This is a genomic window from Patescibacteria group bacterium (genome assembly GCA_041665365.1).
Taxonomy (GTDB): Bacteria; Patescibacteriota; Patescibacteriia; order UBA9570; family UBA9570; genus UBA9570.
The window spans coordinates 1-42,288 of sequence record JBAYIY010000012.1 but is presented as its reverse complement, the minus strand read 5'-3'; the positions used below and the strand labels follow the sequence as shown (position 1 = coordinate 42,288).

The 42,288-nt window shown below is 42.6% G+C and carries 36 protein-coding genes, 2 tRNA genes and 1 pseudogene; 30 read left to right on the top strand and 9 right to left on the bottom strand.

From position 1 onward, the window contains the following. The 8 genes from WCV88_05555 to WCV88_05520 all read left to right on the top strand — a co-directional run. Nucleotides 1-802, top strand: an 802-nt coding sequence (locus WCV88_05555; protein ID MFA6475629.1) for a hypothetical protein, incomplete at its 5' end; no start/stop codon positions are given. Between the two features lie 19 nt (nucleotides 803-821). Then, a complete protein-coding gene (locus WCV88_05550) occupies nucleotides 822-1,610 on the top strand; it encodes a hypothetical protein (protein MFA6475628.1) in 789 nt (262 codons plus the stop codon). After that, a complete protein-coding gene (locus WCV88_05545) occupies nucleotides 1,600-3,279 on the top strand; it encodes a DUF2207 domain-containing protein (protein ID MFA6475627.1) in 1,680 nt (559 codons plus the stop codon). Before WCV88_05550 ends, WCV88_05545 begins: the two co-directional genes overlap by 11 nt. Nucleotides 3,280-3,313: 34 nt before the next feature. Next, nucleotides 3,314-4,120 (top strand): hypothetical protein, encoded by an 807-nt coding sequence (locus WCV88_05540; protein ID MFA6475626.1) that lies wholly within the window; start codon nucleotides 3,314-3,316, stop codon nucleotides 4,118-4,120. 45 nt (nucleotides 4,121-4,165) lie between these two features. Then, nucleotides 4,166-4,237 (top strand) — tRNA-Arg (locus tag WCV88_05535). Between the two features lie 64 nt (nucleotides 4,238-4,301). Next, nucleotides 4,302-5,507, top strand: a complete 1,206-nt coding sequence (locus WCV88_05530) for a trypsin-like peptidase domain-containing protein (GenBank protein ID MFA6475625.1) — start codon at nucleotides 4,302-4,304, stop codon at nucleotides 5,505-5,507. Between the two features lie 90 nt (nucleotides 5,508-5,597). Further along, on the top strand, nucleotides 5,598-5,882 hold the full coding sequence (locus WCV88_05525) for an HU family DNA-binding protein (GenBank protein ID MFA6475624.1): 285 nt from the start codon (nucleotides 5,598-5,600) through the stop codon (nucleotides 5,880-5,882). A gap of 92 nt (nucleotides 5,883-5,974) precedes the next feature. Beyond that, nucleotides 5,975-6,556 carry a DUF4352 domain-containing protein gene (locus WCV88_05520; GenBank protein MFA6475623.1) on the top strand — a complete coding sequence of 194 codons (582 nt, stop codon included), beginning with the start codon at nucleotides 5,975-5,977 and terminating at the stop codon, nucleotides 6,554-6,556. Nucleotides 6,557-6,632: 76 nt separating this feature from the next. On the opposite strand, the gene WCV88_05515 is transcribed toward WCV88_05520, so the two are convergent. After that, a complete protein-coding gene (locus WCV88_05515; protein ID MFA6475622.1) occupies nucleotides 6,633-7,379 on the bottom strand; it encodes a hypothetical protein in 747 nt (248 codons plus the stop codon). A gap of 70 nt (nucleotides 7,380-7,449) precedes the next feature. Here WCV88_05515 and WCV88_05510 point away from each other — a divergent pair, with 70 nt between their 5' ends. The 5 genes from WCV88_05510 to WCV88_05490 are packed head-to-tail and all read left to right on the top strand — an operon-like array spanning nucleotide 7,450 to nucleotide 11,501. After that, nucleotides 7,450-8,013 carry a DUF4430 domain-containing protein gene (locus WCV88_05510; protein ID MFA6475621.1) on the top strand — a complete coding sequence of 188 codons (564 nt, stop codon included), beginning with the start codon at nucleotides 7,450-7,452 and terminating at the stop codon, nucleotides 8,011-8,013. Nucleotides 8,014-8,030: 17 nt separating this feature from the next. Next, a complete protein-coding gene (locus WCV88_05505; GenBank protein ID MFA6475620.1) occupies nucleotides 8,031-9,500 on the top strand; it encodes a DUF4430 domain-containing protein in 1,470 nt (489 codons plus the stop codon). A gap of 4 nt (nucleotides 9,501-9,504) precedes the next feature. After that, nucleotides 9,505-10,092, top strand: coding sequence for a Fe-Mn family superoxide dismutase (locus WCV88_05500; GenBank protein ID MFA6475619.1), 588 nt, complete (start codon nucleotides 9,505-9,507; stop codon nucleotides 10,090-10,092). 4 nt (nucleotides 10,093-10,096) lie between these two features. Next, entirely contained in the window at nucleotides 10,097-10,798 is a 702-nt protein-coding gene (locus WCV88_05495) for a HAMP domain-containing sensor histidine kinase (protein MFA6475618.1), read from the top strand. Continuing rightward, nucleotides 10,785-11,501 carry a response regulator gene (locus WCV88_05490; GenBank protein ID MFA6475617.1) on the top strand — a complete coding sequence of 239 codons (717 nt, stop codon included), beginning with the start codon at nucleotides 10,785-10,787 and terminating at the stop codon, nucleotides 11,499-11,501. The genes WCV88_05495 and WCV88_05490 overlap by 14 nt, the downstream gene beginning before the upstream one ends. Here WCV88_05490 and WCV88_05485 read toward each other — a convergent pair. Then, a tRNA-Leu gene (locus WCV88_05485) sits at nucleotides 11,502-11,585 on the bottom strand. Between the two features lie 63 nt (nucleotides 11,586-11,648). On the opposite strand from WCV88_05485, the gene WCV88_05480 reads away from it, so the two are divergent. Next, nucleotides 11,649-12,410, top strand: a complete 762-nt coding sequence (locus WCV88_05480) for an AAA family ATPase (GenBank protein MFA6475616.1) — start codon at nucleotides 11,649-11,651, stop codon at nucleotides 12,408-12,410. A 3-nt stretch (nucleotides 12,411-12,413) separates the two neighbouring features. Continuing rightward, entirely contained in the window at nucleotides 12,414-13,217 is an 804-nt protein-coding gene (locus WCV88_05475) for a ParB/RepB/Spo0J family partition protein (protein ID MFA6475615.1), read from the top strand. On the opposite strand, the gene WCV88_05470 is transcribed toward WCV88_05475, so the two are convergent. The 3 genes from WCV88_05470 to dprA are packed head-to-tail and all read right to left on the bottom strand — an operon-like array spanning nucleotide 13,214 to nucleotide 18,090. Further along, nucleotides 13,214-14,641 (bottom strand): RelA/SpoT family protein, encoded by a 1,428-nt coding sequence (locus WCV88_05470; GenBank protein MFA6475614.1) that lies wholly within the window; start codon nucleotides 14,639-14,641, stop codon nucleotides 13,214-13,216. The two genes, WCV88_05475 and WCV88_05470, sit on opposite strands and share 4 nt — an antisense overlap. Before the next feature lie 28 nt (nucleotides 14,642-14,669). Further along, a complete protein-coding gene (gene topA / locus WCV88_05465) occupies nucleotides 14,670-17,258 on the bottom strand; it encodes a type I DNA topoisomerase (GenBank protein MFA6475613.1) in 2,589 nt (862 codons plus the stop codon). After that, entirely contained in the window at nucleotides 17,239-18,090 is an 852-nt protein-coding gene (gene dprA, locus WCV88_05460) for a DNA-processing protein DprA (GenBank protein MFA6475612.1), read from the bottom strand. Before dprA ends, topA begins: the two co-directional genes overlap by 20 nt. Before the next feature lie 88 nt (nucleotides 18,091-18,178). On the opposite strand from dprA, the gene WCV88_05455 reads away from it, so the two are divergent. The 5 genes and pseudogenes from WCV88_05455 (at nucleotide 18,179) to WCV88_05435 (ending at nucleotide 21,487) form a co-directional block, all read left to right on the top strand. Continuing rightward, a complete protein-coding gene (locus tag WCV88_05455; protein MFA6475611.1) occupies nucleotides 18,179-18,907 on the top strand; it encodes an alpha/beta hydrolase in 729 nt (242 codons plus the stop codon). Further along, nucleotides 18,904-19,413: a mechanosensitive ion channel domain-containing protein gene (locus WCV88_05450; protein ID MFA6475610.1), complete on the top strand. Its 510-nt coding sequence runs from the start codon at nucleotides 18,904-18,906 to the stop codon at nucleotides 19,411-19,413. Before WCV88_05455 ends, WCV88_05450 begins: the two co-directional genes overlap by 4 nt. An 18-nt stretch (nucleotides 19,414-19,431) precedes the next feature. Continuing rightward, on the top strand, nucleotides 19,432-20,127 hold the full coding sequence (locus WCV88_05445; protein ID MFA6475609.1) for a hypothetical protein: 696 nt from the start codon (nucleotides 19,432-19,434) through the stop codon (nucleotides 20,125-20,127). Nucleotide 20,128: 1 nt separating this feature from the next. After that, on the top strand, nucleotides 20,129-21,106 hold the full coding sequence (locus WCV88_05440) for a hypothetical protein (protein ID MFA6475608.1): 978 nt from the start codon (nucleotides 20,129-20,131) through the stop codon (nucleotides 21,104-21,106). A 96-nt stretch (nucleotides 21,107-21,202) separates the two neighbouring features. Beyond that, a pseudogene (locus WCV88_05435) lies at nucleotides 21,203-21,487 on the top strand (endonuclease domain-containing protein). Between the two features lie 49 nt (nucleotides 21,488-21,536). Here WCV88_05435 and WCV88_05430 read toward each other — a convergent pair. Then, nucleotides 21,537-23,855 (bottom strand): DEAD/DEAH box helicase, encoded by a 2,319-nt coding sequence (locus tag WCV88_05430; protein ID MFA6475607.1) that lies wholly within the window; start codon nucleotides 23,853-23,855, stop codon nucleotides 21,537-21,539. A gap of 359 nt (nucleotides 23,856-24,214) precedes the next feature. Between WCV88_05430 and WCV88_05425 the strand changes: the two genes are divergently transcribed. From WCV88_05425 to WCV88_05405, 5 genes are all read left to right on the top strand, one after another. After that, nucleotides 24,215-24,433 (top strand): hypothetical protein, encoded by a 219-nt coding sequence (locus WCV88_05425; GenBank protein ID MFA6475606.1) that lies wholly within the window; start codon nucleotides 24,215-24,217, stop codon nucleotides 24,431-24,433. Further along, nucleotides 24,417-28,139 carry a glycine zipper family protein gene (locus WCV88_05420; protein MFA6475605.1) on the top strand — a complete coding sequence of 1,241 codons (3,723 nt, stop codon included), beginning with the start codon at nucleotides 24,417-24,419 and terminating at the stop codon, nucleotides 28,137-28,139. Before WCV88_05425 ends, WCV88_05420 begins: the two co-directional genes overlap by 17 nt. A gap of 242 nt (nucleotides 28,140-28,381) precedes the next feature. Continuing rightward, nucleotides 28,382-29,461: a peptidoglycan-binding domain-containing protein gene (locus WCV88_05415; GenBank protein MFA6475604.1), complete on the top strand. Its 1,080-nt coding sequence runs from the start codon at nucleotides 28,382-28,384 to the stop codon at nucleotides 29,459-29,461. 216 nt (nucleotides 29,462-29,677) lie between these two features. After that, nucleotides 29,678-30,076 (top strand): HEPN domain-containing protein, encoded by a 399-nt coding sequence (locus WCV88_05410; protein ID MFA6475603.1) that lies wholly within the window; start codon nucleotides 29,678-29,680, stop codon nucleotides 30,074-30,076. Further along, entirely contained in the window at nucleotides 30,040-30,369 is a 330-nt protein-coding gene (locus tag WCV88_05405) for a nucleotidyltransferase domain-containing protein (protein ID MFA6475602.1), read from the top strand. The genes WCV88_05410 and WCV88_05405 overlap by 37 nt, the downstream gene beginning before the upstream one ends. Nucleotide 30,370: 1 nt before the next feature. Here WCV88_05405 and pth read toward each other — a convergent pair whose 3' ends face one another. From pth to WCV88_05390, 3 genes are read right to left on the bottom strand one after another with little or no spacing between them, the layout of a single operon-like run. Further along, nucleotides 30,371-30,895 (bottom strand): aminoacyl-tRNA hydrolase, encoded by a 525-nt coding sequence (gene pth, locus WCV88_05400; protein ID MFA6475601.1) that lies wholly within the window; start codon nucleotides 30,893-30,895, stop codon nucleotides 30,371-30,373. 7 nt (nucleotides 30,896-30,902) lie between these two features. Continuing rightward, complete coding sequence (der, locus tag WCV88_05395) at nucleotides 30,903-32,267, bottom strand: ribosome biogenesis GTPase Der (protein MFA6475600.1); 1,365 nt, start codon at nucleotides 32,265-32,267, stop codon at nucleotides 30,903-30,905. After that, nucleotides 32,239-33,675 (bottom strand): LCP family protein, encoded by a 1,437-nt coding sequence (locus WCV88_05390; protein ID MFA6475599.1) that lies wholly within the window; start codon nucleotides 33,673-33,675, stop codon nucleotides 32,239-32,241. Before WCV88_05390 ends, der begins: the two co-directional genes overlap by 29 nt. Nucleotides 33,676-33,737: 62 nt before the next feature. On the opposite strand from WCV88_05390, the gene WCV88_05385 reads away from it, so the two are divergent. The 5 genes from WCV88_05385 to WCV88_05365 all read left to right on the top strand — a co-directional run. Then, entirely contained in the window at nucleotides 33,738-34,121 is a 384-nt protein-coding gene (locus WCV88_05385) for a response regulator (protein MFA6475598.1), read from the top strand. Then, complete coding sequence (lepB, locus tag WCV88_05380; GenBank protein ID MFA6475597.1) at nucleotides 34,099-34,641, top strand: signal peptidase I; 543 nt, start codon at nucleotides 34,099-34,101, stop codon at nucleotides 34,639-34,641. Before WCV88_05385 ends, lepB begins: the two co-directional genes overlap by 23 nt. A gap of 13 nt (nucleotides 34,642-34,654) precedes the next feature. After that, on the top strand, nucleotides 34,655-36,154 hold the full coding sequence (gene hisS / locus WCV88_05375) for a histidine--tRNA ligase (protein ID MFA6475596.1): 1,500 nt from the start codon (nucleotides 34,655-34,657) through the stop codon (nucleotides 36,152-36,154). 5 nt (nucleotides 36,155-36,159) lie between these two features. Beyond that, a complete protein-coding gene (locus WCV88_05370) occupies nucleotides 36,160-36,498 on the top strand; it encodes a histidine triad nucleotide-binding protein (GenBank protein MFA6475595.1) in 339 nt (112 codons plus the stop codon). Between the two features lie 127 nt (nucleotides 36,499-36,625). Then, a partial coding sequence (locus WCV88_05365) for a hypothetical protein (GenBank protein MFA6475594.1) occupies nucleotides 36,626-42,288 on the top strand: 5,663 nt, incomplete at its 3' end.

Here is a 42,288-nt window from a genome sequence, read left to right as displayed (position 1 = left end):
GGATAATGATAATGACGGTCTAGGTGATCCCGCTAACTCAACTTCGATTTGTTCTTACACTGTACCGACCGGTTATGTCTCAAATAAAAATGATGCCAATGATAATGATTACGATAATGATGGCAGTGTCACCGGGACAGATTGTAATGATAGTGATGCTACTATTCACGATAATCAAACTTATTACCGCGACGAGGACAATAATGGTTTGGGTGATCCTAATGATACTATTTCTGTCTGTTCTCTCACCGCACCGGCTGGGTATGTTGCCAATGACGACGATACAAACATCAGCACTCAATCAATTGGAGCAGTAGCTTATGTGGTCGGAACCAAAACCGGTCCTGGTATGGTTAAACTGTATGACAGTAATGATGTTCTAATCAGACAATGGCTGGCTTTTCCAAAGTCTGGCGTTATTGCCCGGTTAGTGAATATTAATGGCACAAAATACGTGCTGGCTGTCAAGAAAAAATCCGGTTCTACCTTACACATGTATAATATCAATGGTACATTATTGGATGTTCAAAAAATTCATACCAAATTACACTGGCGACAACCGGCCGTTGGAAATCTGAATAATGCTGCCAGTACGGAAGAGTTTGTTATTTCTTCACATGGACATAATACCTTGTATTTTAGAGCCTATAGTTACGATACTAGTAGTAATGCTTTTCATTTATTAAAAAGAACTAGTTATCATTATGTCGGCGGGACTTACCGTGTAGAGATAAAAAATAAAGTGGCTCAGATCAAGGTCAACGGCATTGGTAAAACGGTGTTCAATTGGAAACCGTTTTAAGAAGTGGTATAATAGTACCGTGATTAAAAGATTATCGACTCTAGTCTGTTTAATAGTTGGTTTAACATTAAGTCAACCCAGCCATGCGGCTGTGTTTAGTGACGATCTCGTTACCAACGGTAAATTCGATGCCGGTTTAGTGGGATGGTCGGGAGTAAAAGTGGCCGGTACAAATATTATTGATCAATATGCCTTAGATGGTTTGTTTTTGACAATGGGACAAACCGGTCAAATCCAATCGATTAGTCAGACAGTGAATATTCCCACCGGAACTGGTCGCACCACAGTGAGTTTTTATTATCGTTTGTTCACTAATGATACCGCTCATGACTATTTGCGTATGACAGTACAACGTCAAGATACCGGTGAAATTGTGGCTAGCCAAACTTTTTTGGCCAGTGACGGTGATGTTAGTACCTGGACTAAATCTGTTTTAGAAGCCGGTTCGTTATCTGGAAAAACCGTGGTAGCAACATTAGCGGTCGTGAATGACAGTACGGCTTTAACGTTTGTTGACATTGATACAGTTAGCATAAAAGTTGAGTCAGATGGTGAACTGGTTGGTATCGTGCAAGACACTAGGCAAAACCGTTTACGCAAGGTGAGCGTTACAGTGCGCCGGCCCAACGGTACTAAAATTTGGACAGGTCAGACAAATAATAAAGGTAGGTTTATTGCTGATCATTTGCCAGGTAACGTGAAAAAATATCGGGTAATTGTAAAATCTAACATTGCGAAATTATCCAAACGTATATTGATTGATTGGGCAAAACAAACCAAACAAACTTTCACATTGCATGGGTTCTAAATTATTATCAGTTTTGTGTGGTAGTTTAATCTGGCTGAGTGTGGCTCAAGCGGTACAGGCAACTGATGTGATCACGCAATATGATGTGGATTTAACTGTTCAACCGGCTGGTGTAGTTGATGTGATAGAAACTATTCAATATGATTTTGGTGATTTACCTGGCCACGGTATTACGCGCACCATCCCCACCCAGTATGTTAATGGGCTATTGAACGATACTATCTCAGTTAAATTACTAGATTCAAATTGGCCGATTACTGATGAATCAACTAACCAGCAAGTATTTTGGCGCATCGGCAACCCACTTAGAACCATGACTGGATTACAAACATTTATAATTCATTATCAAGTTGACGGGGTTCTGACAGATTATCAAAAAAATAATACTCACTACGTTGAGTTGTATTGGAACGCGATTGGCGGCGAGTGGGAGGTGCTCATCAACCTTGCCTCTGTGACGGTGCATTTACCGCCAGACAGTGATTTACCAGATTATCCCGCACAATGTTATTTTGGTCCGTCTGGTTCTACCGCCACTTGTACCTATACCAAAATAAATGATGGTTATACCGCTATGGTGTCTCAACTGCAACCGTATGATTATCTGACTGTGTTGGTGGCGGTTAACCCTACGGTAGTGCAAATGCCCAGTCAGTCAGAAAGATATTGGCGTATTTTTCAAAACAATTGGTCAGTGGTTTTTATACCGCTAATTTTTCTTGTCACAATTACATTATGGTGGTTGAATCGTTCGGTTAAACCCAGCAAACCATTGATACCAATTTATGATGTCCCGGCTGGCATAACTTCGCCCTATCAAGCCGAATATTTGACTACCGGTACAATCACGAATAAATCCATCGCGGCAGAATTGATTGAATCGGCTCGGGTTGGTGAGTTGGAATTTGTTTATGATCAAACTAAAAAAGCCGTCAGTACCATTCGCTCGTTAGGTAAAGAGGGGCGCACTGATAGTGTAATTACCATGTTGCGTCAATTAGTATTTAGCACCAAAACTGAGGTTGAATTATCCAAAACTACGCTGTATGGGGCTGGTTTTATTAACTTGGCCAACCATGAGGCCGCGGCTTTAATAAAACAACAAGGTTGGTTGAGTCAAACCAAACAAACGATCAAAGTACTTTTATCAGCCTATAGTGTCGTTGGCTTTATTGGTGGGGGATTATTAATCGGCTTTGGTAATGAACAACAAATGCGTCATTTAGTTATTACCGGTATTGTATTATTCGTGTGTGGTATTGTGTCATTCTTTTTTGTCATGCGGCGTATACCGTACAATACGGCTGGGCGGGATGTTAAACAGTTATTGCTTGGTTTAAAATGGTTTTTAAGTGTCACTGAAACTGAGCGCTTAAAATTTTCTCAGGTGCCCAAATTAACCCCCACTCTGTTTGAAAAATTATTGCCTTACGCCATCGTTTTTGGAGTAGAACAACAATGGGTAAAACAATTTGAAACTATTCTGACTGAACCACCCCATTGGTTACATGGAGCTAATTTGATGTTGTTAAACTCAGCTTTGTTATCCGCTAGTCATACCACTAATAGCTTCAAAGCCCCGGCCTCAGGGCGTTCCGGTGGTGGCGGCTTTAGCTCGGGAGGGTTCTCCGGTGGTGGTTTTGGCGGTGGTGGCGGCGGGCGATGGTAAAAAATTATTCTTGATATAATCTGTCATTATTATTATGTCTGTTAGACGAGGTGAACCACATCCAAAACGCGAACGTACCATGATAAGTGGTAATGGTATACATGATGCCATGATAGAGGTATTAACGGTACCAAAACCAGTTGTTACCATTAGAGATACTGCCCACAAGGTGCGTGAATTTGTTGCCCAGCATGTGCCTGAGTTACCGCCAGACGCCGCTGATGGTTTTTATAGCCCAGCTCATGCTATGGAGCAAGCCGCTCGATTTATGGAAGAATTTGCTGCTCAGACAATTATGCGTTCAGCCGCTGATACAATAAAGCGTTTAGCCACTCATGCTGAGCGGACAAAAAATATAAATGTCTATACCTCTGGAAAACGGCGCAAGCAGGAGGTAACATTACCAGGAGTAACAGAGTTAACCGCGGCTTGGAAAATGTCTCCAGCCGGTCGAGAATTCAGACAATTATTAGAAAATATTTCTCATCACATATTAACATCTGATCCAATTATAGATGATACTGTACATGATATCTCGCGAGCGATCGATCTAATTATTACAGCCAAAGATGAGATGCCTGATGTAAATGCAAAAATAGCGAATCAATTTCCGCGCGCCGTTGTGTTGATTCTAATCAATTTAAGTTTGTTACTAGCTGAGGCAAAAAGACACAGTGGTGAGCCATTACCAACTAGTCGTGATAATCTTCATAATCTACGGTTAGTGCAAGGCTTGTTTAATTACAATGAAAAAGCCGAAATAGAAAGGATAAATAAACCAGAATCATCTGAAAAAAATGTTCCATATATTGTCGAACAACCACGCGTACTAAAAGTCTAGCCTGGTAAAATTAAGCGATATATATTAGGATAGAACAGCTCTTTCGCCTCCGTCGTTCAATGGATAGGACACAAGATTCCGGATCTTGCGATAGAAGTTCGATTCTTCTCGGGGGCACAGTTAGAGTTTTCCACATCTACTACACTTGATAGTATTTGGGTGAGTTGTATACTTTGGGTATATGACTATAAAAACTATCAGCGCAACAATTTTTCTTGGATTTATTAGTGGCTTGCTGGGTACAGCACTATTGGTTGGTGCCATACTGGCTTGTTTCCTGTATAAACCTGAGGCAGTGTGGAAAGTATTACCAGCTCCAGTCTCAAGCACTACCAGCTCAGCCGTGAGCGTGGCACCGGTAGCCGATCGTGATAATCAAGTTGTCACAGTAGTAGATAAAGTTAAGCCAGCTGTGGTGTCGATTGTGGCTACTCAAGATGTGCCGGTGTATGAACAATATTATGATCAACAGGATTTCTTTGGTTTTTCCATGCCGCAGTATCGACAAAATGGTACGCAAAAACAGGAAGTTAGTAGTGGCTCAGGGTTTTTAGTATCAGCCGATGGCTATATTGTGACTAACAAACACGTTGTATCTGATGATACGGCTGATTATACTGTTTATGCCAATGATGGTACCAAATATCCGGCTATCGTAGTGGCGCGTGATCCGGCCAATGATATTGCTATTATAAAAATCGACGGGAATGATTTTACCTTTCTGGAATTTGGTGATTCTGATCAATTAAATGTAGGGCAAACCACCATTGCCATTGGTAACGCCTTAGGTGAATTTAGCAATTCGGTGTCGGTTGGCATTGTGTCGGGTTTAGCTCGGTCAATTCAAGCGGGAGATGGTTCAGGTAAGGCAGAACAATTACAGGGTCTGGTACAAACTGATGCCGCGATTAATTTAGGTAATTCCGGTGGCCCATTACTAGATTTATCCGGTAAGGTTATTGGCGTAAATGTGGCCATGGCTCAAGCCGAAAATATTGGTTTTGCGTTACCCGGTAATTTGGTAAAAAGTACCTTTGAAACTGTCAAAACCACTGGTAAAATCAGTCGATCATATTTGGGAGTTAGATATATGAATATCACCCCTGATCTTAAAAAGAAGAACAATCTACCAGTTGATGCCGGCGCCTTAGTGTTGCGTGGCCAAGACCCAACAGATTTAGCCGTTGTTCCCAGTTCCCCAGCCGACAAAGCCGGGATACAGGAAAATGACATTATTCTTAAGATAAATGATCAAACATTGGATGAAAAACACGATTTAACTACCCTAATTTCCCAATACAAGGTGGGGGATAAAGTTACTTTGCAGGTCTTACACGATGGTGAAGAAAAAGATATCTTTGTTACTTTAGAGGAGCGTACCCAATAGATATTGGCCGTTTGGACTGGACATATTACCGTGCAATAGTGTATTATTCCGTTCTGTAGAGTATTTTAAACAATTATTAACCGTATCATTATGGCAAAGCCAATGACCAAAAGCCAATTCATGGCCGCCCTGTCTGAAAAAGCAGGTTTAAACAAGAAGCAAGTTGTCTCCATGTGGGACATGCTCGTAGACATGATCTACAAGCAAACCAAGGAAGCCGGTGAGATTACCTTGCCAGGCTTGGGTAAATTACAGAAAAAACATCGCGCTGCCCGGGTGGGTCGCAATCCAGCCACTGGTGCACAAATTCAAATTCCAGCCAAAACTGTGCTGAAATTCCGTGTCGCCAAACAAGCTAAAGATGCCGTTCTCTAAATACTAGATTGACGGTTAGCCATACAACCCCGTAATCAGCGGGGTTGTATTATTCAAAGCATAAAACCTAATTTTTAAAACACTCAAGACGTATGCGCACATCATACACATTAACCGCCTTGCTGGTAGCCACCGTTGTGGTGACTGGTGTTGGTTGTTTGCCGACTACTAAGACAAACACTGCACCAAAGACTGGTTCAACTAATCAACCCTCGGCTGATACGGCTGCTCCAAAAACCTATGCCGTTGGTGAGGATGCACCAGCTGGTGACGTTATTCATAAAGTCACATTGGTTGAACAAATGGATGTTATTCCAGCTTCAGCTACACTGCCTGAATGGAAAATTATTGCCGAAGATACCCCAGCCGCCGAAGGGTTCACCTGGTTACATATCAAAGGAACGGTCACTAATAATAGTAAAGAATCTGGTACCGTCACCACTAGAGGTATATATGTAATTGATGCTGATGAGAATCAATTTGATGCCTCAACCGATACCACTATTTATGTTGATAGCGATAAATCTCCTATCTACATCAGTGTGCAACCAACCCAAACAGTGGAATGGGATGGTTATTTTACCGTGCCAAAGGATAGTACCGGTTTAGCCTTAGTGGGGAATGATCTATCGTTCTTGCCAAAAGCCGAGGTACGCATCGATTTGGGGTTATAAAAGTTAAACATAATAAAAAACAAAAACAAGCAGTGGGCGAATAATATTCGCCCGCTGCTTGTTTTTATGTCAGGGTTTAATAATTCGTGTTGGTGTTGCTGTTTGTATCGCTATTTGTATTGGTTGTATCGGTGGTATCTTCAGGCGGTGTGCCGACAATGACCTCACCGGAGGTACCTTCAGGTAAATCAAACATGGCATTGGCGGTTTCAATCAGCTGAGCCGAGGCGGTTTGTTTAGCACAGGCATCTAGGCTATCATACGCTTCATCAACATATACCACCGGGCCGGAACCGGTATATTCGACCCGGCGTAAGTGCAAACCAGACGGTATAGCCGAGGTGTAGCCAGTTTCGGTATCAGCTGGGCCAGACATATCAGATAATATAATTTGACCATAAAAATCATCACTCGGTGTGACAGCGCGTTTGACTGGGAAAACAGTACCGCAATCAGAGTCAGATTTAGGAAAATACAATGTGATGATTTCTTCACCATCTTTGGCTACAACATCCGATACTTCTAATGTGTTCGTATTATCATTTACAGTATTAGTATTGTCATTACTATTTGGTTCAACTAAACCTTCATCATTGGTGGGTTTATTTGTATTACCATTCTTTTTGGTTGAATTTTTATTGGTAGTAGAATTACTATTTTTTACTGTATTAGTATTGGCCACAGTGTTGGTATTAGAAGTGGTTGAAACAGTTTTATCAGGGGCTAACAATAAATAGGCAAAGTAGCCGATGAGGGCTATTAACACTACAATAACTAAGCCGAATAAAATATATATTGGTTGGTTTGATGTTTGTTTAGTCATAGCTACACTATACACCATCACCTTGACGCCTGTCACCCAGTAGAGTAATCTATGCGTCACTATATTAAATATGATTTGGAAAAGACTTATTACAATTTATTTACCGGCTCTGGCCGTGCTTTCCATTATTGGGGTGGCCAGCGTGATGTTGTATAAAAATAATGATCCTAAATTAGAAGAGGTAAAGTTTGTGGAGAGCCCAGCTGTGGTATCGGATACTGCTCCACCGGTAGTTATTGAGGAATCTGTTGTCACACCGGATCCAATTATCAGTGCAACACCAAATTCAGAACCAACACCAGTAGTTGAGCCAAAGTTAGGTGTGATAAACAGTGTTATAGTCACCATTAGTGGGCCAGGAGTAGCCAAGCGGTGCGAGGTGACGATCAAACAAGACAAAACGGTTCAAGCTGTAATGTTACTGGCGGCTGAACAATGTAATTTTAGTTATCAATGGGAAAAATATTCATCTTTAGGCATATTTGTAAAAGAAATAGCCGGTGTGTCATCAGATAAAAAACCGCGTTACCATTGGATTTATTATGTGAATGGTAAATTAGCCGACGTGGGAGTAGCCGATTACACCGTTGTAGCGGGAGACAAAATTACTTGGCAGTTTGAACAAGATTATTAATTATTTTTATAAAAATTATGAAACATTTTCTTTTTACTTTATTACTTAGTTTAATTGCCTCACCTGTTTTTGCGGCCGATTATATTCAGACAAATATTCGGATCGAAACAGCTACTGGCACTGTGTATGCCGGTGATGTTTATTTAAGTGATATTGGCTGCTCGATACGTGATACTAATGGTACACGTCATGTCATCACTGGGGCTAAGGCGGTGTGTGCTTTAAAACAGGCCGCTAGCTTAGGTGGTTTTGCTTATGACATACAAGACTCTAGTTATGGTTTATATCTCACTAGCCTGGCCGATCAAATCGCCATTGGAAGTGATTATTGGTCATTTATTGTGAATTACACTCCAGCCAGTGTCGGTTTGGCTGATTATACTGTACAAAATGGTGATGAAATAATTTTGTCACTGGGTGGGTATCCAAATACTGCTTTGCAATTAAAAACACCCAACCAAGAAGTGTTGGCTGGAAATAAATTAACCGTCCGAGTAAAAGCTGACGGCCAGCCGGTGGTTGGTGCTAAAGTACATTTTGGTGATGTTATAAAAACCACTGATAACTTTGGCAAAGCCAGTTATAAACCAAATACACTTGGTGTCCTTAATGTTTATGCAGACAATACTGGATCAACCAGAACTTATAATACATTTATTCGGGTAATGAAACCATACAGTACTAATCAGATATTTACAGTTAGTGATCAACAAGCGGCCATAAATTCGGCAACACAATTTTTATCTAACCAGGTTGGGGATAATGGTTTAGTAAATGATAGTCAAAGTTTAACCGAGTGGACAGCTCTGGCTTTAGCCAAGACCGGTGCCGATACAAGTAAAATACAAGTGGCGGTGTTGAATTATGATCCGACCACCACCATGCCTTTTGCTACCACGGAAATAGCTCGCCACATTTTAGCTGTTCAGGCGTTGGGTTTTAATGCGAGAAATATCAATGGGGTGGATTATGTGGCACGTTTATTAGCCATGAAAAATAATCACCAGTTTGGTGATGAAGCTTATGTGAATGATGATATCTTTGCTGGTTTGGCTCTAACCGCTGTGGGGGAAGATGCTGGTGTCGCCATCACGGCCGCACAGCAAGCGATAAATACTGATGGTGGATTATCTTATGCTGTTGCTAGCACCGTTAGTGATGTTGATACTACTGCCTATTATGTGCAGTTGTTAAATGCCGCTGGAGATGATGATTATGGCCAAACCGTACGGTATTTACGCTCCCAACAAAATCTGGACGGCGGTTGGGGGTATACTGAACATAGTGCGTCAAACTCTTCCAGTACAGCGGTGGTAATTCAAGCCTTAAACGTAGATATGAATAATGTCCGGCGCAATCATCGCACTGGCTATCAGTTTTTACAGTCAGTCCAAGCTCCCACAGGTGTGTATAAATATGATACCTTTGGTTCTAACAGTAATAACGTTCTCAACTCTAGCTATGCGCTCTTGGCTATGCTAAAATAGAGGCATGATCCATCAAGTAAAAGACTTCAAACATCTCATTGGGCACTTACCAGGCATGACTGACCGTCAGGTGGAAACTCACCTCGGTTTGTATGCTGGCTATGTCAAAAAATTAAATGAAATTCAAGACAAATTAAAAACGGTTGATCCAGTTGAAAGTAACTATACCTACGGAGCTTTTTCTGAATTAAAACGGCGCGAAACCGTGGCTTTTAACGGTTCGTACTTACATCAAGCTTATTTTGAAAATATGACCGCCCAGACCACTGAGCAGTTATCTCAATTTCGAGCTGCCATTGAAGCGAGTTGGGGGACTTGGGAAAAATTTGTGGCCGACATCAAAGGTTCGGCGGCTTCCACGCCAGGTTGGGTAGTGCTTACAAAAAATAAAATCGACGGGATGCTGCATACTTATATCATGTATGAACATAACGTGAATTTCCCGATCCACAATAATGTCTTGCTAGCTTTGGATTGTTGGGAACATGCCTTTGCCATTGATTATGGTACAGACAAAGCCAAATACGTTGATAATTTTCTAAAAGTAGTAGATTGGCAAGTAGTAGCCGAACGGTTTGTGGCGGTACAGTAATAATATGATTGAGCAAACTCAGTTCATTTCTATAGTTTCCCACCAGTTGCGGACACCGGCTTCAACTATGAAATGGTATTTAGAAACGTTGCTGGAAAATCGCCATGGTAATCCCATTAATGATTGGCAGCGTGATAAATTGCATCAAGTGTATCAAAGTAATGAGCGCATGATTTCGTTGATTAATGATTTATTAAATGTCTCACGTTTGGAAGCTGGTAAATTAATGATCAAGCCAACGGCCGTAGTCTTAGCGACGGTAGTTAACCCCGTGTTGGAAGAGTTGCTGCATTTTGCTCACGCCAATAATGTCGAAATCACTGCTCAACTACCAAGCGATCTACCAGCGGTTAGTGCCGATGGCGATAAACTACGCGAAGTCTGTCTTAATTTGGTTAGTAATGCCATTAAGTACAGTCAACGTGGTCATCGCCCAGTAATCATTAGTGCGCGGGTTGTAGCTAATATGGTTGAGTGTGCCGTAAAAGATGAAGGCATTGGTATGTCAGATGAGGCGCAGACTCATTTATTTGAAAAGTTTTTCCGAGCCGATAACGCCATTGAATTACAAACCGAAGGGTCGGGTCTAGGCATGTACATTGCGCGTGAGATTATTCGTTTACACGGTGGTGATATCCGGGTTGTTTCTACTCTTAATCAGGGCACAACGGTTTATTTTACATTACCAATTTATGAAACAAAGTAAGTCTATTCTAATTGTTGAGGATGAAGTCTTCTTATCTAAGATTCTAGCGGAACGGATGCGTGATGAAGGGTTTGATAATATTGAGGTCGCCGGTAATGGTGAAGAAGCGTTGGCTAAGATGGTAACACAGCGCCCGGATATTATATTATTGGATATGATTTTACCGCGCCTGAATGGGTTTGAAGTATTACAACAAATGAAAGTTAATCCGAAACTAAAACAAGTGCCAGTCTTAGTCTTATCCAATTTAGGTCAAGATGATGACATTGCTAAGGCCAAAGCTTTAGGGGTGGCTGATTATATTGTGAAAAGTAATTTTTCTTTGCAAAAAGTGGTGCAAAAAGTTAATACTATTTTAGCCGCCAAACAACCACCGGCTGGTTTTCAACTCTTTGAGTTAATCATCGTTATTGCTACGGTAGCTATTTTAGCAGCTATTGCGGTGATCTTGATTAATCCCTGGCAACGTATTAATCAGGCACAAGATCGACAACGGTGGGCCGATGTTGATAAGTTAATGGATGCTGTTATTGATTATATTGCCACCCATGACGGTAAATATCCGGCAGATTTGGCCAGTGCCACCACTGTACCGATTGATCCAGATGGGACAGCGCCGTATACCTACACAAAATTAGATAATGGTTTAGTAATGATTACCGCTGAGGGTGCTGAAACTGAAGTCATCTCTGAAGTGCGTTAGTGCCGCGAGAGAGAATCGAACTCTCATGGAAGTAAATCCGTACGATTTTGAGTCGTATGCGTCTACCAATTCCGCCATCGCGGCCGACTGAACGGTTTTGATAATAGCATTTTTCAATTAGGTGTCAATACGCTATACTACTACGATATGGCACGGGTAATTGCTTTTGCGAATCAAAAAGGCGGGGTGGGTAAAACCACTACCACCGTCAATGTGGCGAGTTTTTTAGCCTTGTCCGGTAAAAAAGTGTTATTGATTGATGCTGATCCTCAGGCTAATGCCACGAGCAATTTGGGTATTAATGCTAAACAATTGGAACGGGGGATTTATGATGTCATAATTGGTAAAATGCCGTTATCTAATGTGTTGTTTCAAACCGCCGTGAAAGATCTGCACATTGCTCCGGCCACTATTTCATTAGCTGGTGCGACCGTTGAATTAGTGCCACTCGAACGGCGCGAATATCAACTGCAACAGGCTATAAAATCTGTGTTATATTATTACGATTACGTGGTAATTGATTGTCCGCCGTCATTGGATATGTTAACCGTCAATGCTTTAGTGGCAGCGAGTGAAGTGATTGTGCCGGTGCAGTGTGAATATTTTGCCCTGGAAGGTTTAGGTCAGCTTCTGCAGACGATCGAATTAGTTAAACAACATTTACAACCAGACTTATTTGTGAGTGGGGCAGTAGTGACGATGTATGATAAACGGAATTCATTATCCAAAGAGGTCATGGCCGAACTACAAAAATATTTCCCCGATCGCTTGTTTTCCAGTATTATTCCACGCAATGTGACATTAGCTGAAGCACCATCCTTTGGGCAACCCATTGCGGTATACGATCCACATTCTAAAGGTGGTAAGGCGTATGCCGCCCTAACTAAAGAAATTATGTTATACTCATAATCTATGGCACTAGGTCGAGGGCTAAGTTCCCTGATTCCATCAATTGATAAACGGGTTGCTCAAGCGGCCGTGGCGCAAGTCTCGGTTGATGATATCGTTCCAAATCCGCATCAACCCCGGCGGCATTTTTCTCATCAAGAACTTGAGGAGCTGGTACAATCCATCAAACAACATGGTATTTTACAACCGTTATTAGTGTCACCGGCGGCACGCGGTTATGAACTAATCGCTGGCGAACGTCGTTTACGTTCGGCCAAAATTGCCGGTTTGGAAACCGTGCCAGTGATTGTCAGACAGGTTGATGAATTAGAAAAAATCGAGCTGGCTTTGATTGAAAATATTCAACGCTCAGATTTAAGTCCAATTGAAAAAGCCGAGGGTTACCGCAAATTATTACAGGAGTTTGGTTTGAACCATGATGAAGCGGCTAAAAAACTTGGGTTATCACGCTCCAGTTTTTCAAACACTTTGCGCTTATTAGATTTGCCCGGCGATATTCAAAAAGCCTTAGCCGAGGGTAAAATCACCGAAGGGCATGCTAAGGTATTATTGGGTTTAGATAACGAACGTGATCAGCGTCGGTATGTGGAGTTGATTAAAACTGATCACTTGTCTGTGCAAAAATTAACCACCGCGGTGTCTGGTGTCACTAAACAACGTCATAGTTTACCATCCGGTGTGTTTTCCGAAGAATTAGCTACAGCTTTGGGTACTAAAGTAAAAATTACTCCCACGCAAATTATTATTGAATATTATTCTCCAGCGGAGTTAAACACTATCATTAAAAAAATCACTCGTAATAGTTAAGTACGGTTAAGTTTTTGTAGAATGTGTCGTTTGGCTGAATTGGTTTTTACCAGATTAAGCCAATCTGGGTTGGGTAATTTGCGGTTTTTATCAATCAGAATTTCAACCACATCACCCGATTTCAGGGTGGTATCTAAGGCTACCATCGCATCATTTACTTTAGCGCCAACACATTTATGCCCAATATCGGTGTGAATATGATAAGCAAAATCTAATGGGGTGGCATTATCCGGTAAATCAATCACATCACCGCGTGGGGTGAAGACAAAAATATGGTTCTGAAATAAATCAATTTTTAATGACGTTAGATATTGTTCTTCATCTTTAATGTCTTGTTTTAAGCGCGCTAATTGTTGAATCCAACCCAACTTTTCTTTGGGAATAGCGGTTTGATCACTTTCTTTATAGTGCCAGTGCGCCGCGATACCAAACTCAGCTTCGTCGTGCATTTCTGGGGTGCGAATTTGAATTTCAGCAATCTCGCCATCGGGCGTAAACACTGTTGTGTGCAACGACCGATAACCGTTGGGTTTGGGTTGGGCAATATAATCTTTAATCCGACCTTTTAAAGGCGGACAGAGTTTATGCACAATGCCCAGTGTTTCATAACAGTGAGACACATCAGCGACAATAATGCGCAAAGCCACCAGATCGTATATTTTGGCCAAATCACGATCATGTTTGATTAATTTACGATACAGTGAATAAATATGTTTAGCCCGGCCATGTACAGAAATGAAAGCAATATGATGATCAGACAAAGTTTTACTAACGGCCTGTTGTAATTTACGGACAATTTTTTCCTTTTGGCGTTGTTCTAATTCAATCTTTTTTAACAGCCAGGCATATTCTTCCGGATAAACATACGGGAAAGATAAGTCTTCCAGTTGTCCGCGCACATCACCCATGCCCAGGCGATTGGCGATGGGAGCATAGATTTCGAGAGATTCCAAAGCGATGCGGCGCTGTTTTTCTGGAGGCAGAGCTGATAATGTTTCCAAATTGTTCATGCGGTCGGCGAATTTAATCACAATCACGCGCACATCACTGGCCATGGCGACAAACATGCGGCAGAGATTTTCCACATAACGCTGAATCCCGCGGTATTTCAATGTACCCAGTTTAGTCACACCTTCCACTAAGAAAGCTACTTCTGAACCAAACGCTTTTTTAATATCTTTAAGGGTCCGCTCAGTATCTTCAGGCACATCGTGCAACAAACCGGCCGCGATGGTTTTGTCATCCATCCCAAAGGTGGCCAATTTGTAAGCCGTGGCTTTGGGGTGATCAAAATACGGGGCGCCAGATTTGCGCATTTGTCCCTCATGCGCTTTTTCAGCAAAGTCAAAAGCTCGTTCCAGCAGGTCAAAATCCGCATCCGGCACCTGTTCTTTGATATATTCCATTAGTTCTTCCCGTTTCATAGTTTCTATTATAACCTACGTGTTATGTTTATTTCTTCCGGGCGGTAATTAAAGCGGCAGCTTGGTCTAGGGTGATTGTCATTGGATCTTGGCCTTTGGGAATGGCGGCATTCACTTTACCGCATTTAAGATACGGTCCGTATTTACCGTTACATAATTGCATGGGGGCTTTCAAGGTAGGGTGATCACCGATGATTTTTAATACTGTCGTGCGTCGACCTTTCACTTTTGGAGTAGCTAACATTTCACAAGCGCGCTCAAATGTTAGAGTAAGGATATTATCTTCTGGGCTCAAACTTCTCGTTTCTACACCACACCTGATATATGGACCAAAGCGACCATTATCAGCGACAATTTTTTCGCCGGATGATTCATAAACACCCAACACTTTTGGTAACTCCAATAATTGTAAAGCCACATCTAAAGTCACATCTGGTATTTTCATACCCGGCAATAACCCTTTCATTTTAGGTTTAATGGTCTTTTCTTTCTTTATTCTCTTTTTTTTCTTTTCGCCCGTTTTCTTTTCAGCGTCTTCATCTTCCTTCATCTTTTCAGCGATCCTTTCTCGATCACCCAATTGCACGTATGGTCCAAAGCGGCCATCCAGAACATACACGGGTTTTCCGGACACTGGGTCTGTGCCTAATGGAGTGGGACCGGTTGATCGTTTTTCGATAAACTCAACTGCTTGGGCGATGGTTAATTCGTCCGGCGCAATCGTATCAGGAATACTGGCGGTGTCTTCACCGGTGGTAAGGACACGTTCAACAAATGGACCAAACCGACCCACCCGAACGTTTATAGCATGTCCGGCGGCATCGTGGCCAATTGGAATCGTGCAGGTTTTGCGTGGATCAATTTCAACCTGGAGCATGTTTTTTAAACCAGCTTCGGTCTTATCTCCAAAGTAGAATTTTTTTAAATAGGGGAGAGAGGTGACAGTTCCTTCGGCGATGTGATCTAAATCGTCTTCCATAGCGGCGGTGTAAGCAGTGTTAACGACATTGGGGAAGTTTTGACTCAATAAGGCATCCACTGCAAACGCCACAAACCGCGGGACTAAAGCGCCACCTTGTTTATAAACATAGCCGCGATTTTGAATCGTATCAATAATCGTGGCATAGGTACTCGGGCGACCAATTGCGTCACTTTCTAATTGTTTAATTAGCGATGCTTCGGTATAACGAGCCGGTGGTTTGGTATGATGTTCCAAATTTTCCGCACTGATCGATTGAACCGGTTCACCCGTTTGTAAATTAGGCAACACTACCTCAGCCTCACTAGATGTATCATCACTACTTTCATTATAGACTTTAATAAAACCGGCGAACTGAATAGTGCGGCCACTGGCTTGAGCTATCACATCGGTGTAGGTTAACTGGACGGAAGTTTGTTGCAGTTTCGCATCGGCCATTTGTGAAGCAACAGTTCGTTTCCAAATTAAGTCATATAAACGGCCTTCTTCATCATTCAAACCAATCTCATCAGCGGTGCGCATATCTTTACCGGCTGGACGAATGGCTTCGTGCGCTTCTTGGGCGGATTTTTTACTGCGATATTGGCGGGGAGCATCTGGTAAATATGGTTCACCATAGAGACTAGTTATTTTTTGCCGAGCGGCTGAAATGGCTTCACCAGATAAATTAACCGAGTCGGTACGCATGTAAGTAATATAACCTTGTTCATACAAACGTTGAGCCACGCGCATGGTTTTACCAGCCGGCCAACTGAGTTTACGGCCAGCATCTTGTTGCAAGGTACTAGTGATAAATGGTGGCTTAGGTGTGAGAGTGAGCGGTTTTTGTTGAACATCACTCACTTGCCAAGTTTGTGGAGCCACTCGATCGGCGAGAGCTTGGCCAGATACCACATCTAATACCACCACATCTGACTTTGCTTTAGCTAACAATTCACCAGTGGTGTTATCAAAGTCTTTAGTACCAGCGACTCTCTTATCACCAACCTTTGTAATTTTTCCAGTGAAGCGATCGTAATTTACTGTCACATCATAGTAAGCTGAACTACGAAAGGCCATACGGGCTTTTTCACGTTCCACCACTAAATGTAGAGCGGCACTTTGCACACGTCCGGCCGATAATTTTGGAGCAACTTTACGCCACAAGATGGGCGAGATTTCATAACCATATAAACGATCCAAAATCCGGCGCGTTTCTTGAGCTGACACCAAATTCATATCTACACTACGCGGATGTTCCAGGGCGGCTAGAATCGCGTCTTTAGTAATTTCATGAAACACCATGCGTTTCACCGGCACCTTAGGTTGTAACACTCCCAGTAAATGCCAGCTAATAGCTTCTCCTTCGCGGTCTTCATCAGTCGCGAGAAACAGTTCATCGGCCTCTTTAACTAATTTTCGTAAAACCGCAATATGCTTTTTTTTATCACTCGGTATGATATAGAGTGGTGCAAAATCATGTTCCACATCAATTCCTAAACGAGACCATTTAGCGGTTTTGTATTGCGCAGGGATATCGCTGGCTGATTTTGGTAAATCGCGGATGTGACCTAAGCTTGATTCAACAACATACCCACTCGGGAGGAATTTCTTAATCGTTTTTGCTTTTGTAGGGCTTTCAACTATGACTAATTTCATACATTGACCAAAGATTCTTCCGTACTATTCCTTTTATTTCTAAATCTGTCAAGTTTTGTTGCAAAGTCGCAATATCACAATCTACCTGTTGAGCCAATAATTCCAAATGTATGGCACCACCAGACAAGTGTTGTAAAATAGTGTTTTGCAGAGTAGAAATATTTGTTAAGTTTGGGTGAGTGGCCGGTGAGACGTAATTCAATTCAGATAAAATATCAGCTGGCGTGTTTACTAAAATGGCACCCTGTTTGATTAAATTATGTGTGCCAATTGAGCGACTACTAAAAATTGAACCGGGTACAGCAAAGACTAAACGGTTAGATTCTAAAGCATGATGCGCGGTGTTGATGGCGCCCGATCGTTCAGCGGCTTCTATCACCACAGTAGCTAAACACAAACCAGCCAAGAGGCGGTTTCGGGCAATAAAATGATGACGTTTAGCCACAGTTTTTTCTGTATATTCAGATAGTAACAAACCATGATTAGATATTATTCTATCGGCGAGTTGACGATGGGCACTTGGAAACATGACAGAATCATTTAAACCGGAACCAAGCACCGCAATAGTTTGGCCATGGTGTTGTAAAGCAGTTTGGTGAGCCACGGCATCGATACCAGTGGCTAAACCGCTAACAATGACTAAACCAGCCCGGACACACGCGGCTGTGATTTGCTCGCAAACGGCTGCACCATACGGTGTCATGGCGCGACTACCCACAATGGCAATGGCCGGCTGATATAAGGTGGCCGCATCACCGATGCTATATAATAAGTGTGGCGGATGGGGGATTTCTCGCAACAACGGGGGGAGATCTTGGGATGAAATTACCATAATAAAAACCCGCAATAATAACTTAGGCGGGCTTTTATAAGACTCTAGCAAACTTTACGCTGTTTGACAACTTTGATATAGTCACCCCATGAGAAACAGGTGGATTGGGCTTTATAGTGTTGGCGTGGTCGTTGTCGTGATCGGCGGAGTACTTGGGTTTGTCTGGTGGAAAAATGGGTTTGATGAATATATGCCAGTCAGCGGTAATGTCGTTAATGTTACGTTGGTGCCGGAAGAAACAGTTAATTTGCCGGCTCGGTATTATGCGTCAGCCGGTGTGGTGGGGCGACGTGGAGTGATCTTGTTGCACCAAAATAATAGTAACCAGAATTCATGGAACCGGTTAGCGGCTGAATTACAAGAGCGCGATTTTGAAGTGATGACGTTTGATTTTCGCACCACCACGGATTACAACTTGTTAGTGAATGATGCCGCCGAAGCCGTAAAATATCTCCGCGATATTAAGGCCGACATGCCGATTGCTGTGGTGGGAGCCGGTTTGGGAGCGAATGTGGCGATGCGGCTAGTAGATCAAGATACAGCTTTAACTGCCGTGGCACTGATTTCACCGCAATATAATTATAGTGGTGTAAAAATTACGCGCGCCAATCAACGGTTTGTGCGGCCGGTCTATTATCTTGTTAGTCAATCTGATGCCGTCAGTTTAGCTGCTACCCAAGGCCTATATGATAAAAGTCGTTCCATTACTAAAACTTTACGCATTGTCACAGAAGCCAGTGGGCGAGGGACAAAATTATTACGCCATGCTCCAAAGCTTCGCGCCGGTTTAATTGATTGGTTAACGACTGTATTATGACTGATCATATTTGGCGGATTATCATTATTTTAACATTGTGGTTGGCCACTTTGTATGTAGTCACTCATTTTAGTAAGAAATTTTTAACTCTAGTCTTAACCAAAAAAAATGTTTTATCACAGCAACGAGCGACTACTCTAAGTGGAGTGGTGTCACAATTGTTGCGCATCACCATAGTATTGATCTTTGGTATGATGTTGCTCTCTGAGTTTGGGATACCGGTTATTCCAGTATTTGCCGGCGCCGGAGTTTTAGGAGTAATTATTGGTTTTGGCGCACAGTCGGTAATCAAAGATGTATTAGCTGGCTTATTTGTGGTGTATGAGAATAATTATACCAAAGGTGAGTTAGTAAAATTGGGTGAGATCACCGGCGTAGTCGAAGATGTCTCTCTGCGTATAACCATTTTACGCGACCAGTCTGACGTGGTGCACTATATTCCGAATGGTTCTATTACTGTGATATCTAATTATTCCAGAACTAATAAACCGGGTAAATCTGTCTAATAATCCAGAAAAAATACTATGATAAGATTTTGGCTAGTTACAACCCTACTAACACTATTACCCTTAACGGTTAGCCACGCGCCAGTGACTAACGTAGCCATGAAACAAATCATTACTACACAGCGGGTGAAGCTAACCTGGGATCGTGTGACTACAGCCAGACGCTATCGTATAAAAATCATTCATAATGGTGTCCGCATGGCTCGGAAACTTGTCAGAAAGCCCAAAGCTAAATTTCGTGAAACTAAATTCATTGATAATGAATCGTATACTGTCTATGTGCGGGCGCGGGGTAATAAAAATTATACTAAAACTGATTGGACAACTTTTACCTTTGTTTTTTTTGATATCGATCATGATAATGATTTAATTAGTGATGCTGACGATCCAGATGACGACAACGATGGTATTCCGGATACTGAAGATAGTGACCCATATGGTGTGAGTGGTACAGTTTATCCGGTGACGATTAAACAGAATAGTTTTGTGAATGGCACAATTACGCTTGCGCAAAATGATAGTGTTACTTGGATCAATCAAGATGAAGGTGGTCATGCTGTTTCGGCCACTAATGGTCAATGGTATAGCCCACCGTTAGAAGCCAATGAATCTTATACGCACATATTTTCTGCAGCCGGTGTTTTTCCATATTACGATCCAACGCATCCGCTTTTAACCAGTCTCACCGGCACGATCACAGTGACGAGCCAATAATATGCGTTACAACAAAAGCGTCGTGGCGGCAGGATTCTTAGTCGGTATAATAGTAGTGACAATTATTTTGCGCGTCCGGTTTTATTTTTATCCACCGCAAGATCGTTTGACTGATCAATTTACTAATCTGGTTGCTGTGACTGTACCGACCGAAGACATTATTCCTGACTTAAAACCAGTCGACACAAAACAGGCTTTATATAACAGTGATCCAATCATTACTGATTTAACGACTGGCTTACCTTTAGCCAGCGCGACACAATCTGGTCAGGTTTTTATTTTGTTGTTGCGCGGGAGTGATTTAGTAATTTGGTCGGAGCAATCTGAACAGGTATTACATGACAATATTACTTTAGTTAATGGTCAACCCCCAGTGGCATCGTTGACTGTTACTGCCAATGGCTTTGTGCTCGTGGTTGATCGTTTGGTTGAGCGGTATGATACCGTTTGGCAATTACGTGATAGTCTCACCTTACCAGTGTCACCACGCTTGGTAGTGGCGAATGATGATACTGTTTGGTTTTATACAGCTGACAGTTTAATGACAGTCGCTTTACCCACCGGCACAGTATTAGCTCAACAAATAATCATTGATAAACTGCCGTGTGCTCTTGTACTGGATAACACTGATGTTGTTACCATCCAAACTTCAGACACTAATACTACGTTTACAAAATTAAATAATTTAGGTGTAGCGCAACCGGCGATTGTAGCACAATTAACTTTACCGGACTCATGCCAATCAGCCGTGCGGGCAGGGAAATTAGTCGCGCTGGTGTTTGCTCAGCAAATTAGTTTGTTGGATGACAACTTAGTGGCGCAGTATGTGCCGATCACTTTAACCCCAAACATGATTGCTCCACAAGTATTAATCCAAGATGATGGCTTGTCTGTGATCTACAGTACGTCAGAAACATTAGGAAATTATACGACGCATTTGGCTAAATATCTAACCCCAACCTCCCCCGTTCCTCGCTGACTCGGAACAGCCCCCTCCTTTCAGGAGTGGGGCGAAGACGGGGTCCTTGTCAATTCCTAAGATTAGGAGTATATTCGTTAATGAAAAGCGCCACCTATGATTGGGGGCGTTTTATGTTTAATAGAACTTTCACAGCAAAACAAATTCATTTACAAAGAAAGATTATTAGGATTTAAGTTCAGACGGCAATTCGCTATTTATCGATATATTGTTGATTTTTACTGCCACGAAAAGAAACTAATCATTGAAGTTGATGGCGAAATTCACAAAGATCATCAAGGATATGATCAATCAAGAGATGTTTATTTACGATCATTTGGATATTCAGTAGTTAGGTTTACAAATGCAGATGTTCTAACCAGACCTGTCTGGGTCTTAAATCAAATTTCCCCACTCCTGAAAGGAGGGGGGAGGTTTACTCAAAATAGATTCATTCTAATTGTTCTAATTGTAGTACCGCTTGGTGTAATAACCGGGTATATAAATTTAAACCGATTTGTTGCACATGACCGTGTTGTTTTTTACCTAAAATATCACCCACTCCCCGGATTTCTAAATCTTTCATGGCTAATTCAAAACCACCGCCCAAACCTTTTATTTGATGCAGCGCGCGCAAACGATTTTGCCCCTGTTTGGTGAGATGTTGTTTGGTGTAGAGCAGATAAGCATAACCTTGAATATGGCTGCGTCCAATTCGGCCACGCAATTGATATAATTGAGCCAAACCAAAATCTTCCGCGTGTTCAATAATTAAAGTATTAGCATTAGAAATATCCAAACCATTTTCAATAATGGTTGAGGCAATTAAAACATGAATCCGTCCACTATAAAACTGTTCCATCGTGCGAATTAGTTGGCTAGCCGGCAATTGGCCATGCGCCACGGCCACAATGTGATTAGGAAAATGCTGGCTCACAAACGCCTCACGGGCATAAATGGTACTGAGATCATTGTGCACAATATACACTTGGCCAGAGCGGTCTAACTCTTGCGCAATAGCTTGCCTTTCTAATTCCGGAGAAAATTCATTGATGACAGTTTGAATACTCAGGCGTTGGGGTGGGGCAGTATTGAGCACGGAAATATCGCGCAAACCAGACATGGCCAAATTGAGCGTGCGGGGGATCGGTGTGGCTGTCATAGTTAAGACATGAGCTGAAGCGCGCAGGGCTTTGAGACGCTCTTTATGCAACACACCAAAGCGTTGTTCTTCATCAATTACTACAAAGAATAATTTTGGAAAGTTAATATCACTGGATAATAAGCGATGTGTCCCAATTACAATGTCAACTTGGCCAGCTTGAATGGCTTTAACAGTGTGTCTAATTTCCGCGGCAGTTTGTAAACGAGATAAACAAGCCACTCTCACTCCATATTTATCGAGGCGATTATGAAACGTGTGCCAATGTTGATCGGCTAACACGGTGGTTGGCGCCAGCAAGGCCACTTGGCCACCACCGGCTAATACCACATGCAGGGCAGCGCGTAAGGCCACTTCCGTTTTGCCAAAACCAACATCACCACATAGCAAACGATCCATCGGTTTGTCATTAGCCAAATCTGTTAATACATCAACTATCGCTTGATCTTGATCGGCAGTTAAAATGAAATCCACATCCGCCGCACAATCGGCTTCAATTGGCAAAACTGTGCTCGGTACCACACTGGCGATAGCCGCATCGCGTTGGGCATGTAGTTCTAATAACTCACGGGCGGTATGACGGACATCATCTTGCACGCGATGCACTAAGGTTTCCCATTGCGTGCCGGATAATTTTGTTAGTTTCGGTTGGGCTTGGCCTAAATATTTTTCCACGCGATTAGCCGCTTCTAAGGGGACAAATAATTTATCATTACCTAAATATTTTAATTTAAGATAATCAGTGCCATCGATATTAACTTGACCTTCAAAAATACCAATCCCATGATCAATATGCACCACGTAATCACCTAATTCAAGCGAGCTAATATCCAATGGTTTAACAAACGTGGCTAAAGTTTCTTCTTGACCAAAAATATGTGCATCGGTTAAAAACAACCAATGGTCTTTCGGATAAATAAACCCATCTAGTGCTACATTTGGTGTAGTAATAGTGGCCTGAGGTAGAAGTGATACTAATTGTTCTGGTTGGCACGTGGCGACTTGCACGGTTAAAAATGTGCCGGCATCCTGCTTTAATAAAGCAAAGCGTTTATGGTAAAACTTCGGGGTAATATATTCATATTGTAGATCACTTTCTGTCCATAATGGTAAGTGGGCAGAATAAGCTTTAGGATAAAAATCAATTTGATAAATCTTACCACCGGCTTGTTGTGTAAAAACATCCAAGCTAGATAACTGTATAATAGTGTTACCATCAAATTCTACCCGTACCGCTATCTGATCAACAATATCCACAATATTACCGCGCACGGCAAATGTGCGCGGTGACACAGCCCGGGGTAAACGTTCAAACCCCATCAGATGTAATTGGTGAATTAAATCAGATAATAAAATTGTTTGCTTTGGTGCTAAGTGCAGAATACGTTTATTGTAATCGGCTTGGGTTAAGGTGTGCTCATCTAAAAACACTTGAGAGACTATGGTGTCATCAGGGAATTCGCTATAAAAATACCGACACAATTGTTGCAGTTGCAATACTTCTTTATCGGATTGAGCTAAAAAAAACACCGGCCCTTTAGCCAATAATGGGGGGAAACGGCGCGACAATTCAAAGGCAATTTCAGTCAGTGTTCTAAAGTGCGGCACGGGCTGATTGTAAAGTGCTTGACAGCTTTTGTAAAGTTGTTATACTGCGGCCGATTTTAAAAATCTTTATTATAAATAAATGTCTAGCCATCCAGGTGTATGGGCTGGTGCAGGATACTCACTCCTCCTAAAGTATGCTGTACCGTTCAAGTAGGCTTTTGTCTCGCCTATACATTTGGATGATTAGACATTTTTGTTTTGAACACTCTTCGGAATTTACCCCCAACCCCCTTGCAGGGGGCTTAAGATAAGAAAAGATGTTTTCAAAACTTATTTATTATTTCCCCCTGCAAGGGGGACTAAGGGGGTAAACTCCAGGTGCTTGATTTTTCCAAAAATATCTGTTATAATTTTTTAGTATGGATCCCAGATTACACGCCTATCTCAAAAAAATTATTGAAACGGCTCATCATAGGCAAGATATTCCTGAACCGTTATTAAATAAAATGATCGCTGATTTACATATCCAGTTGGATGATCGTTTAATGACGATGGAGCCAACGGCTACTGTTGAAGAAACACTACAGCAATTCGAGCAATCATATATAAACATCGTCAACCGTGGAGAAAAAGTATAATAAAAATATTCTAGAATCTGTTGTTAAACGAACTGCCGGTTTAACGGTGGATTTGTTTAATCGCGCCTTAGAGAGACACGAAATAACTGGAGATGTTGATAAAGATAGCTTAGTAGACTTTGCCCATGAGCATGGTTTGGAAGCAGGTGAAATTGATCAGGCCTTACAGGAAGTATCCGAACAATTGGATATCGAGGCTAGCAGCGTGGCTCGGCATGAGCATGAAAGTAAACGTAAAGAAACCAAATTGTTTGATGTGCGTAACCAGGTTAGTTTACGCTGGCACAGTATGTTGGAAACGTTTGGTAAAGGTAAGATTGCCGAACGAGCTGAAAAACAACGCCACGATCGCCTACAAAATAATGATTATATTGCCGGCCTCATCGAGGCGGCTTTAGAACGAGCTTCAATTCGGCGTCGGTTTAAACAATATTCTGAAATTGGTGGCAATAATTTTGTTGGTCTTCTCAAGCAATATCAAAAAAATGAAATCACCCGGGCGGATTTGGAAAGACAAGCTGATTTTAATGACGGCGTTGATGTCATTGTGGAACGATTAGATATACCACAACCATTTAAAATTGATGGTGTAGCCATTGAGATGACACCGCAAAATGAAAAGATGATCAAGAATCACCTGCGGTTTGTTTTACAAGCCGAAGTAATTCAATTAGCTCAATTAGGCGAGATGAAGGTCATGGAAACCGGCGCTTATCATGTCACCGATAAACGTAATGCGCGCACGTGGGCAACAGTGGCCTCAAAAGTACTTGGGTCTGGCACGCTGTGGGGTATAGGTGTACGTGGCGTGGGTCGCATGGCGATTGGCGGCTCGATTGTGGGCGCAAGTTTAGCCAGTAACCCGGTGGGTTGGGGCGTAATTGGTGCGGCGATTGGTACCGGTGCTGTAGCTGGTGCCGCCTCACAATGGGCGCAATATAAATTCGTGCGCCGCCAACAACGCAAGATGGATTTAGCCACCGGTATGACACGTGAGCAAGTGGGTGGTTTAGAAGTTACTAAAAGTGCTCAGGAAATAAATACACACTTACTTAACCTTGTTCGAGAAATAAAGACGTTAACTCAAGCAATGACAAGGGAAAAATCTTCAGAGTTAATGGGTAAAGTGCAAGATTTATATCAAATTATTATCGAGACTGACTGTCGTTTATTACAATCACAAATTGGGGGACAAGATTTAGTGTCATTTGGTTTAGAAAATAGGTTACAAGCCAGTTTGGATTTATTAGAAAATCTAAAAGAAGCCACTTTGGTAGTCCGTGATACTCAAGCTAAACATTTACCAAATATTGATTTATCCCATATTGCGCATGATGCCAAACAAGTGGTGGACACCATTCAGAGAAATTTAGAATCGGCTTTGTCGCGTGGTGAAGGGAAACGTATGTTATTAGGTGGTGTATTAGGTGGCACCATGGCCGGAATATCGGCTACTGCCATGGATTACATTTCCAGTTGGTTAACGGTTCACCATGTTAATGTACCGGTTGAAACACCACCGCCAGTTGAACAGCCTCCAACCTTGGTCGCTAACCTAAATCCTAATTTACCGGATACGATAACTTTTCAGGGTCATCAAGTGTCTTTGCTCATGGATAATGACGGTAATATGGCTATTTATAATACTGATAGTGGAGCTGTTGATCTAACACATCCATTAACTGATCCAATCGATACAACTCCGTATGCGGCTGATCATCAGTTGCATGTTGATACTCAACCAAACGGAAACATTATTATATTGACTGAACATAATGAACCAGTAGCGATTTATGATATCGATGTCGATGCTACCACAACAGTGAGCCATGAGATTGATCCAAACAGTGAGGCCGGTAGATTGTTAGCGCAGATTAGTGATCCCGCTTATATCGAGCAAACTGAAAGCTGGCGCCAGCAACGGTTAGACTTGTTAATGGAAGCCTATTCTTCCGGTCGATTATCTAGTAATGAATCATCCGAATTAGTGGCCGCGCGTTTAGAACGAGCCACGCGGCACATGTTGATGGAAACAACTACATATCACGGTAATAAAGATCAGGCATTAAATGAGGCTTTTTCTGAAGATGTAACTGTCATTCAACACCAAGATTTACCCTGGATAAAAGGCCCTAGTAGCCACGTTGCCAGACGCTGGATCGATGTTGTGACCGCTCTACGTAAAGTTGAACCAACTGAACAGACTGTTGAAACTCTCAAAGTGAAATTAATTGATCAAACCCCGCCACCACAACCAGTAGTACCGCAACCACCAGTTGTCACTGAACAAACCAACCAGGCCATCATTAAAGCCACCCAAGCCGCCGCCGCTTTGGCCGGTTTGGCCTTAGATCAATATATTGCCCCGGTTCGTTCCCACGGTGGTCAGCCCGCGCCACATGAGGCGCCTCTAAACAGATTAGAAGAGTTTAAATTTGTACCGGCGAAGGAAGCACCTGAAGAAGTTGCCCCGACCGTGGTAGTGGCACCACCCCGAGTAATTATTCCACCACTGCCACGACCAGAACCTCCAAAACCTGCGCCCGCACCGGAAGAGGCATCAACAGTAGAACCATCCGATGAAGAAGTACAACGCAAAGAAAGTGCTGAATTAGAAAACACTATTAAATATCCTGATTTGGCTGCATACATTGTTGAAGAAGTTCATAAACAAATACCGGCTGATGATAGAAGTGTGGCGATAGATTTGTTAGTGGCCGATTGGAATGATAAATTTCCAAGTGGCATGGGAGGACTTTCTAATGGTGCTATAGAACAAACTCTTGGAATAACTCTCGGTAATATTCCCACTATAATTAATGGAATTGTTAGTCGGATGAAGGCAGCCGTGCGTGATCCAGCAAAAGTTAGTGATATTATTCATATAGTTGATAGATCAAAATTGGACGAGTTAGATGAATTAATGGCACCCCCTGATACCAAACCAAAACCTCCAACACCTACACTAGTACCAATCCCTCAACCAGAAGAGGTAATAGCTGATCAAGTTGTCTTGCCAGAACCAATTCCCGTAGTGCTTCCTCCAGCTGCAGAAGTTGCCGCTACCGAACTGGCTGCTACCGTAGTAGTACCAACTGAAGCAAAACCAACTCCAGCTTCAGCGGAGGAAATAGACAAACAACGTAATATACTGGAGAGTGTTTTTAAGTCAAAAGAATTGGCTGGTGTAATAGTCGATGGTATCAAACATTTACCAGCGGCTAGTTTCACACAAGCCGTAAAAGCTTTAAATGGTAATTGGCTTAGATTAAAACATGCTGAACCTTTTTTAGCGCATTTGGATGAAATAGAAACACTACAAGTTTTGGGTTTAGATCCGCTTGAAGTCAAGATCAGTGCGACCGGTTTGATAGCGAATATTATATCGAATGCCCCTAACATTATTACCTTAGTGGATACACCAAAAAGGTTAGAATGGAAAATAACTGATAAATCAAAAAAAATTAAAGAGAAATTTGGTGATAAGTTTAGAACTGGTTTACAAAATTATGTTATTGAACAATCTCTTTATGGGGTAAGAGTAGTAGAAATTTTAGCCGCGTTTAATCAACAAACCCAAAATTGGAAGGGTACAAGACCGGAATTATTAAAAAAATTAGGTTGTTTTGATGAGGCTGGTACATACGATGAAAGTAAGGCCGAAGTGGTGTTTGGTAAGATTGTAAGAGGGGAGAGTATTGAATAACGGATCGCTGAAAAGATGAAGGGGATGAAGACGCTGAAAAAAAGACTACAATGATCCTTTTGCTTTCCCATTGACAAAAACCGATAAATCAGTAAAATTTTTGGTTCCCTTGGAAAAAGGGAATATTTGGTGTGCGTGTATTAAAAATACGCCTGCACCAGTTCTTTGACAACTCCACGATTTTACTATTTGTAATCCATAATGGTTTTTTCATTGTGGTTTGCGCATGGTAGAGACGTTGCATGCAACGTCTCTACCATGCGCAAACCACGTTCATGTTCGGAGGAACCAAGATGTCCTGGCTCTACGAAAACCGCAAGTGGGTTTCGACCCTGGCGGTTTTTTTCCTGTTCTGCGTGACGTTTATTTGTGGTGTCGGGGTCGTCGGGGTTAACACCCCGGCGATTGGCGACGCCACGACCGGCGTCGCCGAGTCCACCCCGACCCCTGCCGCCGTCGAGCCGATGCTCACGGCGGCTGCGATCCCGACCCCGGCGCCCACGGAAACGCCGGTGGTCGAAACCCCCACCCCGACCCCGGAGCCCCCGGTGGTGCAGGCTCCCAAGCCCAAGCCGAAGGGGCACGGGCTCCTGGCCAAGGGAGCTAGGGGTGAGAAGGTGACGGAGTTGCAACAGCAGCTCCGTGAGATGGGGAATCCGGTCGCGGTGACCGGAGAGTTTGACGGAGTCACCGAATCGGTGATCCGTCAGATTCAAATGACCGCTGGGATCGACAACGACGGCATCGTCGGTCCCAACACCCGGTCGGCTCTCACCACCGCCCTCGTGAAGGCGCGTGTGCGAGCCAAAAACACTGTCCCGACCCCGCCGGCACCGACGCCCACGCCGGTGGCCGAAGTTCACCCGACGACCACCACGCCGGCTCCCGCGGTTGACGCGTTGCTGTTCATTCAGCACCGGCCGAAGGCGATGCCGGAATGTGAGTCATCTGGTTATCCTCTCCCCACCGACACTGGCATGGTGTCTTGGTGGGTTTCGCAGCAGTCGTCTTGGACGACTGACTGCTTCCTCGACGGTGATGTGACCCCATCTGAGGGTCAGCTCACCCAGGCGCGCGACGTACGGCGCCTGTACTCGAGGAAGATCTCCCACGAGGCTTTCAGCGCCTCCAGCCGACCCGAGTACGAGAGGGTTCGAGCGATGCGGGAGGTTCGTAAGTCCCTCCGGCCGGCGCAGATGCGCGCCCTGTCGGAGTTCGACACCGCCATGCGCCTCACCGAGGCCAGGGCGAACCTCGTCACCCGGTTCGCGGGACCGGACGAAGAAAATGAACACCCGGACGTGTTTTCCGGGCGGCAATAGTTAACCTCCACCAGCAATGGTGGCCTGGTTCTGATCCCAGGTTCAATTGGTCAGAGAGCGTTCACAGCTCCGAATCAGTGAAATCGTGGAGTAGGGAGATAAAAGTGTGCGTCGATCCAAAAGATCCGCCCTTAAGTCTCCCTAAACCCTGTGTTCATCCGCGTGGCGGGTGAGTAGAGGGTTGAATTGTATCCAAAATGTGGTAGGATGTCTGATATGTCAGACATAACTACACAAATTGTCTATTGGAAGACTACTGGGCAACGTAATCTAAAAACGGCAGAAGATTTGTTTAAGACAAAACACTATGATGCTTGTTTATTCTTTTGTCACCTGACTTTAGAAAAACATCTCAAAGGGATGGTAGTTGCTTGCACTAAGGATTTTCCTCCATACATTCATGATTTAGCCAAGTTAGTTAAACTAACTGATTTGGATTTATCAGATCAAAATATGGCCGATCTACGAATGATCACGACTTTTAATATTGCTGGCCGTTACGATGATATTAAATTAAATTTTTATAAACAGTGTACGTTAACATTTACAAAAAAATATTTGTCAATCACAAAACAATTATGTCAAATAATTATAAAAAAATACCCAAAGCTGTAAGAGATAACATTGCCAGTTACATTATTTCTTTAGAAAAAGATAATCTTCCAATTGAAAAAGTCGTGTTATTTGGATCATATGCTAAAGGTACTCAGCATCAATGGAGTGATATAGATTTATGTATTGTATCTCCAAAATTTCGTAATGCTTGGCAGGCCACTCAATATTTATGGTCAAAACGGATTAATGATATTGGATTAACTATTGAACCGGTAGGTTTTTCACCGGTTGATTATAAATCAGAATCACCGCTCCTAGCGGAGATTAAACGAACCGGTATTAGAGTTGATTAAATTACTTCCCAAACGGGTAAATAATTTCACCAATTTTTTCGATAACTTGATCAATAATATTTGGTATAGATTTTTTTTCGTCTTTACTAAACCTGGCTAAAACATAATCAGCCGTATCGCCAATTTGGTGTGTATTATCAACCGGGGCAATACCAACCTTGAGGCGGGCAAACTCAGTGGTGCCGAGGTGTTCGATAATGGATTTTATTCCATTGTGTCCGCCGGACGATCCTTTTACGCGAAATCGAATCGTGCCAAAGGGTAGATCTTTATCATCATAAATTACCAGTATGTCCGGTAAAGCTATATGGTAATAATCCACTAAGTGCCTAACCGCACTGCCAGAATTGTTCATGAATGTCTGTGGTTTGGCGTACAACGTGGTGCTAGTTTTATGAATCAGACTATTTGATGGTTTGTCTATTTGCCAATCCGGAATAATTTTATCTAAGATGATAAACCCAACATTGTGACGCGTGGTGGCATAATTTTTACCTGGGTTACCAAGACCGATGATTAGTTTCATAAATGTATCATTCTTTGGCGCGGACTTCCAAATAGATCGGCACACCTTCGTAAGAACAGTGTTCACGAATCAGGTTTTCGACAATATGAATAATGGCCGGTGGTACATTTTTCGGGCGGGGCGTTTGCAATAAGAAGCGGGGTGGATTAATACTGGTTTGGGTAAGTGATTGCAGATCAAGTTTGCGTTTGGGTTTATCGGCATAACCTTGGCGGCGTTCTTTGGGTTGACGATACAGCACTTGCCGCACAACACCATCCAACTCAGCCTGTTCCATCCAATGATTCTGGAAATCAAACACACGTTGCGTGATATCCAATAATTGTGTGGTACGTTGTTTCTCTAGAGCAGAAATAAAAGTGATGGGAGTGTGAGTAGAAAAATCAAACTGATGGCCATAATAGCGCATGTAATCGTTAATCGTGCTGGCAGTTTTATTCGGAATCAAATCCCATTTATTCACCACTAAGATAAAACTCTTGCCTTTCATTTTAATATAATCGAGCATGGCTTTATCTTGATGGGTGATGCGCCGCTGGGCTTCAATGACACACAGTACCACATCGGCTTGAGCAATCATCGCTTTGGTTTGATTAACACTCAGGCGTTCTAAATCTCCACCATCGCCACTACCCACTTTGGTTTTACGGCGCATACCGGCCGTGTCGATTAAATTATATAAGTGTCCGTTGTAAGACAATAAAGTATCATGTGGATCACGCGTGGTGTGGGGGAGAGGGCTCACTATCACTAGATCTTCACCGATTAGACCATTAAATAAAGTCGACTTGCCAACATTCGGTTGCCCTACAATGGCTACCTGAATGGTAGTTTGATCTTCAATGCGCGTGGCGACAACTGGGATGCGACTAAATACCAGATCAAGTAAATCACCAGTGCCGCTCCCATTTTTAGCCGAACACGCCACATGATCAGCAAATGGCAACACGGCAAATGTAGCCATACCGGCTTGTTGGGTGCGCAAACTTTCCGCTTTGTTAATACAAACAATGACCGGTATCTTCAGGCGCTGTAACCACTTGGCCGTATCACGATCTTGTGGCATGACATCAGCTTGATTATCGACTACAAAAATAACCGCCGCCGCTCCCTTAACGGCTTTAGCTACCTGCGCTTGGATATCTTTATCCAACGGATCAAATACGGCCATGTCTAAACCACCGGTATCAACTAACAATAAACTTGACCCTTGCCAGTGTACGACCGCTTGGTTTTGATCCCGTGTGGTGTTAGCGTGGGGTGAGACAATGGCTCGGCCAGTATCGGTTAAACGATTAAAAAGAGTTGATTTGCCCACATTAGTGCGGCCAATCAAGACAACTTTAGGGTAGAGGTTGTGCGGCTGGTTCATCATTGTGGCCTACGATAATAATAAGGTCAGCGCTGGTATCCAACGTACCATTACTATCTAGACTTAACAAGGTGTCGGTTTGTCGCGCACTCGCAATTTCACCTGACACAACTGTTGTAATTTTTTCCAATATGGTCTGATCAATTTGATCTGATATTTGATAAATGGTGGTCGTGGTGTAATCATTGGTGATAGCGTTACCGACATTACCCACGGTGAAGCCGGCGACTGTTAGATTAGCCGCGGCGGTATTAGCCAAACCTCTTTCATTGGTACCATTTAATACTTGTATGGTTATGTCTGATGGTTGTAGAGACGTGTCCGATGGTAGAGACGTTGCATGCAACGTCTCTACCGGTTCGTTAAAAATATCCTTCGCTAATTTTTGTATACCGCTATAATCATAATCACCCGCCACCGGTACCACCACATCGGCTCCGCTACTAGTTATAGTGGTCTTTACCAAACCATCTGGTGAGTTATCCACGACGCGATTAATGGTATTGGCTGGATTGATCGACCCGGTTAATTGATATAGTCGATACATTTCCCACAGTTGTAAATTGGTTTGTACGTGAGAATCGATATCCGTGAGCATGCCGGCCATTCGACCCGGATTTAAAATCGTACCAGCTGATAACAATTTGGCTTTAAAAGCTTGTAAAACATATTGTTGGCGTTTAGCTCGTCCAAAATCTTCTGCTTCAGCCGCTGGGCCTGAGATTAGTTTGCGCAGACGCGCATAAATTAAGGCTCTCTCACCCATCATTGTTTCTGAACCGCGGACAAATTTTATCGCACAGTATGGGCCATCATCTAAATAATACAGATTGGTTTTCGGGCACTGATAAGATAATTCTGACGCGCCATATAAACCGGTGAAAGTATTATCAATCGGCACATCAACTCCGCCAACATCATCAATTAATTTTTGAAAACCAGAAAAATCGAGCAATACATAATAATGCATTGTCAATCCAGTGACACCTTCAATCGTTTGCACAGCGGTTTTCATATCGCGCAAGGCATAGACAGAATTTATCTTATGACCTTCCCAATAGTCTGGGTTTGTTTCACTATAAATTTTTACAACCAAGTCACGTGGCAAAGATAATAGAGCTACCTGTTTAGTGGAAGGTTTAATACTGGCAATCATAATTGAGTCGGTCAGTGTGCCACCATCATGACCGTCACCACCAATACCAAGTAACAGCACATTGATACGATCTTTACCTTCACCCCGCACCGGGTTACTTTGCTTAGTTACTAAAGATCCGAGCTGGCTTAAGGCCGATGGTTTGGCTGAGTTTGTCTGATAATATCTATAATAGACGGTATAACCGAGTAAGCTGGCACAGATTATTAAAATAAGCGGAATAACCCATAAGCGATGATCAAACTTAAACATTTTGCCAGTATACCCTGGGTACTTGATTAGTTCAAGAATTTCTTGTATGGTGCAAGGCGGATATGAAACGAATCTTGATCATTGAGGATGAAGCCTCACTTAGCCGGATCCTCCAGGAAGTGTTAACTGATCGGGGTTATCAGGTGGATGTGGCTGCGCAAGGCGAGGAAGGTTGGTATAAAACCAAAGATACCCGCCCGGATTTGGTGTTACTAGATGTGATTGTTCCAAAACTAAATGGTTTTACTTACTTAAAGCGGTTGCGCAAAGCCAAAAAGTTAGCTAATATTCCAGTGATAATTTTATCAAATCTTGGGCAGGAGGCTGATATTGCTGAAGCCAGAGAGCTAGGCGTAGTCGATTATCTTATTAAATCTAATCACACCATCGAAGCGATTGTGCAAAGAGTAGCCACTGCCTGCCATGATGAACCCCAAACTGTTTAAAGTTTTATCTTTTATCTGGGAGATGGTCAAAGTAGTGGCCGTTTCTTTGTTGATTGTTTTACCGATTCGATATTTCTTGGTGCAACCATTTTATGTGAAGGGGTCTTCAATGGAACCTAATTTCCATGATTATGAATACCTCATTATCGATGAAATTTCTTACCGCTTTAACGAGCCACAACATGGCCAAGTTGTCGTGATGCGTGATCCTTTGGAGAAAAGTAAATATTTTATTAAAAGAATTATCGGTATTCCCGGCGATACTATTTTAATCAAAGATGGCCAAGTGTCGCGCAATGGAGAAGCATTGAATGAAACAGCCTATTTATCTCCGTCCGTAGAAACGACTGGTCCAATTGCTGTCTTGGATATTACACTGGGAGACAATGAGTATTATGTCATGGGTGATAATCGTGCTGCCAGTTTTGATTCGCGCCGGTTCGGTCCCATCGATCGCTCGGCTTTAATTGGTCGAGTGTGGGTGCGGGCTTGGCCGGTTACTAAATTTACTACTTATTAATTTGTATTCTCGTATGTCAACCAAAAAGAAACCTGCTGTAACTAAAAAAGTGGAGAGTCCAGTTGTGGCTCCCAAGAAATCACGGCGCAAATATGAACCGCCACAATTGCTGAAAGGCATGAAAGATATTTTGCCCGAAGAGCAATCTTATCGTATGGCCATTCTGCGTAAATTGGAAGACATTGCTATTTCTTATGGTTACCAAAGAATTGACACACCAATTTTGGAACAAGCCAGTTTGTTTCAGCGCTCGATTGGCGAACACACTGATGTAGTTGAGAAAGAAATGTACAATTTTGAAGATAAATCTGGTGATCAAGTGGCCTTGCGTCCGGAATTTACCGCCTCCATTGCGCGCGCCTATATTGAACATGGTATGCAGAATCGCACGCAACCGGTTAAGTTATATACAGTCGGTCCGTTATTTCGACATGATCGCCCTCAAGCTGGCCGCTATCGCCAGTTTTGGCAGTTAGATTTAGAAGTGATTGGTGAAGGCCAACCGGTCATTGATGCGGAGTTGATTTCCATTGGTTATTTCTTGTTTAAAGATTTAGGCTTAGATGCCATGGTGAATATTAACAGCATTGGTGATGAACAATGTCGGCCACAGTATATTCAACACTTGCAAGAATATTTTCGAGCCCGCCGCAAGAATTTATGTGATAATTGCAAATTAAGATTATCCAAAAATACTTTACGCTTATTGGATTGTAAAGAACCGGCTTGTCAAGAAATTGCTCAAGATGCCCCACAGATTATCGATCACCTCTGTGCCCCGTGCCGTGATCACTTTGTGAAAGTACTGGAGTTGCTTGATGAAACACAAATTCCTTATACGCTGAATCCGAAAATTGTGCGTGGCTTAGATTATTACTCTCGCACCGCTTGGGAATTTTTTCCGGTCATGCAAGGTGAAGAACAAATGCAAAGTCAAGCGGCGCTAGCTGGTGGTGGGCGCTATGATGCTTTATTGCAAAAATTAGGTGCTACGCAACCCGTCCCAGCCTCTGGTTTTGCGGCTGGCATCGAGCGTTTAATTTTGGCAATGAAAGCCAAAAATATTATGTTGCCGAGTTTGTATGTGCCGGATGTATACTTAGCTCAGCTGGGTGCCTCGGCGCAAAAACGTTCCTTGCGTTTGATGGAGCAATTACGTCAGGCTGGGTTTAAAGTGTGGGGAAATTTAGTGAAAGAAAGTTTATCGGCTCAGCTTAAAGTGGCCAATAAATTAGGGGTTAGTTTCACCTTGATATTAGGTCAAAAAGAATTATTAGATGGCACGATCATTGTGCGTGACATGGATAGTAATTCTCAAGAAATTGTCGATATTAAAAAAATTGAAAAAGAATTAGCTAAACGCCTAGAGAAGGCACCGGTGTCTTCAATACCAAAAACGGTTGGTGCTTATGATGCCATCGCCGCGAATATCGATGAAACAGCCATTATACCTGAGGTAGTTACTCCAGAAATTGTTCAACCTGGTCAAAAAACCTTGCCGATTGTTGAGTAACACTTATGGATTGTCTGTTCTGTCAAATCATTCGCAAACAGATTCCTAGTAAAATTGTTCTGGAAACAACCAGTGTATTGGTGATTCATGATATTAATCCTAAAGCTAAAGTGCACGTGTTAGCCATTCCCAAGCAACACTTGGTGACGTTACAGGATATTACTGAACAAAATCAATCGGTTATAGGCGAATTGTGTTTAGCGATTAAGACAGTTACCACACAACTTGGTATAGCCGACAGTGGCTATAAAGTTGTGATCAATAATGGTCGTAATGGCGGCCAAATAGTGCCGCATTTGCACATGCATGTGTTAGGCGGGGAACGGGTGCAGGGTATTACATAACAATTGTGTCTGGAATATAATAGATCATTAGTCAGAGTTATGTTATAATTGTTTCTTAATGAACTGGTTTATTAAGAAACAAATAACACGGCATGCTAAAAAAGCGAAGCGTTCTCTGCTGGCAAAGATGATTTTATTGTTTTTGCATATTTGGTTAGGTTTTTACCATGTTTTAGTTTTGTTATTCTATCCGGATCATAAAAGTTTTCCAACCTTTTATGAACTAACCGATCATGGTTACACTGAGTCATACATTCAACATGTTGCCTATAAACGCCAGATGCGTTTAAAAACATTAGTGAGTTCTGTTTTACTGATTGGTTGGGTGACTGTATTTGAAGTATCTGCCACAATTTTAGTGCCAAGTATTTTTGGACAATCAGTTGGTGCTGTTAATACTCCAGTTTCATGGGATAATAGTGGTGGCGATGGCCTATGGAGTAACTGCACAAACTGGGTGGGTGATGTTTGCCCGGGAGTAGGTAATATCGCCACTTTTGATCCAGCTGTGTCAGATACTCCGTCTACCATCGATGCCGGTGGCACCTTTGGCGGTAGTATCGCTGGAGTAAATATACTGACTGGGTTTACCGGAACGATTACACAGGCTAGATCATTAACACTTGCCTCCAGTGGTTGGACGCAAGCGGGAGGTGTTTTTACCGGAGCTTCTCAGGACATTACCATAAATAGTAGTGGCCCTTTTGCTTTATCGGCAGGAACATTCACTTCAACATCTGGAAACTTTCAAACTACTGGAAACTTTACCATCTCAGGCACGGGTTCATTTGAACCTTCTACCGGCACAGTTACAATATCAAGCTTCAGCACTAATTCTGCTACATATGACGTTGTTTCATCTGAGACATTTAATAATTTCATTATCAATTCGACTAATGCTCTAGTTATTAATACCGGTGATACGCTAGTTGTGACGGGCACTCTAACTCTAACCAGGGGGTTTATAAGTAGTGGTACGGTTGATGCCAAAGGAAATATTATTCAAGCCGCAACTTTTAGTTCTGGTTCCGGAATTATTAATTTTAGTGATGATGATAACGGTGGTGACGGTGATACTGATGTGCAAACTTATACAATTGCCGGGGGATCTACCCCGATTATTAATTTAGATTCGGCAGCTGATGCTAATGACATTATCATTGTAAACGGTGCGACGTATTTTGGTGGAATTATCACTACGGCCGACTTTACCGGTACTGTTCCGATTACGAATGCCAGTGATTATATTTTATCTTTTCGTAATATTACTCTAGGTGGTGGTACTTTATCTGGTGCCGGTCAAGCGCAGTGGATACTTAATGCTTGTACTTTTACTCAGGCTAGTAGTACTGTCTTCATAGCACCAGCGCTTATCACTGTAAGCTCTGCTTCTAGTATGGATGTTCTTTCTACACAAAATGTTAATAATTTTACCGTTTTATCGTCATTTAGTCTTGGTTCTGGTGACACTCTGATAATCAATGGTAACCTGACATTAACTACTGGTGGTTTAGTATTAGGTACCTTTAACGTCATGGGGGATATTACTCAGGGAGCGTCTTTTCAGGGAAGTAATGGAATAATAAATTTTAGCGACGATACTAACGGTGGTGACGGCGATACTGATGTTCAAACTTATACCATTGCCGGCGGATCGGCACCAAAAATAAATTTAGATTCAGCCGCTGATGCCAATGACATTATCACTGTGAACGGTGCGACGGTTTTTTATGGACTCACAACAACCACTGGCTTTACCGGTACTGTTCCTATAACTAATACCGGTAACTATACTTTATCTTTTCGTAATCTTATTACGCTCGGTGGTGGTACTTTATCTGGCGCCGGCCAAGCACAATGGATATTTATTAATCTCACTTATACTCAATCTGGTAGTGCTGTGTTTATAGCGCCACTGCTTATCACGACAACCGGTTCTGTTACAAACATGGATGTCATTTCAACGCAAGCGGTTAACAATCTGACTGTTAACGGTAATGGTGGCATGTATTTAAGCACCGGTGACACACTGATAATTAATGGTAATCTTACTTTATCCACTGGTTATTTCGAATCAGGTACCCTTAATGTCATGGGGGATATTACACAAGGATCGTCTTTTGTTGGAGGTCATGGTACATTAAATTTTAGCGACGATACTAACGGTGGTGACGGCGATACTGATGTTCAAACTTATACCATTGCCGGCGGATCTGTCCAAAAAATAAATTTAGATTCAGCTGCTGATGCTAATGACATTATCACCGTGAACGGTACGACAGTTTTTTCTGCCATCACTACGACGGCTGGTTTTACTGGTACTGTTCCTATGACAAATACCGGTAACTATACTTTAACTTTTCAAAATCTTACGCTCGGTGGCGGCACTTTATCTGGGGCCGGTCAAGCACAATGGATATTCAATGTTTGTACGTATACTCAATCTGGTAGTGCAGTATTTATAGCGCCACTGCTTATCACGACAACCGGTTCTGGTCATACGACTATGGATGTCATTGCAACACAAGAGGTTAATAATTTTACCGTAGCTACAACAGGTGGTTATTCAACCATGTTAGGTAACAGTGACACTCTAATAATAAATGGTACACTTATCTTAACGGGTAAGATTAATCAGGGTACCTTTCAGCCCAAAGGTGATGTAACTATCGGTGCTAGTTTTGACGGTAGTGGTACTTCTACTCTGGTTTTTGCTGGGTCGGCTAATCAATCATTCAACTTAACTGGTGCAACGGGAGTTTTTAATAAAGACATCACCGTCAACAAAACCGGTGGTGCCGTTAACCTGGCTTCCGCTTTAGTGATGGATGCAGCGAGTCAAGATTTAGTCATCCAACAAGGTACCTTCGATCTATCCGGTAATAATCTTACAGTGAATGGTGGTTCCGGTACATTAGTAGTGCAAAATACCGGCACACTTCGCCTGCAAGGCGGTGAAACCATCACGGCTAATGCCAGTAACCCGCAACTTCAGTCCGGTAGTACGGTGTACTACGATGGTACGACCGGTCCTTATACCTTAAAGAACTACACCACTTATCAAGGTCTAACTATAGATGGTTCTGGAACCACCTTTAATCTACCAGCCGCCCTTGATGTTAACGGTAATCTAACTATAAGTGCCGGAACCTTAGATACCACCGCCAGTAATTTCCAAACCAACGTGGCTGGTAACTGGTCAAATAGCGGTACATTCAATGGTCAATTAGGTCTAGTTGTTTTTGATGGAACGAGCCAAACTATTTCCGGTACGACTACTTTCAATGCTTTTACTAAATCCGTTGTGGCCGCAGCTACTTTAACCTTCCCAGCCAGTGTCACTCAAACTTTCACCGGAGCACTCATCTTAAATGGTGTAGCCGGTCAAAGACTATCATTAAGAAGTAGTGTCACTGACACTAAAGCTTTAATTGATCCACAAAGTAACAGAACAGTTAGTTATCTAGATGTTAAAGATAACGATAATAACAATTTAACCGCCATTACTTGTGGGACAGGTTGTTTAGATAGCACTAATAATGAAAATTGGATTTTCCCTGGAGTCACCATCACCACACCAGACGCCATTTCAACTGAAGCTGGTGGCACAGCTGAATTTACTGCCGTCTTAACCACTCAACCGACTAGTGATGTATCTTTTACAGTAGTCAGTTCAGATTTAACCGCAGGTACCATTGTGCCAGCCAGTTTAACTTTTACTAATGGTAATTGGAGTACTCCACAAACTGTCACTGTCACAGGAGTAAATGATGCTCTAGATGATGGCGACATAGCCTACAGTATTATCACCGGAACAACCAGCTCGGTTGATGCGGAGTATGTCGGTAAGACAGTAGCCGATGTCTCACTCACCAATACCGATGATGATGTATCTGGAGTCACTGTGAATACGACCGATGCCACTTCAACCGAAGCTGGTGATACGGCTGCATTCACCATGGTCTTAACTGCTCAACCAACCGGTGATGTTGAAGTAGATTCTGTGACGACAGATGCCACCGAAGGTACAGTGACGACTGGAGCGATATTAACTTTCACCAGTGTTAACTGGGCAACTCCACAAACCATCACAGTAACAGGTCAAAACGACGCTGTTGATGATGGGGATATTGGTTATTCAATTACCACCACCGTTAATGCTGGTAATACCGCTGATGCTCTTTATGATGTGGTTAATCCGTCAGACCCAGCCCTCACTAACACTGATGATGATACCGCTGGTTTCACCATCTCCGCTATTTCCGGTAACACCACTGAAGCTGGTGGTACCGCTACTTGCACGGTTAAACTTACCAGTGAACCCACCGGTGATGTCACTATTCCAATATCTTCAACAGACACCACTGAAGGTACTATTACATCAGCTGCAACATTAACTTTCACGGCACTCAACTGGAATACAAACCAAACCGTCACCGTCACTGGTCAAAACGATGCTGTCGACGATGGAGATATCCTCTATGCTGCTGTCTTAGGTCTAACTACTTCAAGTGATGGTAATTATTCTGGTGTAAATCCAGCTGATGTAGCTGTAACTAATATCGATAACGATACTGCCGGTGTTACCGTTGGAGCTGTCTTAGGAGATACGACCGAAGTTAGTGACACAGCTACTTACAGCGTTGTTCTAAATACTCAACCAACTGGAGATGTTGAAATAGATGCTACTTCCAACGATGTTACCGAAGGTACTGTAACTAATGGAGCTACTTTAATTTTTACTTCAGTAAATTGGGCTGCTCCACAAACCGTCACTATTACCGGCGTAAACGATGATGTCGATGATGGTAACATTGGTTACTTAATTACAACCACCGTTAATGCAGGCAACACGCTTGATTCCGTCTATGATGTGGTCGATCCAGTCGTTGTGTCTGTGACTAATATCGATAATGATACGGCTGGTATTACATTAACTGAATCTGGCGGTTCAACTGACGTAGAGGAAGAAGGTGCAACTTCAGATACATATAATGTTGTTCTATCTAGTGAACCAACCAGTGATGTGACTATAGAAATTATACCAGACTCGCAAATAGATATTGATGCTTCACTCACTTTTACATCAGGTAATTGGGATGTTCCACAAACTGTTACGGTCACTGCGGTCGATGACGCTGTTGATGAAGTCAATATCCATCCAGGAGTTATCTCTCATGTCGTCAGTTCGGCCGACATTAACTACAACAATTTTGTTTTAGCTGATGTCACAGCCAATGTCACAGATAATGATAATGCTAGTTTTTTAATCTCAGATATTTCTGGTGACACCACCGAAACTGGTGGTATGGCTACTTACACTATAGTGCTCACTTCACAACCGGTTGGAGACGTTGCAGTAGATTCAATCTCCAGCGATGCGACTGAAGGTAATATTACTTCAGGAGGTACTTTAACTTTTACAGCAGACAATTGGTCTGCACCACAGACTGTGACAGTTACTGGTGCTAATGATGATACTGTTGATGGTAATATTGACTACACAATAATTTTAAGTTCAATCACTTCAACCGATCCAAACTACAATAATATCAATCCAGATATAATTTCTGTGATTAACTTAGATCAAAATAGTGCCGGTATCACCATCACCGCACCAACTGGTGGTAGCACTCTAACTGAAGGAGGAGACTCAGCTACTTACATCGTTGTCCTAGATTCTCAACCGACTGGTGATGTCATGGTCATCATCACTGATGGTACAGAAGTGTCCATAGATCCAACTACTCTAATCTTTACCCCAGACAACTGGTCAACTCCACAAACCGT

Bases quoted from the DNA above. Each gene is read 5' to 3' on its own strand.
- WCV88_05545 (MFA6475627.1), top strand. From the start codon at position 1,600: ATGGGTTCTAAATTATTATCAGTTTTGTGTGGTAGTTTAATCTGGCTG.
- WCV88_05540 (MFA6475626.1), top strand. From the start codon at position 3,314: ATGTCTGTTAGACGAGGTGAACCACATCCAAAACGCGAACGTACCATG.
- WCV88_05530 (MFA6475625.1), top strand. From the start codon at position 4,302: ATGACTATAAAAACTATCAGCGCAACAATTTTTCTTGGATTTATTAGT.
- WCV88_05525 (MFA6475624.1), top strand. From the start codon at position 5,598: ATGGCAAAGCCAATGACCAAAAGCCAATTCATGGCCGCCCTGTCTGAA.
- WCV88_05520 (MFA6475623.1), top strand. From the start codon at position 5,975: ATGCGCACATCATACACATTAACCGCCTTGCTGGTAGCCACCGTTGTG.
- WCV88_05515 (MFA6475622.1), bottom strand. From the start codon at position 7,379: ATGACTAAACAAACATCAAACCAACCAATATATATTTTATTCGGCTTA.
- WCV88_05510 (MFA6475621.1), top strand. From the start codon at position 7,450: ATGATTTGGAAAAGACTTATTACAATTTATTTACCGGCTCTGGCCGTG.
- WCV88_05505 (MFA6475620.1), top strand. From the start codon at position 8,031: ATGAAACATTTTCTTTTTACTTTATTACTTAGTTTAATTGCCTCACCT.
- WCV88_05500 (MFA6475619.1), top strand. From the start codon at position 9,505: ATGATCCATCAAGTAAAAGACTTCAAACATCTCATTGGGCACTTACCA.
- WCV88_05495 (MFA6475618.1), top strand. From the start codon at position 10,097: ATGATTGAGCAAACTCAGTTCATTTCTATAGTTTCCCACCAGTTGCGG.
- WCV88_05490 (MFA6475617.1), top strand. From the start codon at position 10,785: ATGAAACAAAGTAAGTCTATTCTAATTGTTGAGGATGAAGTCTTCTTA.
- WCV88_05480 (MFA6475616.1), top strand. From the start codon at position 11,649: ATGGCACGGGTAATTGCTTTTGCGAATCAAAAAGGCGGGGTGGGTAAA.
- WCV88_05475 (MFA6475615.1), top strand. From the start codon at position 12,414: ATGGCACTAGGTCGAGGGCTAAGTTCCCTGATTCCATCAATTGATAAA.
- WCV88_05470 (MFA6475614.1), bottom strand. From the start codon at position 14,641: ATGAAACGGGAAGAACTAATGGAATATATCAAAGAACAGGTGCCGGAT.
- topA (MFA6475613.1), bottom strand. From the start codon at position 17,258: ATGAAATTAGTCATAGTTGAAAGCCCTACAAAAGCAAAAACGATTAAG.
- dprA (MFA6475612.1), bottom strand. From the start codon at position 18,090: ATGGTAATTTCATCCCAAGATCTCCCCCCGTTGTTGCGAGAAATCCCC.
- WCV88_05455 (MFA6475611.1), top strand. From the start codon at position 18,179: ATGAGAAACAGGTGGATTGGGCTTTATAGTGTTGGCGTGGTCGTTGTC.
- WCV88_05450 (MFA6475610.1), top strand. From the start codon at position 18,904: ATGACTGATCATATTTGGCGGATTATCATTATTTTAACATTGTGGTTG.
- WCV88_05445 (MFA6475609.1), top strand. From the start codon at position 19,432: ATGATAAGATTTTGGCTAGTTACAACCCTACTAACACTATTACCCTTA.
- WCV88_05440 (MFA6475608.1), top strand. From the start codon at position 20,129: ATGCGTTACAACAAAAGCGTCGTGGCGGCAGGATTCTTAGTCGGTATA.
- WCV88_05425 (MFA6475606.1), top strand. From the start codon at position 24,215: ATGGATCCCAGATTACACGCCTATCTCAAAAAAATTATTGAAACGGCT.
- WCV88_05415 (MFA6475604.1), top strand. From the start codon at position 28,382: ATGCAACGTCTCTACCATGCGCAAACCACGTTCATGTTCGGAGGAACC.
- WCV88_05410 (MFA6475603.1), top strand. From the start codon at position 29,678: ATGTCAGACATAACTACACAAATTGTCTATTGGAAGACTACTGGGCAA.
- WCV88_05405 (MFA6475602.1), top strand. From the start codon at position 30,040: ATGTCAAATAATTATAAAAAAATACCCAAAGCTGTAAGAGATAACATT.
- pth (MFA6475601.1), bottom strand. From the start codon at position 30,895: ATGAAACTAATCATCGGTCTTGGTAACCCAGGTAAAAATTATGCCACC.
- der (MFA6475600.1), bottom strand. From the start codon at position 32,267: ATGAACCAGCCGCACAACCTCTACCCTAAAGTTGTCTTGATTGGCCGC.
- WCV88_05390 (MFA6475599.1), bottom strand. From the start codon at position 33,675: ATGTTTAAGTTTGATCATCGCTTATGGGTTATTCCGCTTATTTTAATA.
- WCV88_05385 (MFA6475598.1), top strand. From the start codon at position 33,738: ATGAAACGAATCTTGATCATTGAGGATGAAGCCTCACTTAGCCGGATC.
- lepB (MFA6475597.1), top strand. From the start codon at position 34,099: ATGATGAACCCCAAACTGTTTAAAGTTTTATCTTTTATCTGGGAGATG.
- hisS (MFA6475596.1), top strand. From the start codon at position 34,655: ATGTCAACCAAAAAGAAACCTGCTGTAACTAAAAAAGTGGAGAGTCCA.
- WCV88_05370 (MFA6475595.1), top strand. From the start codon at position 36,160: ATGGATTGTCTGTTCTGTCAAATCATTCGCAAACAGATTCCTAGTAAA.